The organism is Streptomyces sp. STR69 (assembly GCF_024519455.1).
Classification (GTDB): domain Bacteria; phylum Actinomycetota; class Actinomycetes; order Streptomycetales; family Streptomycetaceae; genus Streptomyces.
Genome location: NZ_JALJRY010000010.1, coordinates 169,309 through 226,031 on the forward strand (window position 1 = coordinate 169,309; position 56,723 = coordinate 226,031).

The 56,723-nt window shown below is 70.3% G+C and carries 52 protein-coding genes (2 of these 52 only partly in view); 24 read left to right on the forward strand and 28 right to left on the reverse strand.

Annotated features, from left to right (window positions below):
- The 4 genes in view from OC490_RS20415 to pstC are tightly spaced (at most 1 nt apart) and all read right to left on the reverse strand, a layout consistent with a single transcriptional unit that may run on beyond the window.
- On the reverse strand, positions 1-1,256 hold the start of the coding sequence (locus tag OC490_RS20415) for a hypothetical protein (RefSeq protein WP_262059397.1). It extends 1,462 nt beyond the left edge of the window; the window shows 1,256 of its 2,718 coding nt (coding positions 1-1,256); the start codon lies at positions 1,254-1,256; the stop codon falls past the left edge of the window.
- Positions 1,253-2,959: a phosphate ABC transporter substrate-binding protein PstS gene (locus OC490_RS20420; protein ID WP_262059398.1), complete on the reverse strand. Its 1,707-nt coding sequence runs from the start codon at positions 2,957-2,959 to the stop codon at positions 1,253-1,255. The genes OC490_RS20415 and OC490_RS20420 overlap by 4 nt, the downstream gene beginning before the upstream one ends.
- The gene (gene pstA / locus OC490_RS20425) at positions 2,959-4,617 is read right to left on the reverse strand and encodes a phosphate ABC transporter permease PstA (protein WP_262059399.1); all 1,659 of its coding nucleotides are present in this window, start codon (positions 4,615-4,617) and stop codon (positions 2,959-2,961) included. The genes OC490_RS20420 and pstA overlap by 1 nt, the downstream gene beginning before the upstream one ends.
- 1 nt (position 4,618) lies before the next feature.
- On the reverse strand, positions 4,619-5,602 hold the full coding sequence (gene pstC, locus OC490_RS20430) for a phosphate ABC transporter permease subunit PstC (protein WP_262059400.1): 984 nt from the start codon (positions 5,600-5,602) through the stop codon (positions 4,619-4,621).
- A 350-nt stretch (positions 5,603-5,952) separates the two neighbouring features.
- Between pstC and OC490_RS20435 the strand changes: the two genes are divergently transcribed.
- A complete protein-coding gene (locus tag OC490_RS20435; RefSeq protein WP_262059401.1) occupies positions 5,953-7,500 on the forward strand; it encodes a PH domain-containing protein in 1,548 nt (515 codons plus the stop codon).
- A gap of 18 nt (positions 7,501-7,518) precedes the next feature.
- Here OC490_RS20435 and OC490_RS20440 read toward each other — a convergent pair whose 3' ends face one another.
- Positions 7,519-7,857: an antibiotic biosynthesis monooxygenase family protein gene (locus OC490_RS20440; protein ID WP_262059402.1), complete on the reverse strand. Its 339-nt coding sequence runs from the start codon at positions 7,855-7,857 to the stop codon at positions 7,519-7,521.
- A gap of 278 nt (positions 7,858-8,135) precedes the next feature.
- Between OC490_RS20440 and OC490_RS20445 the strand changes: the two genes are divergently transcribed.
- From OC490_RS20445 to OC490_RS20470, 6 genes are all read left to right on the forward strand, one after another.
- Positions 8,136-9,191, forward strand: a complete 1,056-nt coding sequence (locus OC490_RS20445) for a beta-ketoacyl-ACP synthase III (RefSeq protein WP_262059403.1) — start codon at positions 8,136-8,138, stop codon at positions 9,189-9,191.
- Between the two features lie 122 nt (positions 9,192-9,313).
- Complete coding sequence (locus OC490_RS20450; RefSeq protein ID WP_262059404.1) at positions 9,314-9,547, forward strand: acyl carrier protein; 234 nt, start codon at positions 9,314-9,316, stop codon at positions 9,545-9,547.
- A complete protein-coding gene (locus tag OC490_RS20455) occupies positions 9,547-10,782 on the forward strand; it encodes a beta-ketoacyl-[acyl-carrier-protein] synthase family protein (RefSeq protein WP_262059524.1) in 1,236 nt (411 codons plus the stop codon). Before OC490_RS20450 ends, OC490_RS20455 begins: the two co-directional genes overlap by 1 nt.
- Positions 10,783-10,807: 25 nt before the next feature.
- Positions 10,808-11,803: a 3-oxoacyl-ACP synthase III family protein gene (locus OC490_RS20460; RefSeq protein ID WP_262059405.1), complete on the forward strand. Its 996-nt coding sequence runs from the start codon at positions 10,808-10,810 to the stop codon at positions 11,801-11,803.
- 48 nt (positions 11,804-11,851) lie between these two features.
- Positions 11,852-12,619, forward strand: coding sequence for a (4Fe-4S)-binding protein (locus OC490_RS20465; RefSeq protein ID WP_262059406.1), 768 nt, complete (start codon positions 11,852-11,854; stop codon positions 12,617-12,619).
- Entirely contained in the window at positions 12,616-13,806 is a 1,191-nt protein-coding gene (locus OC490_RS20470) for a cytochrome P450 (RefSeq protein ID WP_262059407.1), read from the forward strand. Before OC490_RS20465 ends, OC490_RS20470 begins: the two co-directional genes overlap by 4 nt.
- A gap of 13 nt (positions 13,807-13,819) precedes the next feature.
- Here the strand turns inward: OC490_RS20470 and OC490_RS20475 are convergent, their stop codons facing one another.
- From OC490_RS20475 to OC490_RS20490, 4 genes are read right to left on the reverse strand one after another with little or no spacing between them, the layout of a single operon-like run.
- Positions 13,820-14,551, reverse strand: a complete 732-nt coding sequence (locus OC490_RS20475) for an ANTAR domain-containing protein (RefSeq protein ID WP_262059408.1) — start codon at positions 14,549-14,551, stop codon at positions 13,820-13,822.
- 12 nt (positions 14,552-14,563) lie between these two features.
- Positions 14,564-15,418, reverse strand: a complete 855-nt coding sequence (locus OC490_RS20480) for a GAF and ANTAR domain-containing protein (RefSeq protein ID WP_262059409.1) — start codon at positions 15,416-15,418, stop codon at positions 14,564-14,566.
- Positions 15,419-15,440: 22 nt separating this feature from the next.
- The gene (locus tag OC490_RS20485; RefSeq protein WP_262059410.1) at positions 15,441-17,306 is read right to left on the reverse strand and encodes a CheR family methyltransferase; all 1,866 of its coding nucleotides are present in this window, start codon (positions 17,304-17,306) and stop codon (positions 15,441-15,443) included.
- On the reverse strand, positions 17,306-17,905 hold the full coding sequence (locus OC490_RS20490; protein WP_262059411.1) for a chemotaxis protein CheB: 600 nt from the start codon (positions 17,903-17,905) through the stop codon (positions 17,306-17,308). The genes OC490_RS20485 and OC490_RS20490 overlap by 1 nt, the downstream gene beginning before the upstream one ends.
- Before the next feature lie 337 nt (positions 17,906-18,242).
- Between OC490_RS20490 and OC490_RS20495 the strand changes: the two genes are divergently transcribed.
- A complete protein-coding gene (locus OC490_RS20495; protein WP_262059412.1) occupies positions 18,243-18,614 on the forward strand; it encodes an STAS domain-containing protein in 372 nt (123 codons plus the stop codon).
- Positions 18,615-18,631: 17 nt separating this feature from the next.
- Here the strand turns inward: OC490_RS20495 and OC490_RS20500 are convergent, their stop codons facing one another.
- The 3 genes from OC490_RS20500 to OC490_RS20510 all read right to left on the reverse strand — a co-directional run bounded on the left by OC490_RS20500 (position 18,632) and on the right by OC490_RS20510 (position 22,662).
- A complete protein-coding gene (locus tag OC490_RS20500; protein ID WP_262059413.1) occupies positions 18,632-20,242 on the reverse strand; it encodes a GMC oxidoreductase in 1,611 nt (536 codons plus the stop codon).
- A gap of 178 nt (positions 20,243-20,420) precedes the next feature.
- Positions 20,421-21,758 (reverse strand): lipase family protein, encoded by a 1,338-nt coding sequence (locus OC490_RS20505; RefSeq protein ID WP_262059414.1) that lies wholly within the window; start codon positions 21,756-21,758, stop codon positions 20,421-20,423.
- Positions 21,759-21,942: 184 nt separating this feature from the next.
- Positions 21,943-22,662 carry an alpha/beta hydrolase gene (locus OC490_RS20510; RefSeq protein WP_262059415.1) on the reverse strand — a complete coding sequence of 240 codons (720 nt, stop codon included), beginning with the start codon at positions 22,660-22,662 and terminating at the stop codon, positions 21,943-21,945.
- 68 nt (positions 22,663-22,730) lie between these two features.
- Between OC490_RS20510 and OC490_RS20515 the strand changes: the two genes are divergently transcribed.
- The 3 genes from OC490_RS20515 (at position 22,731) to OC490_RS20525 (ending at position 24,235) form a co-directional block, all read left to right on the forward strand.
- Positions 22,731-23,333: a TetR/AcrR family transcriptional regulator gene (locus OC490_RS20515; protein ID WP_262059416.1), complete on the forward strand. Its 603-nt coding sequence runs from the start codon at positions 22,731-22,733 to the stop codon at positions 23,331-23,333.
- Between the two features lie 93 nt (positions 23,334-23,426).
- On the forward strand, positions 23,427-23,894 hold the full coding sequence (locus tag OC490_RS20520; RefSeq protein WP_262059417.1) for a hypothetical protein: 468 nt from the start codon (positions 23,427-23,429) through the stop codon (positions 23,892-23,894).
- On the forward strand, positions 23,891-24,235 hold the full coding sequence (locus OC490_RS20525; protein ID WP_262059418.1) for a winged helix-turn-helix domain-containing protein: 345 nt from the start codon (positions 23,891-23,893) through the stop codon (positions 24,233-24,235). The genes OC490_RS20520 and OC490_RS20525 overlap by 4 nt, the downstream gene beginning before the upstream one ends.
- 154 nt (positions 24,236-24,389) lie before the next feature.
- Here OC490_RS20525 and OC490_RS20530 read toward each other — a convergent pair whose 3' ends face one another.
- The 7 genes from OC490_RS20530 to OC490_RS20560 all read right to left on the reverse strand — a co-directional run bounded on the left by OC490_RS20530 (position 24,390) and on the right by OC490_RS20560 (position 31,147).
- On the reverse strand, positions 24,390-24,968 hold the full coding sequence (locus tag OC490_RS20530; RefSeq protein ID WP_262059419.1) for a hypothetical protein: 579 nt from the start codon (positions 24,966-24,968) through the stop codon (positions 24,390-24,392).
- A gap of 104 nt (positions 24,969-25,072) precedes the next feature.
- On the reverse strand, positions 25,073-26,131 hold the full coding sequence (locus tag OC490_RS20535; protein WP_262059420.1) for a lactonase family protein: 1,059 nt from the start codon (positions 26,129-26,131) through the stop codon (positions 25,073-25,075).
- Between the two features lie 41 nt (positions 26,132-26,172).
- Positions 26,173-27,147, reverse strand: coding sequence for a sugar kinase (locus OC490_RS20540; protein ID WP_262059421.1), 975 nt, complete (start codon positions 27,145-27,147; stop codon positions 26,173-26,175).
- Positions 27,144-27,833, reverse strand: coding sequence for a bifunctional 4-hydroxy-2-oxoglutarate aldolase/2-dehydro-3-deoxy-phosphogluconate aldolase (locus tag OC490_RS20545; RefSeq protein ID WP_262059422.1), 690 nt, complete (start codon positions 27,831-27,833; stop codon positions 27,144-27,146). Before OC490_RS20545 ends, OC490_RS20540 begins: the two co-directional genes overlap by 4 nt.
- Positions 27,830-28,759, reverse strand: coding sequence for a carbohydrate ABC transporter permease (locus tag OC490_RS20550; RefSeq protein ID WP_262059423.1), 930 nt, complete (start codon positions 28,757-28,759; stop codon positions 27,830-27,832). The genes OC490_RS20545 and OC490_RS20550 overlap by 4 nt, the downstream gene beginning before the upstream one ends.
- Before the next feature lie 88 nt (positions 28,760-28,847).
- Positions 28,848-29,720 (reverse strand): carbohydrate ABC transporter permease, encoded by an 873-nt coding sequence (locus tag OC490_RS20555; RefSeq protein ID WP_262059424.1) that lies wholly within the window; start codon positions 29,718-29,720, stop codon positions 28,848-28,850.
- Positions 29,721-29,878: 158 nt separating this feature from the next.
- Positions 29,879-31,147, reverse strand: a complete 1,269-nt coding sequence (locus OC490_RS20560) for an ABC transporter substrate-binding protein (protein ID WP_262059425.1) — start codon at positions 31,145-31,147, stop codon at positions 29,879-29,881.
- Positions 31,148-31,503: 356 nt separating this feature from the next.
- Between OC490_RS20560 and OC490_RS20565 the strand changes: the two genes are divergently transcribed.
- The 4 genes from OC490_RS20565 (at position 31,504) to OC490_RS20580 (ending at position 37,441) form a co-directional block, all read left to right on the forward strand.
- The gene (locus OC490_RS20565; protein WP_262059426.1) at positions 31,504-32,538 is read left to right on the forward strand and encodes a LacI family DNA-binding transcriptional regulator; all 1,035 of its coding nucleotides are present in this window, start codon (positions 31,504-31,506) and stop codon (positions 32,536-32,538) included.
- A 171-nt stretch (positions 32,539-32,709) separates the two neighbouring features.
- Positions 32,710-33,498, forward strand: coding sequence for an SDR family NAD(P)-dependent oxidoreductase (locus OC490_RS20570; protein WP_262059427.1), 789 nt, complete (start codon positions 32,710-32,712; stop codon positions 33,496-33,498).
- Between the two features lie 93 nt (positions 33,499-33,591).
- Positions 33,592-34,737, forward strand: a complete 1,146-nt coding sequence (dgoD, locus tag OC490_RS20575) for a galactonate dehydratase (protein ID WP_262059428.1) — start codon at positions 33,592-33,594, stop codon at positions 34,735-34,737.
- A 202-nt stretch (positions 34,738-34,939) separates the two neighbouring features.
- Entirely contained in the window at positions 34,940-37,441 is a 2,502-nt protein-coding gene (locus tag OC490_RS20580; protein WP_262059429.1) for a right-handed parallel beta-helix repeat-containing protein, read from the forward strand.
- Between the two features lie 392 nt (positions 37,442-37,833).
- Here the strand turns inward: OC490_RS20580 and OC490_RS20585 are convergent, their stop codons facing one another.
- From OC490_RS20585 to OC490_RS20595, 3 genes are all read right to left on the reverse strand, one after another.
- Positions 37,834-38,553, reverse strand: a complete 720-nt coding sequence (locus OC490_RS20585; RefSeq protein ID WP_262059430.1) for a hypothetical protein — start codon at positions 38,551-38,553, stop codon at positions 37,834-37,836.
- 821 nt (positions 38,554-39,374) lie between these two features.
- On the reverse strand, positions 39,375-40,073 hold the full coding sequence (locus OC490_RS20590) for a YwqG family protein (RefSeq protein ID WP_262059431.1): 699 nt from the start codon (positions 40,071-40,073) through the stop codon (positions 39,375-39,377).
- 224 nt (positions 40,074-40,297) lie between these two features.
- Positions 40,298-41,122, reverse strand: a complete 825-nt coding sequence (locus OC490_RS20595; protein WP_262059432.1) for an alpha/beta fold hydrolase — start codon at positions 41,120-41,122, stop codon at positions 40,298-40,300.
- A 311-nt stretch (positions 41,123-41,433) separates the two neighbouring features.
- On the opposite strand from OC490_RS20595, the gene OC490_RS20600 reads away from it, so the two are divergent.
- From OC490_RS20600 to OC490_RS20615, 4 genes are all read left to right on the forward strand, one after another.
- Positions 41,434-41,988, forward strand: a complete 555-nt coding sequence (locus tag OC490_RS20600) for an RNA polymerase sigma factor (protein ID WP_262059433.1) — start codon at positions 41,434-41,436, stop codon at positions 41,986-41,988.
- Entirely contained in the window at positions 41,985-42,941 is a 957-nt protein-coding gene (locus OC490_RS20605) for a hypothetical protein (RefSeq protein ID WP_262059434.1), read from the forward strand. The genes OC490_RS20600 and OC490_RS20605 overlap by 4 nt, the downstream gene beginning before the upstream one ends.
- Positions 42,942-43,003: 62 nt before the next feature.
- Positions 43,004-43,225: a hypothetical protein gene (locus OC490_RS20610; RefSeq protein ID WP_262059435.1), complete on the forward strand. Its 222-nt coding sequence runs from the start codon at positions 43,004-43,006 to the stop codon at positions 43,223-43,225.
- A 97-nt stretch (positions 43,226-43,322) separates the two neighbouring features.
- Positions 43,323-46,181, forward strand: coding sequence for a PKD domain-containing protein (locus OC490_RS20615; protein WP_262059436.1), 2,859 nt, complete (start codon positions 43,323-43,325; stop codon positions 46,179-46,181).
- 15 nt (positions 46,182-46,196) lie between these two features.
- Here OC490_RS20615 and OC490_RS20620 read toward each other — a convergent pair whose 3' ends face one another.
- The 4 genes from OC490_RS20620 to OC490_RS20635 form a co-directional block, all read right to left on the reverse strand.
- A complete protein-coding gene (locus OC490_RS20620; RefSeq protein WP_315986686.1) occupies positions 46,197-46,355 on the reverse strand; it encodes a hypothetical protein in 159 nt (52 codons plus the stop codon).
- Positions 46,356-46,417: 62 nt separating this feature from the next.
- Positions 46,418-47,590, reverse strand: coding sequence for a serine hydrolase domain-containing protein (locus tag OC490_RS20625; protein WP_262059437.1), 1,173 nt, complete (start codon positions 47,588-47,590; stop codon positions 46,418-46,420).
- A gap of 146 nt (positions 47,591-47,736) precedes the next feature.
- Positions 47,737-48,396, reverse strand: coding sequence for a response regulator transcription factor (locus tag OC490_RS20630; RefSeq protein ID WP_262059438.1), 660 nt, complete (start codon positions 48,394-48,396; stop codon positions 47,737-47,739).
- Positions 48,397-48,457: 61 nt separating this feature from the next.
- Positions 48,458-49,756 carry a sensor histidine kinase gene (locus OC490_RS20635; protein WP_410098770.1) on the reverse strand — a complete coding sequence of 433 codons (1,299 nt, stop codon included), beginning with the start codon at positions 49,754-49,756 and terminating at the stop codon, positions 48,458-48,460.
- A 166-nt stretch (positions 49,757-49,922) separates the two neighbouring features.
- Here OC490_RS20635 and OC490_RS20640 point away from each other — a divergent pair, with 166 nt between their 5' ends.
- The 3 genes from OC490_RS20640 to OC490_RS20650 are packed head-to-tail and all read left to right on the forward strand — an operon-like array spanning position 49,923 to position 53,413.
- Positions 49,923-50,135 (forward strand): hypothetical protein, encoded by a 213-nt coding sequence (locus tag OC490_RS20640; RefSeq protein ID WP_262059439.1) that lies wholly within the window; start codon positions 49,923-49,925, stop codon positions 50,133-50,135.
- The gene (locus OC490_RS20645; protein WP_262059440.1) at positions 50,132-50,881 is read left to right on the forward strand and encodes an ABC transporter ATP-binding protein; all 750 of its coding nucleotides are present in this window, start codon (positions 50,132-50,134) and stop codon (positions 50,879-50,881) included. Before OC490_RS20640 ends, OC490_RS20645 begins: the two co-directional genes overlap by 4 nt.
- A 3-nt stretch (positions 50,882-50,884) precedes the next feature.
- Positions 50,885-53,413, forward strand: coding sequence for an ABC transporter permease (locus tag OC490_RS20650; RefSeq protein ID WP_262059441.1), 2,529 nt, complete (start codon positions 50,885-50,887; stop codon positions 53,411-53,413).
- Positions 53,414-53,423: 10 nt separating this feature from the next.
- Here the strand turns inward: OC490_RS20650 and OC490_RS49350 are convergent, their stop codons facing one another.
- Positions 53,424-54,926: an amino acid ABC transporter permease/ATP-binding protein gene (locus OC490_RS49350; RefSeq protein ID WP_315986687.1), complete on the reverse strand. Its 1,503-nt coding sequence runs from the start codon at positions 54,924-54,926 to the stop codon at positions 53,424-53,426.
- 6 nt (positions 54,927-54,932) lie between these two features.
- Positions 54,933-55,742 (reverse strand): ABC transporter substrate-binding protein, encoded by an 810-nt coding sequence (locus OC490_RS20665; RefSeq protein WP_262059442.1) that lies wholly within the window; start codon positions 55,740-55,742, stop codon positions 54,933-54,935.
- A 181-nt stretch (positions 55,743-55,923) separates the two neighbouring features.
- On the opposite strand from OC490_RS20665, the gene OC490_RS20670 reads away from it, so the two are divergent.
- Entirely contained in the window at positions 55,924-56,625 is a 702-nt protein-coding gene (locus OC490_RS20670; RefSeq protein WP_262059443.1) for a GntR family transcriptional regulator, read from the forward strand.
- On the forward strand, positions 56,622-56,723 hold the start of the coding sequence (locus OC490_RS20675) for a DUF1989 domain-containing protein (RefSeq protein ID WP_262059444.1). Its footprint extends 783 nt past the window's final position; only the first 102 of its 885 coding nucleotides appear in the window; its start codon is at positions 56,622-56,624; the stop codon falls past the right edge of the window. The genes OC490_RS20670 and OC490_RS20675 overlap by 4 nt, the downstream gene beginning before the upstream one ends.

A 56,723-nucleotide genomic window follows, 5' to 3' on the forward strand; every position in this document is an offset into this window, starting at 1 on the left:
GAGGATCTGCGTTCGATCGTGAACCCGATGACGGCTCCGGAGAGGACGACCGGCGCGTACGTCGTCGTGTCCGATGGCGCTGTCGTGCCCGTGTCGGCCCCGAGTCTCCGGGTGGTGAACGCGAGACCCGTCGAACCGTCCGCGATCAGCCGGGACCGGGTGTCGGGTTCGCCGAACTCGGTGTAGCTGTACACCTTGCCGACCGAGCAGAGTTCGGCCTGCCAGCTGGTCATCGCGTCCGCCACCAACTCACTGCCGGTGGTGGGGCGTTCGTCGGCGCCAAGGGGGCAGTTGGTGCCCACGCTGTTGAAGTCCAGCTTTATCGCGACCCGGTTGTGCCAGTTGGTGGAGGAGACCGGGGAGCCGGCGTTGACCTGGCTCTGGTCCGCGTACGGCTTGCCGTCCAGGTCAAGATGACCCTGCGGGACGATCACCAGCCAGCAGGAACGGGGCTTGGTGACGCCGTTGGTGGTGACGGGCACGCCGCAGCCGAGATGGGGTGCCTCGTTGGCCGTCTGGACCTCGAAGAACTCCTTGCCGGTGCCGTCGGCGCCGGTGCGGGCGAAGTCGACCTCGTTGGTGGTGTTACGGCTGAAGAACTTGTTGTTCTGGGTGTTGGTGGTGATCGTCGTGCCGTCCACCGACTTGAAGGGGACCTCACCGGGGGCGTTCGGGTTGGCGGCGCCGTACCGGTTGTCCTGGCCGTAGTTGGTGGGGTCGGCGCTGTAGAAGATCTGCCGGGTGTCGTCCTGGCCGTTGCCCGGCCAGCTGCTCCGGTCGGTGGTCGGGGAGGCGCCGTACTGGCACTGGGTGCGCGACGGGCCGGGGTTGGCGGGGACCGTGCCGTCGTCGTCGCCCCAGCACTGCATGATCTGCACGTAGTCGGTGTTGAAGAGGGTGCCCGCGAAGGTGGTGGGTGTGCCGCCCGTCCAACTCACCGTCACCGCCTGGCTGGTGAGGTGGGTCGTCTGGTCGACGGTGAACTTCATGTCCTTGAACTCGCCGCGGCCGGAGACGGTGACCGCGGAGCTTGCCGCCGCGGCTGTGGCGGGCGGGGCGGACTGTCCTACGGCGAGACCGACGAGGGCGCCGATGGCTGCGCCGGCGATGAGGCGGAGCAACAGCCTCGGCTTCGCCTTCGGCCCCGATGTGTTTCCCACCCGCACCGCCCGTGCGGCTTTCGTCGTCGGGTGCGGGTGGCCCCCGCTCGGCGTGCTCGCCGTCGGCGGGTGCCGGTCTTCGGGTGTCCTCGTCATCGCGAACTCCCCTCGTCCTGGCGGTCGTTGGTTCGGGCCGTGATCAGGCGGGAGGCGATCGACGGGAGCAGGAGGAGGCCCAGGATCAGGACGGCCGCCAGCAGCATCAGGGTCTGGGTGGTGGTCCAGCCGTGTTCCGTGGAGACCGCGACCGGCTGGGCGAGGGCGACCGTGCCGTCCGCCGCGACTGCCGCCGTGCCGGTGCCTGTGCCGCCGGCACCGGTGCCGGTTCCGCCGGAGGCCAGGGCCTGGCCGGTGTCCGGGTCCACGGAGGGTTGCGCGGAGGTGCCGCCGCTCGTCGTGTCGCCGGTGGTCGTGCCGGTGGCGGTGCCGCCCGTGGTGCCGCCGGACGTGCTGGTGCCGCCCGAACTCCCGTTGCCGGTGGACGACTTGGCGCCGCCGCTGCCCGTCGTGCAGGCCGTCGCGCCCTGCTTGTCGCAGGCCGACGGATACGGCGCGGTCTCCGCGAGCTTGTTGCGGCCGTCGGTGGTGAAGGTCGGGTTGTTGCAGTTCTTGATGTTGATGTTCTGCGTCCGCACACCCGGGATACGGCGGATCTGGTCGAAGCCCGCCTTCACCAGGTTGATCGGGAGGGGTGAGTAGCCGAGCGAGGGCGCCTGTTGCTGGCCCTGGCACATGAAGTAGTAGGAGAAGGCGCCCAGCGTCTTGCCCTTGTCCTTCGTGAACGTGCCCTGCACCTTCAGCGGCAGGATCATGTACGAGTAGCTGGAGAGTGGGTAGTTGCGCCGGTCGGTGTCGTTGTAGACGCCGTTGAGCTGCTGGGTGAGGTAGTCGGCCGACGACCTGTTCGTGTTGATCTTCGCCTTGAGGAGCGAGACGGCGACGTTCTTCGGGGTCGGTTCGGTGTAGTAGCCCGCGTGGTTGAGGACCTTGGCGACCGGATAGTGCGCGTTGAGGGCGTAGGAGTAGTTGACGTAACCGATCGCGCCCTCGCCGTAGTTCTGGGCGATGTAGCCGGCCACGCCGAGGTCGCCGGACTGGGCGATCATGCCGGAGACGGTCGGGTAGTACGAGGTCTGCCCGCAGGCGCCCGAGCGGCCGACCTTCGCGCAGTACGCGTTCCACAGCGACTTGTGCTGGGCGGCCATCCACATCGTGAACTGGGCGGTGGAGCCCGAGCCGTCGGAGCGGACCACCGGCACGATCGTGCGGTGCGGGAGCTGGAGCCCCGGGTTGTCGGCCTTGATCACCGGGTCGTCCCAGGTCTTGATCGCGCCGGTGAAGATCTTGGTGACGACGGCGCCGGAGAGGCGGAGATTGGTGACCCGCTTGCCGTTGACGGTCAGGTGGTACATGAACACCGTGCCGCCGGCCACGATCGGCATGTAGGCGTACGACCCCGAGCCGGGGCGTTCCGCCGCGCTGCCGTCGGTGGGGTGGGTCTGGAACGGGATGTCAGACACCGCGAAGTCGACGGTCCCGCTGAGGAATTGGCGCCGTCCGTCGGAGGAACCCGTACCGGCGTAACTGATCCGCATGCCGTACTGGTTGACCGCGCGGCGCCACTCGTCGACGGCGTTCTCCGCCCAGGTGGAGCCGGCGCCGGCGATGGGGGTGTAGCTGTCGGCGGCGGCCGGTCCGGCGAGTGGCCCTGCCAGTAGGGCGGTGAGGGCGGTCATGATCGCGGCGAGGGTTCCCAGTGCCCGTAGGCGGCGGAGAGGGGCGGTGAGGTGGCTGGGCATCAGTCGGTCGTCTCTCCGGGCGCGGGCGGGTGGGTGGCGGGGTTTTCGTTCCCACCCGCACCACCCGTGACAGTCGTGTCGTCGGGTGCGGGTGGCCCCTGTGGGGCGGGTTCGCCGTCGGCGGCTGCGGGTGGTTCGTGGCCTCCGCGCGCGCTCTCCGTGTCGGCTTCGCCGTCACTGCGTGCGCTGTGGGTGGCGGTCTCGTTGCCGGGTGCGGGTGGCCCTTGTGGGGCGGGTTCGCCGTCGGAGGGTGCGGGTGGTTGGGGGGCGGTGGGGGTGGCTGCGGGTGGTTCGTGGCTTTCGTGTGCGCTCTCCGTGTCGGCTTCGCCGTTACTGCGTGCGCTGTGGGTGGCGGTCGTGTTGTCGGGTGCGGGTGGCTCCTGTGGGGTGGGCTCGCCGTCCGCGGGTGTGGGTGGTTCGTACGGATGGGTGGGGGTGGTTGCCGATGATTCATGGGGATGGGTGTTGAACAACGACAGTCCTGGGCCCCGGAGTTCGTCGAAACGGGCCGCGTCGCGGCGGGAGGCGCGGGCCGTGCGGCGGGCCTGGCTGCGGGTCTGCTGGCCCGGGCCTCGGCCGCCGATCACGCGGGCGATCACGAAGAGCACCAGGACCAGGGCCATCAGCACCGCCGCCGCCCCGAACCCGCGGGCGATCATCGCCGGTTCGGGGGAGCGGACGAAGCTGAAGACCGCGAGGGGGAGGGAGATCATCGGGCCGTGCAGCGGGTCGTAGTTGGTGGCGGCTGTGAAGCCCGCCGTGAGCAGGACCGGGGACGTCTCGCCGATGCCGCGGGCCGTGCCGAGGATGACCGCCGTGGCGAGTCCCGAGCGCGCGGTCGGCAGGACCACGTGCCAGACCGTGCGCCAGCGCGGTGCGCCCAGCGCCTCCGCCGCCTCGGTGAGCGTGCCGGGGACGAGGCGTAGGACCACGTCCGCCGCCCGGATCACGATCGGCAGCATCATCACGCTGATCGCGAAGCCTGCCGCAAGTCCCGACTTCTCCATGCCTAGTTGGAGGACCCAGACGGCGTAGACCATGAGGCCGGCCACGATGGACGGCAGTGCGGTCATCGCCTCGACGATGGTGCGGACGAAGCGGGAGAACCTGCCGGGGATCTGGTTGAGGTACACCGCACAGGCCAGCCCCAGCGGGACGGTGATCAGCAGCGCGATGGTGATCATCAGCAGGGTGCCGACCATCGCGTGGGCGATACCGCCTACGCCGAGAGGGTCCAGCGGGCCCGCCGCCTGCATGTCCTGGTGGAAGAAGTTGAGGTACGTGAGCGCCTCGCGGCCCCGCCAGAGGGTGAAGCCGACGACCAGAGCGAGTGCGGAGAACAGCAGGCCCGCCGCCGTCCACAGCACCACCGTCATCACCCGGTCCCGTACCGCCTGCCCGTTCTCCTCCAGGCCGGTGAGCACGCCGTACACGACGAGGAAGACCACGTACCAGGTGACGGTGAAGCCCAACGCCCCGGAGAACGGGGCCAGTTCACCGAACAGCAGCACGCTCACGCACAGGCCGGACACCGCCGCCCCGCACAGCGCCAGCACCCCGGAGCGGGTGGGGCCGCCGATCCGTCGCGGTACGTCCGGGAGTTGGGCGACGGGAGCTTCCAACTCCGGCGCCACCACTGCCTCTTCTACGACCGTCATCTCATGCCTCGCTCTGCGCGCCGGACCGCGAGCGGGCCGCGATCGTGGAGGCGGTGAAGTTGACCGCCAGGGTGAGCAGGAACAGCGCCAGGCCCGCCGCCATCAGCGCCGACATGCCGAAGGAGGAGGCGTCGCCGTAGTGCAGGGCGATGAGGGAGGAGACCGAGTTGGAGCCGGTCTGCAGGATGTGCGGCTGGATCACGAAGACCGGCGAGATGATCATGTAGACGGCGATCGTCTCGCCCATCGCCCGGCCGAGCCCCAGCATCGTGCCGCCGATCATGCCGCCCTTGCCGTAGGGCAGGACGACCGCGCGGATCATGCCCCAGCGGGTGGCGCCTAGCGCGTAGGCGCCCTCGCGTTCGCCGGCCGGTGCCTGGGCGAAGACCTCGCGCATCACCGAGCACTGGATGGGCGCCACCATCAGCGCGACGACGATCCCGGCGACGAACGCCGACGCGGTGTAGACGCTCGCGGAGGCGAGTGGATCGCCCGGGTGGGTGCCGTCGACCTTGAACAGGGGGATCCAGCCGAACCAGTCGGACAGCCAGCGCGACAGCCCGATCACATGTGCCTGGAGGAAGAAGAGGCCCCAGAGGCCGTAGACGACGGACGGGACCGCCGCCATCAGGTCCACCAGGCTCACCAGGGTGCGGCGCAGGCCGCGCGGGGCCACGTCGGAGATGAACAGGGCCGTGCCGACGGCCAGGGGTACGGAGATCGTGACCGCTACGGCGGCGATCAGCAGGGTGCCGGTGAGCACGGCCGCGATGCCGAACCTGTGGACGTCCGGCTGCCATTGGGCCGTCGTCAGGAACGAGGGGCCGGTGGCGCGCAGCGCCTGGGTGGCCCTCAGCAGCAGGAACAGTCCTACGGCGGCCATGATGCCGAGGACGACGATCCCGGTGGCAGTCAACTGGTAACGGAACACCCGGTCGCCGAGCCCGCGAGCGGCCTGTGGCCGCCTGGGCGGCGGATCGAGCACGGGTCTGTGGGGCTCCTTTCTGCCGGAGCCCTTCTGCGCGGACAGCACGTGTCCCCCCACCTAAGGAAACGAGACGAAACGGGACGAAGCGAAACGAGGCGCTTCGCGACTTCCGGGTGGATGCCGCGCGAAGTGAGTCAATGGCCGGATTCTTTCGGCGCAGAGCTTCGTATGTGGAGGATTAGTGAACGGGTCATGTCACTTCAGTGGGGCTGCTGTGGAGGAGGCGCCGACGAGAGCACTCCTGGGGGCCGTCGGGCATCTTGCTTCCGCCGGGCAACCTGGCGGGCCGGAACACTGCCGGAGAGCGCACAAGCGCTTGCCGCGCGGGCCGGGGCAGAGTTGGGGCCATGACCGACGTCCACGAAGTGCACTGCCGTGCCCGCCCACGCCGCGCCCTGTGGCTGTCCGTGGCGTTCGCGGCGGCGGGCTCGGGGGCGTCGGCGGTGTGGACGGCGTATCGCGGACCGAGTGTGTTGTGGCTGGTCGTCGGCGGGTCGTTCGCGGTCATCGGTCTCGTGTCGCTGTACCTGGTCACCGCCCGGGTGAGTGCCGACGCGCGCGGGCTGCGCTCCTGGACTCTGCTGCGCCGCTGGAGCGTGCCCTGGCCCGAGGTCGCCGAGCTGCGGATACGGCTGAGGCGCAGGAGCGGCTCGCGGGGCGGGCAGATCCGTCGTGTCGGTGTGCTGCTGCGGGACGGGCGACGTCGGACGCTGCCGCTGCCGGTCGCGACCGGACCGTATGAACTCGACTTGTTCCAGGAGCAGTTGGCCGCTCTTCGCGCGCTGCACCAGCGTCACGGAACCGGGGTACCGGAGTCGGCGGCCGTCCCCGTCGTCTCGGACCGCACCGCCGGGCGCGGCTGGGCGGGGGCGGCGGTCCTGTGGTGCGCGGTGCTGCTGGTGGGCGCGGGCGTGGCCGCCGCGTTCGTGTCGGACACCGCGGCCGACCAGCGGGCGTGGCGCGCGGCCGTCCCGTGCACCACCGCGACCCCGGCCGCACAGCGCCGGGAGTGTCTGACCTACACGTCGGCCGTGATCGCGCGGACCGACCCCAACCGGCCCAAGAAGTCCAGCTGGGTGTACTTCACCGACGACCGGCCGTTCAGACGTCTTGAGGTCCCGGTCGAGGCCGCCGACGGTTTCCACGCGGGTGACAAGGTCCAACTGACGTTCTGGCGTGGCGAGGTGAGGGCCGTCACCGGCTCACGGTACGTCTGGCACCGGCACGTCCCGAACGCCGGCACCCTGGCCGTCATGTCGGCCCTCGCCGTCCTCGCCGCGGGCTACCCCGGTGCGCTGACCGTGCAGCGGGTGCGCGGACGCCGACTGCCCGACGACGAAGTCCTGCCCTCCGCCCTGCCGTTCGGGTTCGCCCTCGCCGGTACGGCCCTGTGGCTGGTGCCGCTCTGCTATCTCCACCCCACGACCCTGCTCGCCTCACCCACCACGATCGGCTGGCTGACGGCGGGCACGCTCGGCTCGGCCGCGCTGCTGACCTGGGCCTGGCGCGAGACCCGGATCCGCCCGGCCCTCCCGGTCGACGGGGTCGAACCGGCCGTAGAACTCCCCGAGTTGGACGGGGAGGTGTTCGTGTCCGCCCGCTTCCTCGAACACACCGACTACAACCCGCACGGCTTCGGCACCCATATCGCCCTCGGTGACGGGCCGCCCGCGGTGACCCCGGGTCCTGGCCGGTTCGCGGCCCGCCGGATTCCGGTGGAACGGCTCACCGTCAAGGCCGTACGACGGGCCCGGGGCGGCGACGGTGACACCGTCCCTGGCGACTGGCACATCGCCGAACTCGACGACGGGGGCCGCCCGGTCCGCCTCGCGGCGGCACCGGACGACCTGACCCGCGTCCTGCACGAACTGGCGGCGGTGCGAGAGGTGTCGTAGGGCGCCGGGGCGTAGGCCTCAGTCCTGCTTGGGTCCGGCCTGCTGGACCACCTCGAAGGTCCACAGCGTGGCGTCCGTCGCGGCGGGCTTCGGGCGCTCGCCCTGCGCGGATCCGTCCTGGGGCGTGCCGCGGTGGGCGGCCTGGCCCATGCCGGACATCCACTTCTGGAAGTCCTCCTCGGCGCGCCAGCGGGTGTAGACGAGGTAGGTGTCGGTGCCCTCGACGGGCCGGAGCAGTTCGAACCACTCGAAGCCGTCCGAGCCGTCCACCGTCCCGGCGCGGTTCGCGAACCGCTTCTCCAGCGTCTCGCGCTGCTCCTCGGGGACGGTGAGTACGTTGATCTTGACGATGCTCATGGGCCCATTGTCCCAGCGCCGTCACCCGACCCGGTGAACTGGCGTGTCCTCCGGGGCGGTTGTGTGCCGAACGGCCGTCACCGGCCGTCCTCTTTCGGGTGATCCGTGGACGACATAACGGACGTAACGTTTCCTCACTTCGGTCGCTGAGCTGCGTTTTTGCTGGTGGGGAGGGCATTTTGGCTTGCGTGTTCGAGCCGTGTCACGTTCCCGGCCCGATCTTGATCCGATCTACAGTCGTGCTCGCTCGTCCAAGATCACTTACGAACGAGGCGTGTGTGACCCACCGACTGCCCAGCGCAGCCCCCCTCTTGACGCCGTCGCGGACGGCCGTCCTTGAGGGCATCGCCGGTTTCGTCCCCCCGGACGTGGTGGCGAACGACGCCCTGCCCGCCGCGTGGGGTGTCGACGACACCTGGGTGCGCAGACGCACCGGCATCGGCGAACGGCGGCGCGCGGCACCGGGGGTGACCACCGGCGACCTCGCGCTGGAGGCGGCCGACCGGGCACTCTCGGCGGTCGGCCGGTCATCGGTCGACGCCGTCATCGTCGCCACCTCCACCCCCGACCGGCCGATGCCCGCGATGGCACCCCGACTGGCCACCCGCCTCGGCCTCGGCGGACCGGCCGCCTGGGACGTGTCCGCCGCGTGCAGCGGATTCGTCTACGGCCTCGCCGCCGCCGTCGGCGCCCTGACCTCGGGGTGTGCCGACCGGGTCCTGCTGGTCGCGGCCGAGGTGTACTCGACGCTCCTCGATCCGCAGGACCGTTCCGCCGGAATCCTGTTCGGTGACGGTGCCGGGGCGGCCGTACTGCGGCGCGGCGCACCGGACGAGCCGGGCGCGGTGCTGGCCCTCGACCTCGGCAGCGACGGCTCGGGCGAGGGCCTGATCCAGGTGCCGGGTGGCGGCGCGCTGGAACGCGCCCGCCCGGGTGAATTCGGCCCGGACGACCGCTACTTCCGCATGCGGGGACACGACGTGTTCCAGCATGCGGTGACCCGTATGACGCAGTCCGCCCACACCGTGCTCAAGCGCGCGGACTGGGCGGCCGAGGACATCGACCGGTTCTGCGCCCACCAGGCCAACGCCCGGATCCTGTCCGCCGTGGGAGCCCGCGTCCCCGTACCCGACGACCGGCATGTCACCAACATCGCCCGGGTCGGCAACACCGGCGCAGCCTCCATCCCGCTGGCCCTGGCCGACGCCGCCGCACGGGGTGAACTCCACGCCGGACAAAGGGTGTTGCTCACAGCCTTCGGCGCCGGGCTCACCTGGGGCTCGGCGGCCCTGGTCTGGCCGGAGCTGTCGGCCGTGCCGATGCCGGTCGCCTGAGAACTCGCCCGTTCGCGGGCGGCCCCGCTGTAACCCGTCCGCCGGTGCTTGCTGTCCGCGTACCGCGAAACAGGTCAAGCGCCCCGATCGTGCTGCTCCGTTCATCCCTCGAAAGGAACGCCATGTCCCCCGTGCAGACCGCCGTGACCGCCGTACTCACCCAGAAGTTCGAGGTCAGCCCCGAGTCCATCCGCCCGGAGGCCACCTTGGAGAGCCTCGATCTCGACTCGCTCGCGCTGGCCGAACTCGCCCTGGCGCTCCAGGAGGAGCTGGGGGTTCCGGTCGCGGAGGAAGAGGCCGCCCGGCACAGCACCGTGGGTGAGCTCGTCGCCACGCTGAACGCCAAGCGGGCGTGATGAAAGCACCCTGCGCACCCGTCTCCGTCACCGGCCTGGGGCTCATCACCCCGGCCGGGGTCGGCAGCGCGGCGACCTGGGAGGGGGTCCTCAGCGGTCGTTCCACCGCCGCGACCGACCCCGAACTCAAGGGCTGCGCCGTCGACCTGTCCTGCCGTATCCCGCTCATGACCCCGGAACAGGCCCGGATCGGCGGCGGCAAGGCCTGGCGCATGGGCCGCTTCAGCCAGTTGGCCGTGCTCGCCGCGCGGGAGGCGGTCGCCGACGCCGGGCTCGACCCCGCCGGGTGGGACGGCGCCCGGGTCGCCGTGGTGATCGGCTCGGGTCTTGCCGGGGCCGCCCACCTGGAGGACCAGACCCTCCGCCACCACCAGGGCGGCCCGGAGCTGGTGTCGCCCGCGCTCGTGCCGATGCTGATCTCCAACATGGCCGCCGGAGAAGTGCTGTTGGACCTCGGCGCCCACGGACCCTCCCTGGCGACCGAGACGGCCTGCGCCTCCGGGGCCAGCGCCCTGGCCACCGCCCGCGCCCTGCTGCTCGCCGGGCTCTGCGACATCGCGGTGGCGGGCGGCGCGGAGGCGGCCGTCACCCCGGTGATCACCTCCGGCTTCCAGCGGATGGGCGCGCTGTCCTCCCGCGTCGACGAACCCGGCGCCGCCTCAAGGCCGTTCGCGGCGGACCGGGACGGGTTCGTGATCGCCGAGGGCGCCGCCGTCCTCGTCCTGGAACGGGAGGCCGATGCCCGCGCCCGCGGACAGCGGCGCTACGCCCGGCTCGCGGGCGTCGGCCAGACCTCCGACGCGTTCCACCCGACGGCCCCCGCTCCAGGGGGAGTTCATGCCGAGGCCGCGCTGCGGGCCGCGCTCGCGGAGGCGGGGCTCGGGCCCGGAGACGTCGACCACGTCAACGCGCACGGCACCTCGACCCGGCTCAACGACCTGACCGAGGCGGAGCTGATCGAGCGGGTGCTGCCGCACCGGCCAAGTGTCACCGCCGCCAAGGGAGTTCTCGGGCACGGTCTCGGCGCGTCCGGTGCGGTCGAGGCCGCGCTCACCGCCCTGACCGTGCACCGCTCCACCGTGCCGCCGATCGCCAACCTCACCCCGGACAACCTCCCCTACGACCTGGACTGTGTGACGGGCCTCCCCCGCCGACAGCGCGTCCGGGCCGCCGTCAGCCACTCCTTCGGGTTCGGCGGACACAACGTGGTGCTGCTCTTCACCGCCGAGCACTGAACCGGATCGAATCGAGGAGGGACCAATGCCCGTTCACAGCACGATCGTTCACGCCACCGTCCACATCCCCGAGGGGCGGCAGAGCGTGGCCGCGGTGGAGGACCGCTTCCGGGCGGGCAGCCCCGCCGTGCCGCTGGCGCGCGGGGTGCTCCAGCGCATGTACGGGCTGGCCGAGCGCACCGTGGCCGACGACCTGGAGCAGCCCTCCGACCTGGCCGCGCACGCGGCCCGGCGCCTCTTCGACGACACCGGCACCGATCCGGCCGACATCGACCTGCTCCTCTACGCCGGCATCCTCGCCGACATGGAGGAGCCGGCCACCGCCCATGTCGTCGCCGACAAACTGGGCCTGGGCTGCCCGGTGTTCGACCTGAAGAACGCCTGCAACGGAGTCCTCAACGCCCTGGAGGTCGCCGACGCGTTCATCCGGGGCGGCCAGTACCGCCGGGTGCTGGTGACCACCGCCGAGGTCAGCACCCGGGAGAGCCGCTGGCAGGTGGACGACCCGGCCGACCTGCCGACCGCGCTGCCCAGCCTCAGCACCGGCGACATGGGCTCGGCGCTGCTGGTCGAGGCGGGCGAGCGGCCCGGCATCCTCGGCTCCAGGTTCTTCGCCAACTCCTGGGGCTGGCGGGCGGCGACCCTGCCCAACCCGTACGCGCAGCACCGCAGACTCGGACATCTCCGTATCGACTCCGCCAAGTTGGTGGGTTCGTTCGACGGGCTGCCCGGCAAAGTGCGCGGTGCGCTGCGGGAGTTGGACCTCACCGGCGACGACCTGGACCTCATCTGTGTGCACCAGCCCTCGGTGCCGTTCACCAAGGTCGTCTGCGACTGGGTGGGTGTGGACCCGGGCCGCGTCCTGGCCACCTTTCCCACCCACGGCAACGTGGCGACCAACACCATCCCCCTCCAACTGGCCGCCGCCCTCGACGCCGGACGGCTCCGACGCGGCGACCTGGTCGGCATGTTCGGCTTCGCGAGCGGGGCCAGCGCGGGAGTGGTCGTGTGCCGCTGGTGAACCACGTCAACCCCCTGGCCCACGGCACCGTACGAACGTGAAGGCACCATGACCACCACTCGCACCCCCCGCATTCCTCCCCTCCCGCCGGCCGAATGGCCCCCGGTCCTGCGGTCGTTGCTCGCCGACTCCCACCAGGACGGGCCCGGCCGGGAGAACCTGTTCGGCACCCTCGCCCACCACCCCGTCCTGGCCCACGCCTGGCTCTCCCTCGCCCGCGTCCTCACCCACGAGGGCACCCTCGGCCACCGCAGACGCGAGCTGATCGTCCTGCGCGTCGCCCACCGGCTCGACGCGCCCTACGTCCACCGGCGGCATCGCACCCCGGCCGCGGACGCCGGACTGACGGACACGGAGATCGATGCGACGGCGGCCGACCTGGACACCCACGCCTGGGCGGGCGAGGACCGCATCCTCCTGGAGGCGGCCGACCTGCTGACCGCCAACCTCCCTTTGTCCGACGGGCTTTGGGACCGGCTGGCCCGCGCCCTTCGCCCCGAGCAACTCGTCGAACTCCTGGTCCTGACCGGCCAGACCGCCACCATGTGCACGACCCTCAATGTCCTGCGCACCCCCTCGGACACCACGGCCCAGCCCGCTCTCACCGTCCTCCTGGACCTCGAACGCTGTTGCAGCGCGGGCCAGTGCGTCGGCGCGGCGCCCGAGGTGTTCGAGCAGGCCGAGGAGGACGGCCGGGTCGCCCTGCTCGTCCCGGACCCGGACACGCGGTACGTCGACGAGGTCCGGTTCGCCGCCGACCTGTGCCCCAGCGGCGCCATCACGCTGGTCGACGACGAGGAGCCGACCCTCCCATGACGACCGTCACCGCCATCAACCTCCCTGCTCCCTACGGCAGTTGCCCCTTCTCTCCGCCGCCCGCCTACACCGACGCCGCCCGTGAGGCCGCTGTCACTCAGGCCGTGCTGCCGGACGGCACCGCGTGCTGGCTGGTCACCGGCTACGACGAGGTCAGGGCCGTGCTGGCCGACGCCCGCTTCAGCGCCGACGCGCGCACACCGGGCTTCCCCTTCCTCTCCGCCGGGCAGCGTGAACTGGCCACCGCCAAGCCGAGTTTCATCCGCATGGACGACCCCGAGCACGCCAGGCTGCGCCGGATGGTCAGCAAGGACTTCCTGGTCAGGCGGATCGAGGAACTGCGCCCGGGCATCCAGGACATCGTCGACCGGGCCGTGGACCGCATGACCGACGGCCGCACCTCCGCCGACCTGGTGGCGGACTTCGCGCTGCCGATCCCCTCGCTGGTCATCTGTCTGATGCTCGGGGTGCCGTACGAGGACCACGAGCTGTTCCAGTCGCTCAGCCGCACTCTCCTCGACAACCGCACCACCCGACCGGAGGCGGAGCGGGCACACGCCCAACTCATGGGCTACTTGGCAGAATTGGCCGAGCGCAAGCGCAGCCGTCCCGCCGACGACATCCTCAGCCGGCTCGCCGCCCGCGAGGACCTGACCGACCAGGAGACGGCGTCACTCGGCTTCCTCCTGCTCGTCACCGGGCACGAGTCCACCGCGAACATGACGGCCGTCAGTGTGCTCGCTCTGCTCCAACGCCCGGACCAGTCGGACTTGTTGCGCGCGGAACCGGACCTGGTCCGAGGCGCCGTGGAGGAACTGCTGCGCCACCTCACGATCATCCACCTGGGCCTGGGGCGCGCGGCGACCGAGACCGTGCGGGTGGGCGGGGTGACGATCCCGGCCGGGGACGGCGTGATCTGCATGCTGTCCACGGCCAACCGGGACCGCCAACTCTTCGGTGACGGGGACGACTTGGACCTCACCCGGGACGCCCGCCGCCATGTCGCCTTCGGCTACGGCATCCACCAGTGCCTGGGGCAGACCCTGGCCCGCGTGGAACTCCAGATCGTCCTCACCACCCTGCTCCGCCGCCTGCCCGGCCTGCGCCTCGCCGTCCCCGCCGACCAACTCGCCTACAACCAGGACAACATCGTGTACGGGCTGCGCGCGCTCCCGGTGACCTGGTAGCGGCGGGCCCGGTTCACCCCCCGGTCAGACCGGGATCGGCGCGCCCGTCGACCACCTCACGTGCCACGGCGCTCAGCAGCCGCTGACGTGAGCGCGCATGTGTGCGCAGGAGGTCGAAGGCGTCGTCCACGGTCATCTCCAGCCGAGCCGCGAGCACTCCCTTGGCCTGTTCGATGACGATGCGGTTGCTCAGGGCGAGTTCCAGCTGGGTCGCGAGGGTCCGGCTGCGGTCGGTCTCGCGCGCGCGTTCCAGGGTGACGGCGGTGAAGTCCGCCATCGACTGGCCGAGCGTCAGTGTTCCCGGAGTGAGGAGGCTCTGTCGGGCGTGGGAGAGAAGTACGAGCGCACCGCTGATTCCGGTGTGTCCGCGCAGGGGGAGGGCCACCACGCGGGCGTAGCCGAGACCGAGGGCTCTGGGGGCGTAGTGCGGCCAGCGCTGCCTGGCGGGCCGGCCGTCGAGCGCCGCCTGGGTCGGGGGCGTACGGGTGCGGTGGCAGTCGTTGCCGGGGCCTTCGCGCCAGCCGACGGCGTCCTGTTCCAGCCGGGACACCGCGGGGTCGGAGCCCGCCACGTGAGCCGCCTCGCGCTCGTCGGGGGCGAACACCACGGCCGCGGCGCCGACGCCGAGCAGGGACGGGCTGTCGTGCGCGAGGACCCCGAGGGTTCCGGCGACGTCCAGGGGACCGTCCGTCATACAGCCGGCCAGGGCCACGAAGACGTCGGCCAGCCGCTGTTCGGGCGTCATGGTGCCTCTTCCTCAGTCGGGTTCCGGGTCGCCGCGCAGGATCCGCCGGGAGATCATGTCGAGAGACAGTTCCTCGGCGAACGCCCGGGCCTTGATGAGTGCCAGTGCGTCGTCGACGGGACAGCCGAGCCGTGCTGAGAGCATGCCCGCGGCCTGTTGCACGGTCACCCGGTGGTCGGTGCCGCCGTAGAGGTCCGGGTCGGCGTCGGGGCCGAGCAGCACGATACGGGTGAGGGCTTCGGCGACCGCCGCGAGATCGGCCGGCCCGGCGAGGACGGGCCGCGGGTCGAAGACCGCCAGTGCGCCGATGCAACCGGCCGCCGTCCCCAGCGGAACGGCGGCCACGGAGGTGATGCCCAGGGAGGCGAGGGCGCGTCCGTAGCCGGGCCAGCGTGTCCCGATCGCCGGGCCGGACGCGTGGACCGGGCGGCGTACCGACGCGGCGTCCCGGGAGGGGCCCTCACCGAGGACGTACTCCAACTCCTGCGCGGCCCGGGACTGTTCGTCGGACACGGCGACCGCGAGCTGGTTCTGGCCGGAGTCGACCAGGATGAGCGCCGCGCTGTCCGTGCCGCACGCCTCCGCGACACCGGTCATGAACCGGGGCTGGGCTCCCTGTCCCGGAGTCCATTCCGCCGTACGGCGGGCGAAGGCCTCCTGGAGGCTTGCCGAGGAACGATGGCACGCGGCCGATCGCCGGTGCGTGGCCGCGATCCGCGCGTGGAACTCGCGTCCGGGTCTCGCCGCCAGGAGTTCGTGATGGGCGGCGGCCGCCTCGGCCCGCTCCGCGCGCTCGATCGCGCGGGCGGCACGGCCCAGTGCCAGCGCTGCCAGACCGAGGGCTTCTTCGGGCCCCTGCGGATTCATATCCGAAGCGTACGCCGCAGGGTCAGTCGGAGCCGTGACTTCGGCCTTCCTCCATCAGCAGGACGACGCCTCCGTTGTGGCTGTCGAACGGCGAACAGAACACATCGCAGGTAATGGACCGGCCGATACGGCTCAGGGCCTCCAGCGTGATCGGTCCGGTGCGTTCACGGGTCTCCATGCAGGTGCGCACTATGGGCAGCAGCACATCGGTGGGCAGTCCGAAGTCCAGTGCGAAGAACTCCTCGTCGAGGACCTCGTCCATCCGCAGCCCCCACAGGTCGACCGCGCCCCGGTTCCAGCTCTTGACCTTCAGGTCGTGGTCCAGGACCACCACACCGGCCTCGATGCTGGTCAGGACGGCCGTCAGGAAGGCCCTGGCCTCGTTCAGGTCCTCGGTGCGGATGCGCATCTCGTCGTTCATGGTCTCCAGTTCCTCGTTGCCGGACTGGAGTTCCTCGTTGGTGGTCTCCAACTCTTCGTTGGTCGACTGGAGTTCCTCGTTGGTGGTCTCCAACTCCTCGACGCTGGACTGGAGTTCTTCGTTGGTGGTCTCCAACTCTTCGTTGGTCGACTGGAGTTCCTCGTAGGCCGTCTCCAGATCCTCGCGCACCCGCTTGACCTCGGCCTTCAACTGCGAGGCCACGGTGACGTCGATGAAGGAGACGCTGGTGGCGACATGCAGGCTGTTGGGCCCGGTCAGGGGCTGGACGAGGATGTCGAAGTACTGGAGGTCCTCGCCCACCCTGCGCTCGACCCTGTTGACGCGGAGGGTCCGGCGCTCATGCGTGGACTGGTCGATCAGAGAGCGGAGTTCGACCGGCCGGTAGGAGATCTCCAGGTCCTGGAGGGGGCGGCCGATGTCGGTGGGGGTGAGGGAGAACTGGACCCTCGCCTGACTGTTGATCACCACGACGACTCCGTCGTCGTCGACGGCGATCGACGGGACCGGGCCCGCGTCGAGGACCAGGTCGCGCAGCTGGCGGCTGCGCGCGACCGAGTGCGGTGCGACGCCCGCGCCGGCTCTGATCTTCGCCGGCGTCGGGTGGTACGGCAGTCCGGCGTCGCCCGGGCGGCGCCGGAAGACGCGCTGACGCATGTTGACCACGTCGAACCGGTCGGCGTCGTTCAGCAGCATCTCCGCCTTGCCGAGGAACAGGAAGGCGTTCTTGCGCAGCGCGAAGTGGAACCGGTCGACGATCTGCGTCTGGGCCTCGACGTTGAAGTACATCAGCGTGTTGCGGCAGATGAGCAGGTCGAGCCGGGAGATCGGGGCGTCGCGAGTGATGTCGTGCCGCCCGAAGATCACCCGGCGCCGCAGGTCGGGGCGGAAACCGAACACCGCGCCGTTCTGCTCGAAGTACTTCTCGCGCAGCTCCGCGGGGATGGCCTCCAGGGACTTCTCCGGGTACTGGCCCGACCGGGCCTGCCGCAGCGCTTCCTCGTCGATGTCCGTGGCGTAGATCTTGACGCGGCGCAGACACTCCTCCAGGCCGAGCGCCTCCGCGAACATGACAGCCAGGGAGTACGCCTCCTCGCCGCTGGAACAGCCCGCGCTCCAGACCCTGATCTCCTGGTCGGGTGCGACGTCCGCGAGCATTTCGGGGACCACTTCCCGCTGCAGGAAGGTCCAGGCGTCCGGATCGCGGAAGAACGACGTGACGTTGATCAGGATCGTGTTGAAGAGGGCGTCGAACTCGTCCGAGCTGGTTTCGAGGAGATCCTGGTAGTCGGTGTAGGTGTGGACACCCACGTCGTTCATCCGCTTGTTGATGCGCCGGCCCAGGGTGGAGCGTTTGTAGCCCGTGAAGTCGAAGCCGCGAGCGTCCCTGATGAAGACGAGCAGCTCCTCCAGTGCCTCGTCGGTGGCGGCGTTCTGAGATTCGCTCATCACTGCTTCTCGGCCTCGACGAGTCCGCGGACGACCGTGGCGATCTCCGCGAGGGGAAGGACGTAGTCCGCCGCTCCCGTGTCCACCGCCGCCTGGGGCATCCCCTTGAACTCCGCCGACAGCGGATCCTCGACGATCACCGTGCCCCCGCGCGACTTGACGGCGTCCACTCCCATCGCGCCGTCGCTGCCGGTCCCGGTGAGCACACAGGCGATGGCCCGCGGTCCGTAGGCCCCGGCGACCGATTCGAAGAGGAGGTCGGCGGATGGACGTACGAAGTGGACGAGCTTGGTGTTGGACAGCGTCATCACGCCGTCGGAGTCGATGAGGAGATGCCGGTCGGGAGGGGCGATGTACACGGTGCCGGGCAGCGCGCGCTCCTCGGCCTCCGCGAGCTTGACCGGAAGGTCGGTGCGGCGGGAGAGGACGTCGGCGATCACCGTCCGGTGCCGCGGGTCGAGGTGCTGAACCACCAGCACCGGTACCGGGAGATCAGGGTCCAGCATCCCGAGAAGGACGATCAGCCCGTGGATGCCGCCGGCAGATGACGCGACAGCGACGATCGCGTAGGGGTCCTCCTGGGACTGATCAGCTGTCACACGGCGAGCCTAGCGGAGGAGCCACCAGGTGGCGGGGCGGTGAGGGGGTCGGCGGACGGACGGGACGAGGGCTCCCGTCCCTTTTCTTTCAGCCGCGCCGGAGGCCTGTGCATATATGCGAGAAAGGCGCGCGCGTTCAACGTCAAGACCTCATCCCGAATATCACTCCAACGGGGCATCATGCTCCATGAAGAAGGGCATATGCACGTATTTATGATCCGCCCCCGACCTAGGATTCCCTTGTTTCGTCACCCCTGCTCCCGGTGGCCGTGGACCCCTGTCGTCATCCGCCCCGGAACCGGTGCGGACAGCCCGCTGAATTCACGGTGATGTCTCCATGCCCCGGGAAACCCTTCCGCCGAATCGATACGTCCGCGTCTACCGGACACCAGGGCGCACAGTCGTCGAACTCCACGGCGCGATCGACATCGCCGCCGTCCTTCACCTCGCTCCGGAACTCGACGCGGTGACGGACGGCCCGAACCCCTCGGTGGTGATCGACCTGACCCCGGTCGAGTTCCTGGACTGCTCCGGGCTGAGGCTGTTGTGCCGTGCTCGGCTGCGCGTCGAGGAACGGGACGGACAACTGACGCTCGTCTGCCCCCAGCCCATGATCCGCAAGATGCTGCGGATCACGGGCCTCCTCCGGTTCTTCACCCTGTCGGCCACCCTGGACGAGGCGCTCGGCCGCCACGCGTCCGCGAGCTGACGCACCCTTCCTGCGGGTCAGAAGACGCGCCCGAGGTCCTGCCGCACGATCGTCCGCATGCTGTGCTCGGCGAGTGCGGCGATCGTCATGGACGGGTTGCAGGCGCCAGTGGAGCCGGGGATGCGGGCGCCGTCCAGGACGTAGAGGCCCTGGTGGCCGAGGACGCGGCCGGTGAGGTCGACGGCGTCTCCGAACGGGACGCCGCCCAAGGAGTGCCAGGTGGAGGGGGCTTGGGCGTTGGTGTCGATCATGATGCCGCCGCCCGCCGTGGCGATGTCCTGCATCTTGGCCGCGATCAGTGCCTGGAGTTCGGCGTCGGCGTCGGTGGGCCAGGTGAGGACGGCGTCGTCGGTGTCGGCGTCGTAGGCCCAGGTGCCCGCGCCGTCGACGATGCCGAAGCCGACGACGGTGAGGGCCGTGATGCCCGGCTGCTGGATGGGTGATCCGGCGTGGACGACGGTGAGCGGGATGCTGCTGTTCGGGTCGCGTCCGCCGACGCAGGCGGGTCCGCCCTGCTGGGTGCCGGCGTCGCCGGACGGGTTGATCCAGGCCCAGATCCGGTCGCCGTTGTTGCCCCACTTGGTGCCGATGGCATCGGGCAGGTCCGGAATCAGGTTCTTGGCACGGGACTTGACCAGGAGGCGGGTGGTGCCGGGCGAACCGGCGTTGAGGAACACGGCGTCCGCGGTGATCCGGATCTTTTCCTGGACCGCCCCGCCGGTGTCGATGCGGTCGACGGACAGCACCCACTTCTTGTTGGCGTCCATCGCGAGGTCGCGGACGACGTGCAGTGGCGCCACCTGCACCAGCCCGGTGGACTCGGCCTGCGCGAGATAGGTGACGTCGATGGAGTGCTTGCCGCCGTTGTCGACGCCGAACGCGATGTCGCTGGTGGTGTACGTCGGGTCGTACAGACCCTCCAACTCGCCCCGGACATAGGCCCAGTCGATGGGCAGCGGCACCTTGAACGGGGTCAGACCGGCCCTCGGTGCGATGTCCTGGAAGAGGCGGGACGACTTGTAGGGGTCGGAGGCGAGGACGTCGTAGGGGACGGTGGAGATGCCCAGCATCCGCGAAACCGTGGGGTAGGCCCACAGGTTGAGGTCGTCGTAGAGGGCGGCGGCCTGGGGGATGGAGGTGGCGAAGTCCGCCTTCGTCGGCTGCAGGGTCATGCCGTGGTACATGATCGAGCCGCCGCCGACGGCCGCCCCGCACATCGCCGTCATGCCGTCTCCTACGACGGCTTCGAGCACGCCCGTGTACGGCGTCCAGGTCTTGTCGACACCACCGACGATGGCGTGGTCGGTGAGCCAGGCGGAGCGGTTGTCCATGTTGGCGAAGCGGCAGAACGTGGTCGAGTCGGGGCCGGTCCGCCAGCGCAGTCCGCGTTCCAGGACCAGGGTGGAGACTCCGGCCTGGGCCAGCCGTAACGCGGTGACGCCGCCGCCGAAACCGGTGCCGACGACGACGGCCCGTTCGCGAAGTTCCGTGACAGCGGCGGGAGTTGAGGCTGCGGCGGCCCTGGTCTGTCCGGCACCTGCCAGGGCGACCGCGCCGAGTGCGGTCGCGCCGAGCAGTCCGCGGCGGCTGAGGGCGGGGGTGGGGTGGGGGGAGGTGTGCTCGTGCATGGGGGGACTCCGGCAAGCCGTAGGGGAGTGCGGGTCGCCGGGAGCGTAGCGTGAATGAGCATGACACTGTCAATAACCGGAAATGTAATTCTCGTATGGGGGAGGTGAGTTACCGCCGAGGGGGGCCACGCACCGCACCCACCCGGCCCCCGTCGGCGAGGTCCCTGTTCATCCGGTCTCAGAGCTGTACCGGCATGGTCCAGCAGTTGGAGGTGGCCGGCCTGCCGGAGAGGCGGTCGGTGAGCCAGGAGATGGCGTCGCTCTGGTCGGTGAGCAGGGGTGCGAAGTGGTTGAGGAGCGCGCTGCCGACACTGGGCAGGACGACGGGCTTGTACGTGACGTCGGCGCCCTTCGCGCACCAGTCGAGGGCGAGTTGGCGGGCCTGGGCGTGCGGGACGAGGTTGTCGCTGACGCCGGTCGCGAGGCGGACGGGCCCCGACGGTTTCAGCGTGCCGATGCGCTGCTCGTCGACGAAGGCCTGGAAGGCGGGGGTTGCCGCGATGATGCTGCTGAGGGACTGGCCGTCCGTGGTCCAACTGGTGCTCTTCGTATAGGCGTAGCCGAGCAGTGCGTCGCCCACGCACATGGTCGACAGGTCGGTGAGCGCGGCCTTCCCCGCGTCGTTGAGGTGTGCCTCCGCGAGGGGCTTCAGGGCCGGGTCGGACTGGAGGAAGCCGTTGAGCGACCAGCCCAGCGCACCGGCGAGTTCGCTGCCGTCGATGGCCTTGGTGACCGAGGTCAGGTCGGCGGGCGGGGCTCCGGCGTAGGTTCCGGACAGGGTGACGTCGGGGGCGTAGGAGGACTGGAGCTCGGCGGCTGCGGCGGTCGCCCCGCCGCCCTGGCTGTAGCCGTAGAGCCCGACCGGTGAGGCGGCGGTGACCGAGGTTCCGGCGAGCGAACGGGCGGCGCGTACGGCGTCCAGCACCGCGTGCGCCTCGTCGATCCGGTTGACGTAGGTGTGCAGCCGGTCCGTGGCGCCGAGTCCCACATAGTCGGTGACGACGACGGCGACACCCTCGGCGAGCAGGCGGTAGATGGAGAGGTCCTCGTAACCGACCGAAACCGTCTGGCTGTTGAAGACGAGGGGATGCTCCAGGCCCATCGACGCGGAGCACTGGTCGCCCTGTCCCACGGTGCCGGGGGCGACCGCGACCAGGGGGCGCGGGCCGGTGCCGGACCAGTCGGCGGAGGGTTCGATGTAGGCGCCGGTGACGGCGACGGGCTGACCGTTGGAGTCGGTGGACTTGTACATCAGCCGGGTCGCGGTGCCCGGGAGCGGGCCGTCGAGGCCGGGGAGGCTCAGGGCGAGGGGGAGGGGCTCGCTGCGGACGAGGGCGCCGTTCGCGGCGGGCAGGGTGGCGGGCGGGTTGTAGAACGCGGGGATCGTGACACCTCTGGACACGATCTCGTCCGAGGCGGTGGCGGCGGTCGCGGTCGCGATGACGAGGGCCTGGGCCCCGAGGCAGGCGACGACGGTGAACGCGGCGCCGAGCAGGCGCCGTTGGCGTGCGGGCATGGCGAACCTCCTGTGGAGCGGCCGTCAGGAAGCGGCGGCGCGGTGGCGCACACACGCGTCCCACGTGTGTGCGCCGGTGCCGCCGGAAAGTGGTTCGCCTGGAACTTACCTGCGGGTAAGTTACTCGTGATACCTGTCGGTAGGTTACGTTTCGGTAATGTGACTGACTGTCAAGTCGCGGCGATCAGTTCGGGGCGATCCGTTCGAGTCGGTCGGCGACGGCTTCCGGTTCGCTGACCATCAGGTCGTGGCCGGTGTCGATGTCCCACAACCGCCCGGCCGCGCGCGCCGGTTCGAGGTCCGCCGGATCGCGGAAGGGCAGGGTCGAGGTGCAGACGATCTGCGACTGCGGCAGTGCGCGTACCGCCGCCTCGTCGTTCAGTCGCAGCGGCTGCTCGAAGCACTTCCAGGGATGGGGCGTGATCTTCGGCGCCAGCCAGGCGATGTCGTCAGGATCGGCCAACCCGTAGTGGGGCATGGGCCCTTCACCCGGGAAATTCACCAGCTCCACTCCGTCTACCACCCGCCCGGTCGCCCGGGAGGCGGCCATCAACTCCGGTGCCACATCGGCGAGGGACTGCCCGTTCGCCGGGTTGGCCGCGTCCAGGTAGACGAGGTGGCCGACGCGGTCCAGGGCGCGGTCGGCGGCACCGGTGATCACCATCCCGCCGTAGCTGTGCCCGACGAGAATGGCGTCGAACAGCCCCTCGTAGCGCAGGAGTTGGGTGATATCGGTGATGTGCGTGTCGAGATCGACACCGGGCCCGAGCAGATGCGCCCGCTCACCGAGCCCGGTCAGTGTCGGGGCGTACACCTCATGACCGTTCGCGCGCAGGATCCGCGCGACGCGCTGATAGCACCATCCACCGTGACTGCCGCCGTGCACGAGAACGTACGTGGCCATGCGGGCCTCCTGTCTTACCCGACAACTGTCGGATAACCATCAGGTGTTGGAGAGAATACTGTTGCCGCATGCCAGCGCAACCCCCTGAACGCCCCGGCCTCCCCGACCCCCGCGTCCGCCGCTCCCGCGCCGCCCTCGAAGCCGCCCTGCGCGAACTGGTCACCGAGCGGGACCTGCGCCAGATATCCGTCGCCGACCTCACCAAGCGGGCCGGCGTCAACCGCTCGACGTTCTACGAGCACTACGCCGACGTCCACGATCTGGCGGTCGCCGCGTGCACCGCGACGTACGACGAGTTGGTGGCCACGGCCCCCATCCCGCACGGCCGATTCGCCCCGGACGGCGGCCCGTTGCCGAACCCTCTCCCCGCTCTCTTCACCCATGTCGCCGAACACGCCCCCCTCTACCGGGCCCTCCTCTGCGACGAGGGCAGCGCCCGAATGATCAACCACCTGCTCCACCGCATCACCCTCGCGGCCCGCATCAGCCGGGGCCTGCCCACCGACACCGACATCACCGACCCGGTCTCCGCCTTCCTCGCGGGCGCGGTCCTGGGCGCGGTCATCGACTGGCTGCGGCGGGACTGCGCGGGGACGGCGGAGGAGATCGGGGCGGCGGTGTGGCCTTATGCGGTGGCTTGTGCGGAGGTCTCGGACATCCCCCCGACCTGACCAACTCCCGGGTGCGGCCTGGGGTGTTGCGGCCCTGCCTCGTGGCATGTACTTTCCATCGTGGAAAGTACATGCCATGCGATGGAGGTTGTCATGAACGACGGCTCGCGGGATCTGGAGCAGCTTCAGCAGCAACGGACGGCGTTGGCCCAGCGGTTGAGGCTTCCGTGGTGGTATCTGGCGGCGACCGCGGTGGTGATGGCTGTGTTGCTGGGCCTGCCGTTCCTGCAGCCGCGGTACGTTTCCGACGGGGCGGGCCAGGTCACATCGCTGGTGTTGATCATGATCCAGTTCGGCCTGAGCCGCCTTCTGGAAAACACGACCGGTGTGAAGTACCGGGGCCGGAACATGTCCTACCCGTCGGCCCGGCCCGTCATGTGGGTTACGTGCGCGGTGGCAGCGGCATCCGTCGCGGGCGAGGGCGTGTTCCTCAGAGGAGGGGATACCGTGCTCGCCGTCGCGGTGGTGGTCGTCACGGTGGCGGCGGTGGTCGGCATTCTGCTGTGGCAGAACGCGGCGATCCGTCACGACATCCGGCAAGGGCGAGCGGTTTCGCGATGACCGGACGTGAAGGGCGCGGGCGACTGGACGAGATCATCCATCCGGTGACCCGGCTGTCGATCTGCGGACTGCTCGCCGCCGGTCCCGAGTGGGTGGAGTTCTCCGTCGTGCGGGACACCGTGGGGGTGAGCGATTCGGTGCTGTCCAAGCAGTCCCGGATCCTGGAGGACGCCGGCTACCTCGAAGTTCGCAAAGGGGCGATCGGGCGACGTCCACGAACATGGTTCCGGCTCACGGGCGAGGGCCGCACCGCGTTCACCGAGCACCTCACCTGGCTGCAGAACGCCGCTCGACTCGCCGCCGACAAGGCACCGGCCGACGACGGCGACCCGGAGAACTGAGGGGGGCCAGGAGGACTTCGTCGACGGAGTGAAGGCGTTTTACGAACGAGCGAGCCCGGGAATCCGCCCGGCAGAAGGCTGCCGCCCGACCGGGCAACACGAAGACGTGGACACGCGGCCCTTGTTTTCAGCAGCAGCTGCGGAATGCCACGTCTCAGGTCTCGGGAACCCATTCCACGGGAGGAGGCATGCGACTGTAGTGGGGTCCCCTGATGCCGTACTGGGCGAGGTGCAGGATCTCGCCGCCGACCGCGAGTTCCGCCGGTGGGGGGTTGGGGACGCGGATCTGCGGGTGACGCCGGCCGTCGATGACGATCCTCTCCCGGAGGTCGTTCCGGCCGTCCGCCCAGCTCTGGGCCCGCTCGCGAGTCCACGGGTTCTGCAGGGTTCGCGGGGCGGCCGGGTCGTGGTCGTAGCCGTTGAGGCTGCGGACGAGACCTTCGCTGTAGACACCCTTGACCCGGAAGTTCTCCAGGTCGTCCGCGCGTACGACCATGTTGACGTACCGGCGGCCGTTGCCCCTGTGCCGTCCGACCGCGCGCCAGCGGCCCGGGCCGGGGTCCCAGCACGTGGGTGGGATCCACAGCAGGGCGCCCACCGGGAAGTGCTTCGTGCCGTGCTGGATGTCGAGACCGTCCTCGCCGCGCGTGGTTTCCCGCGACACATTGGCCACCAGGCACCAGCCCAGCAGCCCTTCGGGCGTCTCTTCTTCGGTGGGTTCCGTGTCTGTCACACCGAGAATTCTCGGGCAGGAGACGGGACGTGAACCAGCTGTTTTCAGCTGGGCCGACCGGAGCACACCACAACAGGCGGCACGGACGACGCGCGATCCGTCGCTCAGACCGTGAGCCCGCACACCACCGACCCCACCCCCACCACGACCCCCGTCTCCCCCAACGTCCCGTCCTCTCGCACCCGCAACACCGCCACCGTCCCGCTGTGTTGATTCGCCACCAGCAGATGCCCGGGCACCGCAGTCAGCCCCCGGGGCCGGTTTCCCCCGCTCGGGACCTCCCCGAGGGGTTCGAGGGTCGTGCCCGTGATGCGGAACGCCGCCACCGTGTCCGCGCCCCGGTTGGTGACCCAGACGTAGCGGCCACAGGCGGAAGTGACAATGCCGCCGGGCTCGTTGGGGATGTCCGCTACGGCCGTTGCCGGCACCCGGGACAGTTCGTGCAGGGTGCCCGTCTCCGCGGCGTAGTGGTGACACGTCACCGTGGAGGAGAGTTCGTCGGCGCTGATGACCAGGTCGCCGCCCGGGGTGAACGCGAGGTGGCGGGGGCCCGAGCCGGGACGGAGTCGGGAGGCCGCCACCGGCTTCAACTTGCCGGTGATGATGTCCAGTTGGTACGCGAACACCGTGTCCGCGCCCAGGTCCGTGGCCAGGACGCAGCGGCCCGCCGGGTCGACGAGGACCTGGTGGGCGTGGCTGCCTTCCTGGCGGCCGGTCACCGGGCCCGAACCCTTGTGCTCGACCACGTCCGTGAGGTCCGACAGTCGGCCGTCCGCGTCCAGGCGGTGTACGGCCACCGTGCCGGGCAGCGTGTCCGTGCCGTAGTTGGCGGTGAGGAGGAAGCCGCCGCTCGGGTGGACGGTCAGGTGGCACGGGTTCGCGCCGCCGCTGGTCACGGGTGCTCCCAGTGGAGTTGGCGCCGCGCCCTCCCGCAGTGCGAACGCGCTTACCGCTCCCGGTGTCGACTCGTGCGTCGTGTAGACGACGGGGAGCGTCGGGTGAGCGGCCAGGAAGGACGTGCCGCTCGCCGCCACCGTGTCCACCACGCTCAGACCACCGTCCTCCGGAGTGAGCCGCAGCGCCGTCAGGCCGACGCCCTCACCACCCGTGTCCGGTGTGTACGAACCCGTCAGGACGTCGACGTGACTGGAAATACTGGTCATTGAGCGCTCGGTTCCTCAGTGGAGTACGGCGGCGGAGTACATCAGCGGAGTACGTCGTCGTGGTGGTCCAGCAGGGAGAGTTCGGCCCGGCGCGGCAGGCCCTCCCAGTCGCCCTCCGTGCCGACCGCGAACGCGCCGACCCGGGCGGCCGTGTCGAGCCGGACCGGTGCCGGTGCGCCGGCCAGCAGCTCGGCCAGGTAGCCCGCCACGAAGGCGTCTCCGGCGCCCACCGAGTCGTACACGCGGGCGGGCAGCGCGAGTTGGCGGTGGGGACGGCCGTCGAGGAGGGCGAAGGCTCCCTCCGCGCCCAGCTTGATCACCGCACCCGACGGGCCCAACTCGCAGATGCCCTTGGCCAGTTCCTCGGGTTCGTGGCGGTCCGGCACCGCGAGCCGGGCCTCGTGCGGGCCCGCGAAGACCAGGTCGCTGTCGTGGAGGAGGGGGAGGACGGCCTGCCGAGCCTCGTCCTCGTTCCACAGCAGCGAACGGAAGTTGATGTCGAGGGACACCAACACCCCTGCCTCGCGGGCGATGTCCACCGCCCGGCGCACCGCTCGCGCCGGACCCTCCCCCAACGCCGGTGTGATGCCGGTGATGTGGAGGACCGCCGCCCCCGCCACGACGTCCTCCGGGATGTCCTCGGGGACCAGGCGGACGCCCGCCGTCGCCGTGCGGTAGTAGCGCATCCGGTGGTGCGTGCTGGTGCGTTTCTCCTTGAGGAGGAGGGACGTCGGGGCCGCATCGCGTACGGCCAGGGCGGTGACCCCTTCCGCCCGCAGTTCGCGCAGCACCAGCTCGCCCAGCTCGTCCTCGCTGACGCGGCCGATCCAAGTGGCCCTGCCGCCCAGGCGACTTACGCCGATCGCCACGTTGGACTCGGCGCCGGCGATGCCGAGGCGCAGGGTGGTGCCCAGGGTGAGCGGGCCGGGACCGGCGGCCGACAGGACGCCCAGGGTCTCGCCCACGGTGACGAGGTAGGGCTCGGCGTTCTCGACAACAGGCTTACGGGTGTTCACAGGGGGTTCTTCTCCTCGGGCCCGGTGCGGGGCCTGACCGTCTCCAGCAGTGCGCGGGCCCGGGCCGTGAGGGCGTTCAGCGCCTCGGGGGTGGGGTCCCGGTCGGCGTCGCGCAGCAGCGGGGAGCCGACGCCCACGGCGAGTGCCCCGGCCGCCATGTACTGGCCCGCCGCTTCGAGGTCCACGCCGCCGACCGCCATGAGCGGTATGTGCGGTAGCGGGGCACGGAGTTGGCGCAGATGGGTGGGGCCTCCGGTGCAGGCCGGGAAGAGTTTCACGGCCGTCGCGCCGGCCCGCCAGGCGGTGGTCACCTCGGTCGCCGTCCACGCTCCCGGGTAGAAGGGGACGTCCTGGTCGGCCGCGTCGTGGATGACGTCCGGTTCGACGTTCGGGGAGACCAGGAACTCGGCGCCCGCCGCCAGCGCGTCCCGGGTGTCGGCCGTGGTGAGGACCGTACCGGCGCCCACCGAGACCCCGGCGCCGAGTTCGTCCTTGATGCGGGCGATCGCGTCGAGCGCGCCGGCGGTGGTGAGGGTGACCTCCAGGCAGGTCACCCCGCCGGCCGCGAGGGCACGGGCCGCGGCGGGCAGCGCGGAGGCGTCGGCCGACCTGAGGATGGCCATCACCCGGGTACTGACCAACTGGGGTGTGAGCAGGGGCCGTTGCAGAAACTGATGGTCCGTCATTTGACTGCTCCCGCCGACATTCCGGCGACCATCTGGCGCTGGAAGAAGATGAAGATGACCAAGAGGGGCAGCACACCCAGCAGCGCGGCCGGGAAGAGCGTGGTCGGCTGGACGGTGTGCGGGTCGATGAAGGAGTAAGCGTTCACCATCACCGTGCGCTTGCCCGGGTCCTGGAGGAATACGAGGGGGACCAGCAGGTCGTTCCAGATCTGCAGGGAGATGAAGGTCAGCAGGGTGCTGGTGACCGGCCGGAGGAGAGGCAGGATGACGACGAAGAAGGTGCGCAGCGCGCCGCAGCCGTCGAGGGCCGCCGCCTCCTCCAGGTCGGTGGGGATCTGGCGGATGAAGCTGGTGTAGAAGAACACGGCGAGCGGCAGATTGAGCGCGGTGTAGATGAAGACGACGCCCGCGTAGGTGTCCAGCAGGTTCAGGTCGCGCATCAGCAGGTACAGGGGTGCCACCACGACGAACACGGGGATCGACGTGCCGAGGATGAACAGCCGGTACACCGCCGTCGACCAGCTCGCCGTGATGCGGGCCAGCGGGTAGCCCGCGAGCGCGCCGAGCACCGTGATGAGCACGCACGAAAGCCCGGTGATCAGAAGGGTGTTGAGGGTGCTGGTGCCGTAGTGGATCTGGCTGAAGGCGTGCGTGAAGTTCTTCAGGGTGAAGGAGTGCGGGATGCCCAGCGGGGAACGCGCCACGTCCGCCGCCGTGCGCAGCGAGGTGACGATCGTGAAGACGAACGGCAGGACGAAGAGGACCGTGCCGAGGGTGAGCGCCGTGGTGCCGAGGCCGGTGGCGAGCCTGCGCGGGGTCCACGGGGCGGCGGCGCGGGGGGCGGCCGGAGGGCGGGGCGCGGCGCGCTTTCCGGCGGGGCGGACGGTCTCCGGCGCGGAGACCGGTGTCGAGGGGGGTGAGGTCATGGGGTGATCCGTCCGATTCCAACGATTCCAACGGTGCCGACGGGGAACTGCTGGGCGTGCGTACGCACTTGAGGGCGTCCGTACGTCGTCACACGCGCCGTTCGCGCAGTCTGAGCAGGGAGTTGGTCGCGCTGGACAGGACGACCACGGTCACCAGGAGCAGTACGGCGATGGCGACGCCGTAGGCGAACTTCCCGCCGCCGAAGATGTTCCGGTACACGAGCAGGGTCAGGGTGTCGGTGGCGCCGGCCGGGCCGCCGTTGGTCAGGACGAGCGGGAACTCGAAGACCTTGAGCGAACCGATCAGGCTGAGCGTCACGTTGACGGTGAGCGCGGGCGCCAGCAGCGGCCATTCGATGCTGCGGAACCGCCGCCAGCCGCTCGCGCCGTCCAGGGCGGCGGCCTCCAGGAGTTCGGTCGGCATGCTCATATAGCTGGCGAGGAAGATCGCGCACGAGTAGCCGGTGAACATCCAGATGTTGACCGTGGCGACCGAGTACAGCGCGGTGGACGGGTCGCCGAGCCAGACGTGCTTGAGGCCGCCGAGACCGACCCCGTCGAGCAGGGCGTTGAGACCGCCGTTCGGCGCGAAGAGGTACGACCAGATGAACGCGGCCATCAACGGCGAGATGAGGGTCGGCGTCAACAGGACGACGCTGAGGGCCTTTCGGACCTTCTCGCGGCGGAACAGCATCGACGCGAAGAGCAGCCCGAGGCCGTTCTGCACGACGACGACCACGACGGCGTAGAGGACCGTGTGCCACAGGGCCGCGGAGATCTGCGGGTCGTCCGCCATCGCCTGGTACTGGTCCATGCCGACGAAGTGGGAGATCGGGCCGCCGACGCTGTCGGTCAGGCTCAGGTAGACGCCCTTGAACAGCGGATACAGGATGAAGAGCGCGTACACGGAGATCGCGGGAAGCAGGAAGGCGGCCATGGTGGCACGCCGTCGGTGGAACACGGGGGATCAACCTCCTTGGCCGTCAGGCCCCTTGGGGGAGTGGGTGGCCGCGGCTCGGGCGGGCCGCGGTGGGGCGGTGGACGCGGGGTGAGCACCCGGGTCACGCACCCGCACCGCGGCGGTCCCGAAACGGCTGAGCAACTCCCGGACGTGCGGGGCTACTTGGCGGACGCCGCCGTCTGGATGTCCTTCAGCGTCTTCGCCGCGTCGGACTGGCCCAGCAGGAACGACTGGATCTTGGATCCGGTGTCGGTCTCCGACTGGGAGCCGTACCAGGTGTTGGAGGGGAGAACCCGGTAACGGCCCTCCGTGAAGGCGGTGTTGAAGATGGTCGTCTCCGTCGAGTCGGGCGTGGTGCCACCGGTGAACGGGGACTCGGCGTGCTCGGCGTCCAGGTACTTCGCCAGGTTCGCGCTCTGCGACCAGAACTTGACGTACTCCTTCGCCGCATCCGCGTGCTGTGACTGGGAGTTGACGCCCCACGCGGTGCCGGAGAACAGCATCGCGTTCGGCTTGGTGCCCGCCGCACCGCCCGGCCAGGGGGCGAACGACACCGGGAAACCTGCCTTCTTGATGTTGGAGACCTGCCAGGCACCCTGGTACCAGAAGGCGCTCTTGCCCGCGCTGAAGTCCTGCGGCCCCTGCGACCACTCGTCGACGCCGAGCTCGTTCTTCCAGTTCACATAGCCCTTGTCACCCAGGGACTTGAGCTGGTCGAGCGGCTCCTTCCAGTCCGAGGCGAAGGACGCCTTGCCGGCCAGGAAGTCCGCGTCCCACTGCTTGTTCTTCTGGTAGACGGTCGTCGAACCGCTCGCCTGGAAGATCGAGCTGCCGGTCCAACCCGCCTTGTCCGGCAGGGAGATGGGCGTGACCCCGGCCTTCTTCAGCTTGGCGAGGTCGGCGAGGAACGTCGGCCAGTCGGCGGGGACCTCGGTGATCCCGGCCTTCTTCAGCAGATCCATGTTGGCGTACAGCCCGATGCCGATCAGCTCCATCGGCATGGCCAGCGTCTTGCCGTCGTTCTGCGTGAACGGCTTCGCGGCCGAGGATATGGAACTGACCCACGACTCGTTGGAGAGGTCCGCGAGGTAGCCGGAGGCGCCCCACTTCTTCATCTTGTCGGCGTCGACCATGATGACGTCGCCGGCCTTGCCGCCCAGCAGCTCCGGCTGCAGCTTCTGCGTGTAAGTCGGGTCCGCGGTGGTGTACTTGAAGTCGATCTTGATCTTCGGGTGCGCCGCCTCGAACGCCTTGTTGATCTCGGCGATGTTCGCCGGCTCCGCGCCGCCGCCCTTCCACGCCTCCACGTGGAGCGTGACCGTCCCGTCCGCCGAGGTCGAGTCGGAACCGCCGCCACAGGCGGCGAGCGACGTCGCCAGGGCGGCGACCGTGGTGGCGACCGTGAGCAGTCTCCCGGAGCGCTTCATTGCACACCTCACCCATCATCGGCGCATGCCGATTTCGTCGTGCTTGCAGGGGTATTGCAGGGGTTTCTACGGTTCTTCTACGGAAAGTTGAGGGTCCTCTTGGTTCGCCGAGTCCCGTCGGCTGTGCGAGGACCATCATGGTTTGCCGGGCCTGAATGGATATATCACTGAAATCCATCGAAGGAAACCGGTTGACCAACGACTTCGGCGAACGCTAGGTTGCGGCGCCAGAAGGTGTCAAGAGGTCAAACGCAACACCCCACGCCGATCGCCACACCCCAGGCGAATCCGGCAGCAGGGCATGATTCGCAGGACGGCCGGGGTCGTCGACAGCGTGGTTGACAGGGAGGACTCGCGTGGCTGAACAGCCCGTACGGGCAAGGCTGGTGGACGTCGCACGGGAGGCGGGAGTCTCCAAGGCGACGGTGTCCAAGGTGCTCAACGGACGGCAGGACCTGTCCGTCCGGCCGGAGACCCGACAGCGCGTCCACGAGGTCGCCGCCGCCCTGGGCTACCGCCCGCACTCCGGGGCCCGCGCCCTGGCCGGGGCCAGCACCCACGCCCTGGCCCTGCTGGTGCCCGCCCTCAACAACCCGACCTACGTCACCATCTCCCGAGGCGCCTACCAGCGCGCCCGTGAACTGGGCTATCTCTCCCTGCTCGCCGAGGACTTCGACGGCCAGGAGGCCGACGACACCTTCAACGACCTGGTCAAGGAAGGCCGCGTGGACGGTCTGCTGATCGCCTCCGCGCGCCCCAATCACCCCCTACTGGAGACCCTGAGCCGCAACCCGGTTCCGCACGTCTTCCTCAACCGCGCCGTCAAGGGCTCGGGCCGCAACGTCACGATGGACGTGGCACGGTCCAGCGTCACCGCCCTGGACCACCTGCACGGACTCGGTCACCAGGTGATCGGCCACATCGCCGGCCCCTCGGGGATCACCCCCAGTGAGGACCGCAGGGACGCGTTCCTACGGCACTCCGCAGCACTGGGACTGCTCGCGGCACCGGTCGCCTCCGGCGACTTCACCGAGGAGGGCGGTGCCGCAGCCGCCCGTGAACTCCTCACCCCCGCAGAGGACCGGCCCCAGGTCACCGCGCTGTACACCAGCTCGCTGGCGCAGGCCATCGGGGCGATGCGGGCCATCCACGAACGCGGCCTGCGCATCCCCGAGGACATCTCCCTCGTCGGCAACGACGACCTCCCCGTCGCCGGCTACCTCACCCCACCTCTCACCACGGTCGCGATGCCCCTGCACGAACTGGGGACGGCGGCGGTGGACGCGCTGGTCGCGGAGATCCGGGGTGAGTCGCCGGGGGATGTGGTGGTGCCGACCGAGCCGCGGTTGGTGCTGCGGGGGTCCACGGCTCGGCCGGGTACTACGGGCTGACCAGTAGGGGTTCCCGTTCCCTTACGGGTTCCCCCCTCTCGGACGACCGAGCCGCCGGTCGGACGGAGGGGCGCAGGACGAGTACCGATGATCGCAGGACAGTACCGAGGATCGCAGGACAGTACCGATTGACGGATGACCGGACGGGCCGGTCACGCCGAGAGGAACACGATGAGCCGCACCACCCCCGAGCACCACCCCGACCGTCACGCCTCTCGTTTCACCGGCCGCACGGCCCTCCTCACCGCCGCTGCCTCCGGCATCGGCGCCGCCACCGCGCGACGCCTCGCCGAGGAAGGCGCGTCCGTGCTGGTCACCGACGTGGACGCGACCGGCGCCGAGAAGGTGGCCGAAGAGGTCCGCGCCAAGGGCGGCCAGGCCCGTCACCTGGGGCTGGACGTCACGAACCCCGAGGCGTGGCCGGAGGCGATCCGGACCGCCCAGGAGTGGACGGGCCGCCTCGACCTGCTGCACCTCAACGCCGGCCGCAACCTCCCCGGCGCGATCCACGAACTCGACGACACCTCCTGGCACGACCACCTCCGCCTCGCCCTCGACTCCGTCTTCTACGGCGTCCGGGCCGCCGTTCCCCTGCTCTCGGCGACCGGTGGCGCGGTGGTCGTCACGGGCTCCGTGCACGCGGTGCTCGGCTTCAGCGGCTTCCCCGCGTACGCGGCGGCCAAGGGCGGAGTCAGCGCGCTGGTACGGCAGTTGGCGGTCGAGTACGCGGGCCGGATCAGGTTCAACGCGGTCGTGCCCGGCGCGGTGGACACCGGTCTGTGGACCGACGCGCCGGACGAGTACCGGGCCCAGACGGCCGCCCGCACCCCGGTGGGCCGCATCGGCGAACCCGAGGACATCGCCGCCGCCGTCGCCTTCCTCGGCTCCGACGACGCGTCGTTCATCACCGGCCAGAACCTGGTCGTGGACGGCGGGCGCAGCATCAGCTCACAGGAGTAGGACCCCCGGTTCCCTCGCTCTTCCCCCTCCCCGTACCCGTAGTCGTCATACCCGTAGGACCCGAACTACCCGTAGGACCCGGAGGTCCGCAGCATGAAAATCACCGGATACGAGCTGTTCCTCGTCGAGCCGCGCTGGCTCTTCCTGCGCATCGACACCGACGAGGGCATATCCGGCTGGGGCGAGCCCATCGTGGAGGGCAAGGCCCACACCACGGCCAAGGCGGTCGAGGAGATGTTCGACTACCTGACCGGCCAGGACCCCGCCCGCATCGAGGAGCACTGGCAGATGCTCGCCAAGGGCGGCTTCTACCGAGGCGGCCCGGTCCTCAGCAGCGCCCTCGCGGGCATCGACCAGGCCCTGTGGGACATCGCGGGCAAGACCCACGGCGTCCCCGTGCACCAACTCCTCGGCGGCCACGTCCGCGACCGCGTCCGCATCTACGGCTGGCTCTACGGCGAGACCCCCGAGGAACTCGCCGAGTCGGCGGCGGGCCAGGTCGCCAAGGGCCTGACGGCCGTGAAGATGAACCCCTGCGCGCAACTCGAACCGCTCGCGACCCCCGCGGCGATCGACGCGATCGTGGCCCGGGTGGCGGCCGTACGGGAGGCGATCGGCCCGGACCGCGACCTGGCGCTGGACTTCCACGGCCGCTTCAGCGGAGCGATGTCGAGGCGCGTACTGCCGTACCTGGAACCGCTGTTGCCGATGTTCGTCGAGGAACCGGTCCTCCCGGAGTTCACCCGCGACCTCGGTGACGTCGTCCGCGCCACCTCCATCCCCATCGCGACCGGCGAACGCCTCTTCTCCCGCTGGGACTTCAGGGAGGTCCTCGGCGCGGGCATCGCGGTGGCCCAGCCCGACATCAGCCACGCGGGCGGCATCTCGGAGACCCGCCGTATCGCCGCGATGGCCGAGGCCTACGACGTGCTCGTGGCCCCGCACTGCCCACTGGGCCCCGTCGCACTCGCCGCGAGCCTCCAACTCGACTTCGCCGTACCGAACTTCCTCATCCAGGAACAGTCCCTGGGTATCGGCTACGGCGACAGCAGCGGCCTGCTCGGCTACCTCGCGGACGCCTCTCCGTTCGAGGTCCAGGACGGCTACATCCACCGCCTGACGGCCCCCGGCCTCGGCATCACGGTCGACGAGGACAAGGTCCGCGCCGCCGCCGAACGCGGCCACCGCTGGCGCAACCCGGTCTGGCGCAACGCGGACGGCTCACTGGCTTCCTGGTAGCCCCAAGTTCCTTGACCGGCACAACTCGCACAACTGGCGGGGCTGTTGGCTTCGCGCTGCCCCGACGCCGTCGAATCCGGCGTCGGGACAGCACCACACGCTCCAGGCGCACCGGCGGCAACCGGTCATCGCGCCTGGTGAAGAGGGGAATCTCGCCGCACGCAGCGGCAAGGGACACATCCACCCATCCAAGGAGCGCGCAATGAAGCGTCGCAGATTCGGTTCGCCCGACAGACCGGTTTCCGCCACCCGCCGAAAGCCGGGAATCCTCGCCCTGCTCGCCGCGCTGGCGGGCGCCCTGCTCGTCCCCGTCACGGCAACCAACGCGTCGGCGGCAGGCACGAGTTACTACGTCGACTGCTCGGCCTCCGTCAGCGGCACCGGCACCAGCGCCAGCCCCTGGAACTCGGTAACCAGCGTCAACAGCACGACCTTTGCCGCGGGCGACAGCATCCTCTTCAAGGCCGGTACGACCTGCACCGGCCAGCTCAGCCCCGGCGGTTCAGGTGCCTCCGGCAGCAACATCTCCATGGCGTCCTACGGTTCGGGCGCGAAGCCGATCATCGACGCGGCGGGCGCGACGGGCGCGGTCATCCACCTCCTGAACCAGCAGTACTGGGACATCGGCGGCCTGGAGCTGATCGACAACTCCTCGTCGCCCGCGTACCGTTCGGGCGTCCTGGCGGAGAACAGCTCCGGCGGGGTACTGAACCACCTCCGCGTGCACGACATGTACATCCACAACATCGCGGGTTACGGCGGCGGTTGGTACTCGACGAACGCGGGCGTGGGCGTCCAGACCGACCACACGACACCGGTCTCCACCTGGAACGACGTGGTCGTGGAGAACAACACCTTCGACCACGTGGACCGCATAGCGGTGGCGGTGACGCCGGACGCGGACGGCCAGGGCACAGGCCTGACGACCGGCACGGTGATCCGCAACAACACGATGACGTACGACGGCGCGGACGACATCCTGGTCGTCAAGAACGACGGCGCCCTCATCGACGGCAACAAGGCGGGCTACGGCGGCGCCAAGTCGACCTGCCCGCCCTCCGGCCAGTACTGCAACGGTGCCTCGGCCGGCATCTGGATGTCCGGCAGCAGCAACACCGTCGTCCAGAACAACGAGGTCTACTGCCACATCAACGGCGCCGACGGCACCGGTTTCGACGTGGACTGGGGCAACCACAACACCACGTTCCAGTACAACTACAGCCACCAGAACCTCGGCGGCTTCCTCCTGGTGATGCCCCCCTTCACCATCGCCAACGAGCCCACGTCGACGGTTCCCAGCGACGGCACGGTGGTCCGCTACAACATCAGCGAGAACGACGGCAGCAACTCCGGCTGCCCGACATCGGGCACCCAGACCCACGGCGGCGGAGTACTCCACTTCGTGGGCGGAGTCCCGAACCAGAGCGGCAGTTCATCGGCCGTCCCGCTCTTCTACAACAACACGTTCTCGGTCCGTGACGGCCTGAGCACCCCGATCCTGTACTCCCGCGCAGGCACGTCGATCAGCGGCGCGCTCTCCTTCCAGAACAACGCGGTCTTCAACTACGGCTCCGGCAACTACTTCACCACCACCGGCACTTCGACCTACTCCAACAACCTCTTCTACGGCAACCACCCGTCCCGCGAGCCCGCGGACGCGGCAAAGGTGACGTCGGACCCGGAGTTCCGCAACGCGGGCAACGCCAACACGTCCTCGTCGTACACGGGCAAGAACGCGTACCAGGTCCACCCGTCGTCCCCGGTGATCAGGGCGGGCGCGGTAATCGCATCGAACGGCGGCTACGACGCATACGGCAACGCGGTGTCGGCTACGGCGGCCCCCAACATCGGCGCGTACAACGGCACCGGCGGCAACCTCCTGTCCAACGCGGGCTTCGAGACGGGCAGTCTGTCCCCCTGGACGCAGGCGAGCGGTACGGCGTCATCGGTGACGGCGTCCAACTCCCGTACGGGAGCTGACGCGTTGACGACAGCGGCGAGCGGCAGCGGTGCGAACCAGGCGCTGACGGGCCTGACGCCGTCGACGACGTACTTGCTGACGGGCTGGGGCAAGGTGGCGACGGCAGGCGAGACGCTCGCGATAGGCGTCAAGAACTTCGGCGGCACGGAGACGTACACGAACGTCGCGTCGACGTCTTACTCCCAGGCGGCGATCGTGTTCACGACGGGCGCGTCGTCGACCTCGGCGACGGTCTACTGCTGGAAGAACGCGGGCGGCGCGGGCGCGGGTTACTGCGACGACCTGGCGGTAGAACCACTGTCGTCGGCCACGAACGCGGTCACCAACCCGGGCTTCGAGACGGGCGCGCTGACCCCGTGGACCCAGAGCACGGGCACGGCGTCGAGCGTGGTCGCGTCCAACGCCCGCACCGGCACGTACTCGCTCCAGACCGGGGTGAGCGCGAGCGGCGCCATCCAGACGGTGAGCGGCCTTACGGCGGGCGGGAGTTACCTGCTGGCGGCGTGGGCGAAGGTGGGCACGGCCGGTGAGGAGGTCGCGGTCGGCGTGAAGAGCTTCGGCGGCACGGAGACGTACCTGAGGGGCTCGACGACGACGTACACCCAGGAACCGATCTTCTTCACGACGGGCGTCTCCAACACGGCGGCGTCGGTGTACTGCTACAAGAACTCCGGTTCTGCGGCCGGGTATTGCGATGACTACACGGTGGTGAAGCTGCCGTAGTACGGCTGTGCAATGCGCATCCCCCGAGTCCATGACCCGGGGGATGCGCATTGAGGGAAAGGTCGGCCCGAGCCGGCGGCGCATCCCTGGCGGGCCCGTTGTCAGTGCCTACGACTACGGTCGTAAACGCGCGGCCGGCTTCCGGGGGTTCCAGCTCCGTAGGGAATGGTTGCATCCCCGACCTGTCCGGGGGCGGCCCGGAGAACACGTCCGGGACCCAACCGACGGTCGGGCTCAGCCGATGACCAAGCAGTGACCTGCCAGCGCCGGCCGCGCACGCTCTGCCTCCCGGGAGGCTGGTCTCTCAAAGGTGTTGAGGTGGACTGGACAGCGGCGATAGCTGATCGGCGCGCCGGCGTGGACGGAACGGCCATGGCGAGACGGCATCGAGGTCAGTGCTCGCGGCGCCCGCATTCGGCCGGGTAGAGGCTGGATCCCGGAGTGACCTCGGACGGTGTTTGCCTGACGTGGATGTACGCGCTGCCTGAGGCGTCAGCCGTCAGCGCGTCGACCCGGACAGTCGGAGCAGGCGGCTCGAACGACGAGGTGTGCAGTTCGGCTTCGACCGGCGCCTGGAAGGACGTGCCTTCGAAGACGGCGACGGCGGCCAGGCTGCCGTCAGGCTGGACCTCCGCCTCCTCGATGGTCAGCCGCCAGTGGAGCTCTGCCTCTGCCAGGAGTTGTCTGCCGTAGATCCCGTGGGCCAGAAGAGCAGTGCGACGGCCGCGAATATGACGTGCCACGGCACAGCAGAGCGGGACGTCGGTGCCGTAGGGAGTGTCCACCCGGTTGTGACCGGCGGTCGGGAAGTAGTCGAGGGCGTTCGCCAGAAGTCCGAGGGCTGCGTCCTTGATGCGCGGACGCCGGCCGTGCTCGGCGAGGTCCAGCAGGATCGGGGTGGCGGCGTGGGCGGCCGGGAACACCATGGCGGCGTGACCGCACACGAAGCCGCCATCGGCAAGGATCGATGTTGCGTCGCCCGTCTCGTTGGCCGTGGTGGAAACCGCCAGTAGCCGTAGCGCGTGAGCGACCCGCTCCGGGTCGTCGCAGCGGTGCCACGTCGGGTTGGGTATCGCCGACCAGTTCACAGCGTCGATGGCATCGAGGAACACGCCCGCATTCTGCCGGACCGGCGTGATTCCCCGCTGTTCCTCGCCCTGTCCGGCGTTCTGTGGTGCACGGGCGTTGTCAGTGACTGCCCTTACGCTGCGGAGCGTTGGGTCGGTCTGCTGTCTCGGAAAGGCGAGCGCGCGACCAAGGGGGGTGGCTCAGAAGAGATCCCCGAGCCACGTCGGTCCGGGAACTCGTGAAGCTTCGACCCCACCCCCCTCCCAACGTCTGCCGAGAGCCCCCGGACCGAGTGCGGATCACTTCTTACGACGCCTGCCCGCCCGCTTCTTCACCTCGGCCTGGCCACGCTTCGTCCAGTCACCCTGGTGGAGGTGGCAACGTGCCGTGCCCTTCAAGGTCTTGTTCTGACAGCGCCTTCCGGCCGCCGTCGGCCAGCCGCACTTTCCCTGCTTCCACAGCTTCATCGACTACGGATGGTCGACGGACTGCAACGACGGGGCGGCACCCACACCTCCTACCCTGTGATGCAGGGCTACGCCAGCGGGATCGGCTGGGGCCCCAAGACCCGCTCCGACAACGATCTGCGCAAGGGATGCGGGACCAGGTCTCCGAATCCGTAGGAGAGACGCATGGGCGAACAACCCCCCACCCGGTACTCGCCTGAAGGTACGCCCCTGGGGCGTACCGCGAACGACGTCAGGTTCACCACCAGCTACTCCACCGAGACTCCGCGGGCCCGCAAACTGCGGTGGCTGATCAGGGACGTGTTTCGTCGGCCGGTGAGGAACAGCAGGTAAGCCACTGTCATGCGAGCGCCGGGCGTGAACGGGTCCTCTCCGCGGGAACACCTCGTGGGGAGGGCTCACTGCCGTCGGGAGAGGTTCGCCGGCTCCGGCGGCAGCGGCGAAGGCAACGAGGCGCAGGGGGGAGTAATCCCACCGGGGGCAGGGCGAGCAGGGCGCGCAGGAGTCCGGTCGCGTGGGAGGGGCCAGCAGTCGTAGCGATGCGTGTACGGCAGTTCGGGGCACTCGCGGCAGAGGAAGACGTAGATACCTCCGAGGTCGCCCATGACCATGTCGAGGTCTTCCTCGGGGGTGATGCTGAGCAGGTGCTCCATACGGTGGCCGCGCGCGCAGACCGGCCAGTCGGGTGTCTGATTCCAGGCCGGGTACCCGCCGACCTTGTTCTGCAGGGCACACGCCAGCAGCGCGTACTCCATTCCGAACCGTTCTTCCAACTTCTCCATGCGGGGCCGCAAAGTCCGCTGAAGTTCCTGCGGCAGGTCCCAATTCGGGTACTCCACAACCGTGGTGGGGGAGACCGTGCACGGATTGGGCATGAACTCCTCGTCGTACTCGCCCTCTTGAGAGGTGGGTATCGCCTGGAGCATGCCGGTGGTGAGGATGTCCGCCTCGTTGCGCCAGAAGAGCTTCGGCAGGGCGGCGCAGGCCTGGTCCTGGGGATGGATCAACGGGCACCAGACCAGCTGGAGTACGTCCGTACCTCCGGGGAACGTCAGCTCGGGCACGTCCCGTGCGAAGAGCTGGACGACCGGGACCATGGGGACCGTCCCGGCCGGTTCCTTCTCGTTTTGGGGCAGGACCGCTCCCTTCGTGCACTGGCGCGAGGCGCAGCGGCGCTGGCTTGCGGGTCTGAACCCCGAGACGGGCGAGCCGGACCCCGTCATTCAGGGTTTCCTGCAATGGCCGGCCCCCTGACCCGGTCCATCGCAGCAGAACGGCCCAGGTCGGCGACCTGGGCCTTGTCCGTGCGGCTGAAGCGGTCTCAATCCGTCGAGTCCGGCTTCACCACCGTGTCCACGAAGTCGCCGATCGCTCCCAGCGTCGCGCCCAGCTGCTCGATCTGGGGGAAGTGGGCGGCGTCCGCGATCGGGACGAAGCGGCTGTTGGGGAAGGAGTCGGCGTAGCCGCGGCCGTACTTGAGGGGGGCTATGCCGTCCTCCTCGCCCCAGATGACCAGGACCGGGACGGTCACTCGGTGGAGGCGGGCGCGGAGCTTCGGGTCGTAGGTGAAGTGTTCGCCGCCGTAGACGGCGAGGGTCTGCTGGTTGGCGGCTCCCGCAGCGCGCTGCTCCGGAGTGAAGGAGGCGAAGTCGGGGCGGAACTCGGCCTTGGCGAAGGAGAGTTGGCTGATGTCGGCCGGGGCCATGGTGCGGGGGTCGACGACGCGGTTCTCGACCATGTGGGCATGGATGCCGACCGCGTTCAGCAGGGTCAGGGCGCCGATACGGCCCTGGTTGTCGCGCAGGGCCATCTCCGCGGCGATCCAGCCGCCGACGGAGTTGCCGATCACCATGACGCCCTTGAGGTCCAGCGTGTCGAGCAGGTCGAGGTAGGCGATGGCCAGGTCGGCCACCGTGTCGAAGCGCTCGGGGCGGGGGGTGCCGTCGAAGCCGGGGTGGGTCGGCGTGACGACGTAGACGTGCTCGGAGAGGGCGTTCGAGATGCCGGCGACCGTACGCGGGCCGGCACCTCCGTGCAGTATCAGCACGCCCGTGCCCTCGGTGTTCTCGCCGAACTCCTGGACGGTGACGGTGAGTCCGCCGGGGAGGGCGACGGTGCGGCTGGTGGTGGAAGCGGGGGTGGTCATGAGTGCAGGTCCTTCTCGGTCGGTCTCGGCTGCTGCTGAGAGCTGGCTCTCATTAAGGTAGAGGGCTGACTCTCTTTATGCAAGTTCACTCTCATGATGAGGGTTGGATATTGGTCGGGGTGATGTTGGTGATGTGCGAACGCTCCCGGGGTTCGATGACAAGTACTGGGTGAGACCGTCGTCCGGCGGTCGGGAACGGAGGCTCGGTGAAACCGGATGGACCGGGCAACCGGCGACGTGGCAGCCGTCGACACCGCGACAGCGATCAGCACAGCGGTGATCGTGCCGAACACGGCGACAGCGAAGCGCAGTTGACGCGTTCAGCGCGTGGCGACTCGGCGGCCTTCACTCACCTTGTGAAGGCGCACTCGGCCGCCTTGTACGGCTATTTCGCTCGGCGTATGCCCACCGCGGCGGAGGATCTGCTTTCCGAGACCTGGTTGCAGGCGTTCGCCGCGCGGCGCACGTTCGACCCCGCGCGGGGTTCGGCCCGGGGCTGGCTGTTCGGGGTGGCGCACAACGTGCTGGCCCAGTATCTGCGGCGGACGGGACGGCAGGAGCCCACAACCGGACCGGAGGTCGTCGACCCCTGGCAGGTGGTGGACCAGCGGCTCGACGCCGCCGCCATGGCTCCCGCACTGCGCCGGGCGCTGGCCGAACTGCCGCCCGACGAGCGGGAGTTGCTGCTCCTGATCAGCTGGGAGCAGCTCACCCCGGCCGAGGCCGCCGCCGTCGTGGGGATCCCGGCCGGCACCGCGCGTTCGCGGCTGCACCGGGCCCGGGGCCGGCTCCGCGACCGGCTCGCGGTGCCCCGGCAGACCGGACCGACGGGACGGAACCTGACCGCGACCGGAGATCTCGCATGACCGTGTACGACGACACCGAGGAGAACGGTATGAACGAGCGCAACGCACTTCTGGACTTCCCCGGCGCCGATCAACTGGCGAGCGCCGGGCTGGTCGAGCCGCTGTCGGAGCAGGCGCTGGCCAGGGTGCTGACGGAGGTCGAGGCGGCCGTGGCTACGGCGGGGGCGACGGCGCCCACGGGTGGTACGGGTCGGGTCGGGCCGGCCGCGGGCGGTGGCACCGTGACGTCCATCCGGGGTCCGTCCCGGCGTCGGCGGGTCCTGATCGGGATGCTCGCCACGGCCGCGGTCGCGGCCGGCGTGGTGACGTACACGCACCCCGGCACGACCCCGTCGAACGCCGGCACACACAGCGGGGCGCGCGCGGACACCGCCGCCGTCTTCCTGGACGACATCTCCACGGTGGCCGCCACCCAGTCGGCCGCCACGGGGAAGTACTGGAAGAGCCACACGACGATCGCGGACAGGTACATCTCGCAGTCCATGCGGGAGTACATCGTCACCAACGGCAAGGCCGCCACGAAGGGGAAGCGGCCCGACTGGCAGTTCGGGCCGAAGGACCTCGACTGGAAGGGCCTGGAGCAACTGACCACCGACCCGGCCCAGTTGCTCGCGCTGCTGCAGACTCCGCCGCGGCCCAAGAGCATCTCGCCCTTCGACCAGGCGGCCACCCTGCTCTGTGACTCACCGGCCGGTCCGAAGCTGCGGGCCGGGCTCTTCAAGGCGATGGCCGGGCTCAAGGCCGTCAAGCTGGTCGGCCAGGTCAAGGACAGCACCGGGCGCGGCGGTACGGCCGTTGAGTACGCGGAGGCCAAGAGCGTCGGCCGGGTGATCGTCGACCCGAAGACCAGCGCGATCCTGGAGTACACCTTCACGTGGACCGCCGGGCCCAGCAAGGGCAAGGTCACCCGCTACACGGTCCTGTCGTCGGGCTTCACCGACAAGATCGGCTGACGGAGAGGACAGGCGGGGGACCATTCAACTCCCCCGTCTGTCCTGCCCTTGAGGATGACGTCATGGCTCGGCACCCCGTCGAGACGGGTGAGAAAGCCGACGCCGCAGGCGCTGTGGTCGAGGGCGGGGTCGTACAGCCCGAAGGTGCGCTGATCCAAGTGCGGGTCCTGTGCGCGGGTTCCGGCTGGGAGTACCTCCCCGGCCCTTGGGGGCAGGGTAATCGGATGATCAAAAGTCGGCAGTGGATCGGCATCTCGACGGTCTGCCCCGCGCGGCTGCCGTAACGTTCCGTCAACTCCAGCAGACAGGTGTGACTGGATTTCAGCGGCTGTGCGCGCCGACGTCCGACGTCCCCCCTCACAGCCCGGGGGGAACATGTCCATGCGCCGCAGACGACTGATCGTGAGATCCATAGCCGTCCTCTCCGTGCTGATCGGCGGTCTCGGCACCGGCATCGCCCACGCCGATGCGGGCACAGCGCTGTACGTCGACGACGACGCCGTCGGCTGCAGCGACACCGGACCCGGTACATCGGCGGAGCCCTTCTGCCAGATCCAGCCGGCCGCGGACGCGGCGGCGCCCGGGGACACCGTCCATGTGGCGCGGAACACGACGCAGTACGCCCCGGTGACCGTCGCGTCGGTCGGCACCGCGGACGCGCCCGTCACCTTCGTCGCGGTTCCCGGCGACAGCCAGACCGCCACCGGCACCGTCGTCCTGAGCAGGACCTCCGCACCGGCGGTGACCTTTTCCGGCGCCCAGTACGTCGACGTGAGCGGGTTCAACTTCTCGTCGGGCGGGGCGAACACCCTGGTGGTCTCCCGGTCCCGGCACATCAGCTACGACACGGGCTGGATCGCTACGGCACAGTCGGCCCCCGGCGTCGCCCGGACGGTCACCGTCGATGGAGCGTCCTCCGGCATCTCGCTCACCCGGCTGCACATCGCGTCCGAGTCCGGTGGCCAGGCCTTCGCGAGCGCGGCCGGAGCCCGGGACATCACGCTGGCCGACGACGACGTTCAGCTCGGCGGAGGCGTCACGGCCGTAGGCACCACGGGCCTCCACCTGGCGGGCGACACCATCGAGACGGTGTGCGGCAACGCCGTCAGCCTGACCGACGGCAGCTCCGGGACGGTGGAGAACACCGTCGCGGTCCCCGACACATCGGCCTCCTGCGCGGACAGCGGCACCCCCGCCGAGATCACGGTGGACGCCTCCTCCGCGTCCCAGGTCACCGCGGATTACAACGCGGTCAACCCCCGCTCGACCGGAACCGACTACGACTGGGCCGGCACCGCGTACGCGACCCGGCAGACCTTCCTGACTGGCACCGGCCAGGGAGCCCACGACCTGGACCAGACGGACGTGACGCTCACCACCACGTCCGGCCTGCCCACGGAACAGTCGCCGCTGATCGACTCGGCGGACGCGGACGCGCCCGGTGAGCTCCCGACCGACCTCCACGGCGCACAGCGGGTCGACGACCCGCTCGTCGCCGACACCGGCACGGGCGCCGGCGACTACGACCGGGGCGCGACCGAGGTCCAGGACCCGCTGTACGTGGCGACACCCAACCGCTCGTCCACGGACGTGTACGTCGGTGTGCCGGTGACCTTCAAGGCCGGTTTCACCAACCCGTGGTCGGACTCCCTCGACGGCTACAGCTACACCTTCGACTTCGGGGACGGCACGACTGCCACGTCCACCACCGGCTCGGCCACCCACACGTACACGCAGCCCACCACCGGCACCAACATCTACGCCACGGTCACGACGTACCGGCCGGACGGCACCGAACTGGGCGTCGCGAGCGGTTCCTTCTTCCCCGTCCGTCCGCTGCCGTCGCTGACCGGAAGCCTCGGCTGCGACACCGCCCCCGCCCTCCCGGACGCCGCCAGTTGCAACTTCACCGCCTCAGGGTTCAGCGGCTACCCGATCACCAGTGACCGGGTCACCTTCGGCGACGGCTCGGCGGCCGTCTCCGTGACGGGTTCCGAGGGCTTCGTCCAGCACACGTACATCGCCGCCGGCACCTACACCGTCACCCAGCAGCTCACCGACTCCGACGGGCGAACCGCCACCGACACCACCCGCACCACGGTCGGCCCGGCCTACGTCGCCACCGGCCCGACGCGGGTCCTGGACACCCGCACCGGCACCGGCGCCGCCAAGCGGCAGGTGGGTCCCGGGGGCGTGGTCCGCCTCAAGGTTCTCGGCGTCGGCGGCATCCCGGCCTCCGGGGTGACCGCGGTCACCATGAACGTCACCGACACCGCCGCCACCGCGAGCAGCTACGTCACGGTGTACCCGGACGGTACGAGCCGCCCGACGGCCTCCGACCTCGACTTCGCCGCCGGGCGGACCAACCCGAACCTGGTCACGGTCCGGGTGGGCGCGGACGGCTATGTCGACCTGTACAACGCCCACGGCGACGTGGACCTCATCGCCGACACCCAGGGCTACTTCACGACCAAGGCCGGCACGAGCGGCGCCGGCCTGAGCGACCTCGCACCCGTCACCCCGACGCGGGTCCTGGACACCCGCTACGGCACCGGTGCCGCCAAGGGCGAGGTCACGCCGGGCAGTACGACGACGATCACCCTGCCCAAGGAGGGACAGGGGACGGGCACCGCCGGCGCCGTCCTCAACGTCACCGTGACCGGAGGCACCGGCGGCGGAGTGGTCACCGTCTACTGCGGCAGCCGCCCGAGCACGTCGAACCTCAACTACCGCACCGGGCAGACCGTTTCCAATCTGGTCGTGACGAAGGTGTGCAGCGGTGGCAAGGTCCAGATCTACAACAGCGGTGGACACGTCCACCTGATCGCCGACCTCCAGGGCCTCTACGTCAGCTCTGCCGACGGCACCTCCCCTGCGGGCAGCCCCTTCGTGCCGGTCGACCCGACCCGCTTCCTCGACACCCGCAACGGCACGGGCGCCCAGGCGAAGGTGCTGGGCGCGAACGGCACCCTGACCGTGAAGGTCGCCGGTGTCGCGGGCATCCCGGCCGACCCGACCGCCGTGCTGGTCAACCTCACCGGTGTCGGCCCGACCACCGGCACCCACCTCACCGCCTACGGCGCCGGCGGCCTGCCGAACGTGTCCAACGACAACCTCACCGCCGGCGAGACCCGACCGGTCCTCGCCGTGGTCCCCGTGGACGCCGACGGCGACATCCACATCCACAACTCGAACGGAACGGTCGACGTCGTCGCCGACCTGGCGGGCTACATCCGCTGACCGCGAACCCGCGCGCTACCGCACCGTCGCCTTGAGACTCACCTCGATGTTCACCCGGGTGGCGTTCGAGTTCGGGCACACCTCGTGCGTGGCCTTGACCAACTGCTCGGCGGTGGACCGGTCCAGGCCGGGGAGGCGGGCGGTCAGGGTGACGGCGAGGAGTTCGTCCAACACGCCGTCGAGGGAGCCCCTGCCAGGGGCAGGCGGCCGGCAGGTGGGGGACGAGACCATCGTCTCTACTTCGCCCCGGCGGCGCAGAGTTCGGTGTCGATCAGTGCGTTCTGCGCCGCCTCCGTGGACAGGTCGGACGCTCCGTCTCCCGTCGCCTCCAGGACGACGGTCCGGCGGCCGTCCGCGCTGACCCCGTCGCGGGTGGTGTAGCCCATCAGGTCGCCGGCGTGGCTGTAGTAGACGCCGCCGCAGGTCAGGGGGATCTCCATCAGGCCCAGGCCATAGCGGACGCCGGGCCAGACGGGGTCGAGGGAGGCGGCTCGTACCGTCGTCTTCATCTCGGCGAGTTGGGCCGGGCGCAGCAGCTTGCCGCCCAGCAGCGCCGAGAAGAAGCGGGTCAGGTCGGCGGTCGTGCTGATCATGGCGCCGGCCGAACCGGCGGCCGTCGGGTTGAGGTCGGTGACGTCGATGGTCGGGCCGGAGTCGCCGAAGTCGGAGTAGCCGTGCAGGTGTTGGCCGGGGATACGGGACGAGGTGTCGGGCGCGGAGGTGTCGCGCAGGCCCAGCGGGCGGATGATGCGCCGGGTCACCTCCTGCTGCCAGGTGTGGCCGGTGGCCTTCTGGACGATCATTCCGGCGAGGATGTAGTTCGTGTTGGAGTACTCCCAGTCGGTGCCGGGCGCGAAGTCCGGGGCGTGCCGCATCGCGATGCCCACGAGCCGGCGCGGGGTCCACGTGGTGTACCGGTCGGCCTCGAAGTCCGCCACCGTGCTGATCGCCGGGAAGTCGGCCGTGTAGTTGAACAGCCCGCTGGTGTGGTTCAGCAACTGCCTTACCGTGATGGCATTTCCGTCGTTGCCGTTCCCCGACACCACGCCGGGCAGCCAGTGTTCGACGGTGTCGTCCAGCGACACCCGTCCCTCGCCGACCAGTTGGAGCAGCACCGTCGAGACGAAGGTCTTGGTGCTGCTGGCGATCCGGAACTTGTCGGTGGCGCGGGCCGCCCGCCCCGTCGCGATGTCGGACACCCCGGTGGTGGCGGTGTGGCGACGCCCGTCCGGGCCCGTCGACTGGGCTACGACCGCGACGGTTCCCGTCTTCTGGATGGCGTCCACGCTCCGCTGGAGCGTGCGCTGCCGGGACTCCGTGGCGTTCCCCGTGGCGCTCGCGGCGGGTGCCGCGAGGCCGAGGCCGAGTGCGGCCAGTGCGGCTACAGCGGTGAGGTGACGGAGCGTCATGATGGGTTGCCTCCCTGGGAGTTGGCGGTTCGGAACACCGGCTTGCGGTGTGTTCACCAACCTAGGGAGACGGCACGCGGTGATCGATCCAGCCCGCGGGCCGGTCCGCTGTACAGCCTGCTGTACCAAGGGACCTGGGGACGACCTCAGGTCTGCCGGCGTAGGTCCTCCAGATAGCGCAGGACCGCCGCGACCCGGCGGTCGACCTGGTCCGTCGGGGACAGGTCGAGCTTGGCGAAGATGCTGCGGATGTGTTTGTGGACGGCGCCGTCGGTGACGACGAGCCTCTCTGCGATGGCGGAGTTGCCCAACCCCTCGGCCATCAGGGCGAGTACGTCGCGTTCGCGGGGGCTGAGCCGTTCCAGGCGGGTGTCCTGGCGGGAGCGGGTGAAGAGCTGGGCGACGACCTCGGGGTCGATGGCGGTGCCCCCGGCCGCGACCCGGTGCAGCGCGTCCAGGAACTCCTCGACCCGGCCCACCCGTTCCTTGAGGAGATAGCCGAGCCCGTTCACGCCGCCGCCGAGCAGCTCGGTGGCGAAGCTCTGCTCGACGTAGGCCGACAGGACGAGCACCGCCAGGTCGGGGCGCCGACGCCGGGCCTCGACCGCGGCGACGATGCCCTCGTCGGTGTGGGTCGGCGGCATCCGTACGTCGAGGATGGCGACGTCCGGTTTGTGCAGCTCGATGGCGTCCAGGGCCTCGTCCGGGGTGCCCGCGGTGGCCACCACGTCCAGCCCCTCGGCGCGCAGCAGCAGGGCGAGGCCCTCGCGCAGCAAGGGGTCGTCCTCGGCGATCACGATCCGCATGTCAGGCTCCACAGCTCAAGTTCCGCATGTCCGGCTCACTTTGCTCGTCACGATTCTCGGCTCACGCACCACGGGGAAGATCCACCGTCAGTACGGTCGGACCGCCCGGCGGACTGGTCAGGGTGAGACCGCCGTCGTGCGCCGCGATCCGGCGGCGGATGCCGGTCAGGCCCGAGCCGCCCTCGGCGTCGGCACCGCCCCGGCCGTCGTCCTCGACGCGCAGTAGCAGTCGGCCGCCACTCCCGCGTGCCGTCACCGTCGCGTGCCGGGCGCCGCTGTGCTTGGCGATGTTGGTCAGCGCCTCGGCGACGACGAAGTAGGCGGTCGCCTCGACGGAGGCGGCACAGCGTTCGGGCACGTCCACGTCGATCCGGCACGGCACCGCGCAGTCCGCGGCGAGACCGGACAGCGCGCCCGCGAGGCCCCGGTCGGCCAGCACCGGCGGCAGGATGCCGCGCGCGACCGTGCGCAGTTCGGCCAGCGCCTGTTCGGCGGCGGACTGGGCGCGTTCGAGGAGTGCGTCGGCGCCGTCCGGGTCGCGGGCCACCATGCGGCGGGACGCCCCGATCAACACGGCCACGGAGACAAGGCGGTTCTGCGCGCCGTCGTGCAACGAGCGCTCGATGCGCCGGAGTTCGGTGGCGTGTGCGTCGAGGGCGGCGGCCCGGGTGGCGGTCAACTCCGCGACGCGCAGGGAGAGATCGACGTCGGGACCGGCCGCCAGGAGCCGCCGCCCGGGGTCGGACTGGAGCCGGGCCATGCCGGGCGTCAGCCCCAGGACGATGGCGATCCAGCCGACGCCCAGCAACGCCACGGCGAGGGCGTCCGGCCAGGTGTGCGCGTTGCCGACGCCCAGGGAGGTGGCCGTCGTGTTCGCGGGCATGAACGTCCAGTACAGCGGAAAGGTGGTGTCCCGCACGGAGAGGACCGGCAGCAGGGCGCCGAGCAGCCCGAGCAGCAGGCCCACGGTGGCGTGCCGGACCAGCCAGCGCAGTTCGCGCCGGGTGGTGGCGTCGGCCAGGGCGAGCCGCAGCCGGACGGGCGGCGGCTCCGGGGCGACGACCTCGGGGCCCCGGCGGGCCAGCCGGTCGCGTTCCCGGCCGGCCAGGGAGTGCAGGGCGCGCAGCGGTGCGGGCGCCATGAGCAGCCCGACTCCCACGACACTCGTCGCGGCGGTGACGGCCAGCCACAGCGTCAACAGCACAGCGAGCACAGCCGTGTTGAGCCCGGAGACGAGCTGCGCGAGGGCCTGGCCCGCGCTGCGCAGGGTCCGTAGCGCGATGTGCCGGACGCTCTCGCGTGGGGCGGCTGCCCCGACACCGGCTGCCCCGCCACCGTCCTCGCTCATGCTCGCTGTCATGCGAACGACCCTATGTCGTACGGCAGTTCCGCGCGGGCGTGGACCGGTAGGAGTACAGCCTGCTGTACCTCGCATCCGGTGGTCTGTGGGATCGGCCGCGAGGGGTGCCGGTCCATAGCGTCGACGACGACAGCGGAAGCCGTACGAAACCCCGGGAGCAGCCCCGATGCAGAACACGACGACCCCCGACCCCGCCGACCGGATCGGCTCCGGGGACATCGCCCGCACCCTGCTCTGGACGGTGGTCGTGGCCGGTGCGCTCACCAACATGGCCGTCTCCTTCGGCGGCGCGGCCACCTGGGTGCACTTGGTGTGCGGCGCGGTCACCGTGCTGTGCGCGGGCGCCCTCGCCGTACGGAACCTGCGGGGCCGGCGATGAGGACCACGGCCACCAGCACTGTTGTCGACGCGCCCGCCATCGCGCTCGAAGGCGTCAGCAAGGCCTACCCCGGAGGCGTACGCGCCCTGGACGACGTGTCGTTGACCGTGGAGCGCGGCACCTTCCTCGCCGTGATGGGACCCTCGGGCTCCGGCAAGAGCACGCTGATGCACTGTGCTGCCGGGCTCGACTCGCCGACGTCGGGCAGTGTCCGTATCGACGGCCACGAGATCGCCGGGCTGAACGAGACCCGGCGCACCCAACTCCGGCGGGAGCGCGTCGGGTTCGTGTTCCAGGCCTACAACCTGATCCCCTCCCTCTCGATCGAGGACAACATCACGCTGCCGTTGCGGCTGGCGGGACGTACCGCCGACCGCGACTGGCTGCGGACGCTGGTGGAGCGGGTCGGGCTGGCCGACCGGCTGCGCCACCGCCCGGCCGAGCTCTCCGGCGGACAGCAGCAACGGGCCGCCGTAGTACGGGCGTTGGTGGCACGGCCCGCCGTGGTGTTCGCCGACGAACCGACTGGCGCGCTCGACCTGCGCAGCGCCCACGAGGTTCTCGACCTGCTGCGCGACCTCGTGAACGACCTGCGCCAGACGGTCGTGATGGTCACCCACGACCCGGCCGCCGCCGCCCGCGCGCACCACGTGCTGGTGATGGCGGACGGCCGGGTCGTCGAGGCCCTCAAGGCGCCGACCGCCCCCGAACTGGCAAGTCGTCTCGTCGAGTTGGGGAGGGCCTGAACCATGTTCCGTCTCGCCTTGCAGATGGTCGGACACCGGATCACCGCGCTGATCGCCGTGGCCTGCGCGGTCCTCGGCGGTGCGGCGCTGCTCACCGCCACCGGGGTCCTGGCCGAGTCCGGCCTCCGCTCCCACCTGCCGGCCGGCCGGCTCGCCGGAGCGTCCGTCGTGGTCGCCGCCGACCAGGAGTACCACCCGGCGGGCGACCTCCCGCTCGCGCTGCCGGAACGGCGCCGGGTGCCCGCCCAACTGGTCGGCGAACTGGGCAAGTTGCCGGGGGTCACCGCCGCGGTCGGCGACTTGAGCTTCCCCGCCGCACTCGTCGACGCCCACGGGCGGATCGTAGCGGCGAAGGACCCGCAGGCGGCGGGGCACGGCTGGTCCTCGACCGAACTGCTGCCCGGTGCGCCGCACATCGACGGCAGTGCGCCGATCGCCTCCGACCAGATCGCCGTTGATAGCGCCACCGCCGCAGCGGCCGGGATCGAGCCGGGCGACACGGTCCAGGTCGTCGTCAACGCCCGCCCGGCCAGGGCCTATCGGATCTCGGCGGTGGTGGACGCGCCGGGCGCGGGCGTCTACTTCGCCGACAAGTCGGCCGTAGGAGTGTGCAGTTGCTCCGGCCGGGCCGACCTGGTGGGGCTGCGTACCGAGCCCGGTGCGGAGGGGCGGGTCGCGGCCGAGGTGCGTACGAAGCTGAAGGGCACCGGGCTGCTGGCCGTCACCGGGGCCGGGCGGGGCGACACGGCTGCGCCGGGGGCCGGGGCGTCCCGCTCGCTGCTGGTGCTGCTGGCCGGTTCGCTGTCCGGGATCGTGGTGCTGATCACCGGGTTCGTGATGGCGAGCGCGCTGGCCGTGGCGATCGGCGGGCAGCGTCGTGACCTGGCGCTGATGCGGGCCGTGGGGGCGAGCCCGAAGCAGATCCGGCGGCTGGCCGCCGCGCAGTCCACCCTCGTCGCGGCGGTCGCCGTGGGACCCGGCGTCGGACTCGGCTATCTGCTCGCCGGACAGTTCCGGCGGCTGCTTGCCGACCGTGGGGTGCTGCCGCCCGAACTCCCGCTCACCTTCAGCCCGTTGCCCGCGCTCGCGGCGATCGTCCTGCTGCTCCTGGCCGTGCAGGTGTCGGCCCGCTGCTCGGCCTGGCGCACCTCGCGGATGCCGGCCACCGAGGCGGTCGCCGAGTCCCGCAGCGAGCCGCGCGAGCCGTCGCGGACCCGGACGCGGATCGGGATCGTCGTCATCGTCGTGGCGCTGGTCATGTCGGCGCTGCCGCTGTTCTCCCGCACGGTCATCGGTGCCACGGCCACCTCGATCGCCGGGATCGTCGGGGCGATCGGCCTGGCCCTGGCGGGTCCGGCGCTGGTGCGGGGCATCGGCGGTGCGGCGGTCCGGGCGACGCGGCACGGCGGTTCGGCGTCGACCTGGCTGGCGATGGCCAACCTGCGCGCCTACGCCCTGCGCAACGCGGGCATCGTCTCCACCCTGGCCATGGCGGTCGTGTTCGTGCTGACGTACACCTTCACGCAGACCACTGTGCTGGCCGCCACCGCGCACGACACCAGCGCCGGAACACTGGCCCAACTGCGGCTCAGCGCACCGGGGTTGGGCGGCCTGCCGGCCGGCACGTCCGCCGCCGTGCGGAAGACGGCCGGGGTGCGGGCCGCCGCGCCGGTCACCACGACGACCGTGGTGTGGGAGTACGAGCAGTTCGGCGACAAGGTGAGCGAGTCCGGCTCCGCGACGATCCTCACCCCGGACGCGGCGGGCGTCCTCGACCTCGACGTCCGGGACGGCGGCCTCGACCGGCTCACCGGCGCGACCGTCGCCGTCAGCAGCGATGTCGCCCGTACTCGCTCCGCCACGGTGGGCCGCACGGTGAGCCTGGTCCTCGGCGACGGCACTCACGTAAAGGCGAAGGTCGTCGCCGTGTACGGGCGGGGCCTCGGCTTCGGCACGGTGGTGCTCTCGCACGACCTCGCCGCCGGACACACCACGACGGCGCTCGACCAGTCGCTCCTGATCCGCACCGACGGCACGGCCGCGGCCAGCCGGCACCTGACCGCCCTCGCGGCCGACCGCCCGGGCCTGGTCCTCGCGCCCGCCGAGTCCCCTTCCACCGGCGGCCTGAAGGACGCCCCGCCCGAGGTGTGGATCAACCTCGCCACCATCGTGGTCCTGCTCGTCTACCTCCTGCTGAGCATCGCCAACAAGCTGGTCGCGGCCACCGCGCAGCGCCGGGTCGAACTCGGCGCCCTCCGCCTCAACGGCACCACGCCCCGGCAGATCCGCGCCATGATGCGCCGCGAGGCCGCGGTCACCGCCGCCACCGCGCTCACCACCGCCCTGCTGCTCTCCGCGATCCCCCTGGCCCTCCTCGGCCAGGGCTTCCTGGGCCGTCCCTGGCCGGCGGGCCCGGTCTGGCTGCTGCCCGCGCTCGCCCTCACGGTCACGGCGACGGCCTTCCTCACCATCGAACTCCCCACCCGCCAGGCCCTGCGGACCCCGCCGGCCGATGCGATCCGCGCTCAGTGAGGCGCTCCTCTCACGCGGGACCGATCGCCGCGAAGAAGCGCTCCAGGCGCGGTTCCCCGGAGTTGTCGAAGACCGTCTCGGGCGGGCCCTGGACGAGGACGCGGCCCTGGTCCATGAAGACCACCCAGTCCGCGACCTCCCGGGCGAAGCGCATCTCGTGGGTGACGACGACCATCGTCGTGCCCTCGGCGGCGAGTTCGCTCATCACCGCCAGGACCTCGCCCACGAGTTCGGGGTCCAGGGCCGAGGTCGGCTCGTCGAAGAGCAGCACGCTGGGGTCCATCGCCAACGCCCGTGCGATGGCGACGCGTTGCTGCTGGCCGCCGGACAACTGGTGCGGATACTTGTGCGCGTGGGCGTCCATGCCCACCTTGCGCAGCAGCTCCCGCGCCCGGCGCTCGGCGGCCACCCGGCCGTCGTGGAGCCGCTGTTGGAGCGGTGCGAGGGTGATGTTCTGCAGGGCGGTCCGGTGCGGGAAGAGGTTGAACCGCTGGAAGACCATGCCCACGCGGCGCCGCTGGGCGGCGAGTTGACGGTCCCGGCCGCCCATCGGCCGCCCGTCGATCTCCACGCTGCCGGCGTCGGGCTGTTCGAGGTGGTTGAGGGTGCGGACGAGGGTGGTCTTGCCGGAGCCGGAAGGCCCGATGACGGCCACCACTTCACCGCGGTGCACATCGAGGTCCACCCCGTTCAGGACGGAGACCGTGCCGAACGACTTTCGCAGGCCCCGGGCGCGTACGACCGCCTCGCCGGAGTGCGGGACACGGGGGCGGGTCCGCCGCGGCGCGGTCGGCACTTCGGCCCTCTCGATATCGTCGACTGCCGCTTTCGTACGGCGTTTTCGCACGTCCAGGCGGCGTTCGAGCAGGGCGCGGAGCCGGTCGAAGAGGGTGACGAGCAGGACGTAGTAGACCGCCACGGCGAGCAGGGTCTCCAGGACCAGGAAGTTCTGGGTGTAGAGGCGCTGGCCGACCAGCAGGAGTTCGGCCAGGGAGATCGAGCTGACCAGGGAGGTCAGTTTGAGGATGCTGATGAACTCGTTGCCGAGTGCGGGGAGGGCGACGCGGAAGGCCTGCGGCACGACCACATGGCGTTGGACTCCCGCGTAGGGGATGCCGAGCGCCTGTGCCGCCTCGCCCTGTTCCTTGCCCACGGCGAGCAGGCCGCCGCGGTGGATCTCGGCGGTGTACGCGGTCTCGCTGAGCACGAGCGCGACCAGGCCCGCGGCGAAGGGGCTCGACAGGAAGGGCCTCAAGTCGGGGAAGAGCTGCGGGGAGTTGTAGACGAAGATCAGCAGGACCAGCAGCGGCAGACTGCGGAAGAACCAGACGTACGCGCCGGCCAGCAGCCGTAGCGGACGCAGCCGGGACCGCTGGGCGAGGGCGACGAGCAGGCCGAGCGCGGTGGCGATCACCCAGGCGGAGACGGCGAGTTCGACGACGAGCAGGGCCGCCCGCCACAGGTCGGCGTCGCCGAACAGACCGATCGTGTAGTGCCAGTCGAAGGTGCCCACTGTCGGTCAGCTCCCCTCGGCCTGACCGAGGTTGTACTTCTTCAGCAGCTCGGCGTAGGTGCCGTCCCGCTTGAGCTCGTCGAGTGCGGTGGTGAGGGTCTTCTTCAGAGCGGTGTCGCCGCGCTTGACCGCCAGGCCGGACTGGACCGGGTAGATCAGGGACTTGGAGGAGATGGTGAGCCTGCCGTTCGTCTTGTCGGCTGCTGCCTTCGCCACGGCACCGTCGGTGACCTGGGCGTCGACCTGACCCGACAGCAGCGCCTGGGTCCCCTCGGGATCGGTCCCGAACTCCCTTACGTCGACGGCCTTTTCACCCTTCGCCTTGCACTGGCCGCTCGCCTCGCCGCGCAGCTTCTCGACGATCTGCCCGCCCTTGATGACGGCGACCGACTTCCCGCACAGGTCGGTGACCACGGTCGGCCGGTAGCCGCCCGAGGCCTGCACCACGATCGAGTTGCCGGTGGTGAAGTACGGGATGAAGTCGACCTGCTTCTTCCGCGCGTCGGTGATGTACAGGTCGGAGGCGATCACGTCGAAGTGGCCGGTCCCGAGCCCGGCGATCAACTGCTCGAACCGGGTGTCGACGAACGTCGGCTTCAGCCCGGACGCCTTGGCCAGCGCCCGTGAGATGTCCGGGTCGAAGCCCGCCGGGGTCTTCCCGTCGAGATAGGCGTACGGCGGATACGTCAGGTCCGATCCCACGGTCAGGGTGCCGGCGGTCATCGTGCCCGACCCGCTCGAAGAGGAGTCGGTCGAACAGCCGGCCAGGGCGAGGAGCGAGGCGGCAGTGATGGAGCGGAGGAGGGTCACGCGCATGAGGGGCCTCTCGACCGGGAGACGGGGACGGGCGGGAAACTGTTGAACAATCTGGCTGCTGATGATGATGACGGGTCGGTGTTTCAGTCAAGTAAAAGGGCGAAATTTCCTGGATAGCGCTCACGAGGTAGGCGATTCACGCCCCTGTTTTGTTCAACAGATAGTGCGTTAGGGTGAGGCCATGTCGACTCTGAACAGCGCAGCCTCCGCCGGACGGCCCGTCCTGGTGACCGACGTGCTGCGCGAACGCATCGTCGAGGGCGAGCTCCCACCCGGCACCCCGCTGCGGGACGTGGCGCTCTCCGCCGAACTCGGGGTCTCCCGCAACACCCTGCGGGAGGCCCTGCGCACCCTGCACGACGAGGGCCTGGTGGTGCAGCAACTGCACAAGGGCACCGCGGTGAAGACCCTGTCCGCCGAGGACGTGACGGACATCTACGTCGCCCGCCGCACCCTCGAACTCAGCGCGGTCGACGCGAGTCCGCTCGCCCCGGAACCCCTGCTCGACGCCATGGAGGCCAAGGTCGCCGCGGCCGAACTCGCCGTGGACGCCGAGGCATGGGACAAGGTCGGCACCGCGTCCCTGCGCTTCCACCAGTCGCTGGTGGCCCTGCTGGGCAGCGCCCGCCTCGACGGCTTCTTCCGGGTCACGATCGCCCAACTCCGCCTGGCCTTCGCGGTGATGGCGGACCAGGGCGCCTTCCAGGCGCCGTGGGTCGCCCGCGACCGCGAGATCTGCGACCTCATCCGCGGCGGCCGGCGCACCGCCGCCACGGCCGCGCTGCGGGTCTACCTCGACGACTCGGAGCGGACGGTGCTGGACGCCGTACGCGCCAACTCCCGCACAACCAGCGCGACTTCGGCAGTGAAAGGCAAGCGATGACCTCTCGCACAGTGACCGGGGCGGGTGCGGCGCCCGCCGGGTCCAAGGCCGCAGCCGCCTACCAGGCGGGCGAGGGCGGCGCCCTCGACGTCGACCGC

Bases quoted from the DNA above. Each gene is read 5' to 3' on its own strand.
- OC490_RS20420 (WP_262059398.1), bottom strand. From the start codon at position 2,959: ATGCCCAGCCACCTCACCGCCCCTCTCCGCCGCCTACGGGCACTGGGA.
- pstA (WP_262059399.1), bottom strand. From the start codon at position 4,617: ATGACGGTCGTAGAAGAGGCAGTGGTGGCGCCGGAGTTGGAAGCTCCC.
- OC490_RS20435 (WP_262059401.1), top strand. From the start codon at position 5,953: ATGACCGACGTCCACGAAGTGCACTGCCGTGCCCGCCCACGCCGCGCC.
- OC490_RS20440 (WP_262059402.1), bottom strand. From the start codon at position 7,857: ATGAGCATCGTCAAGATCAACGTACTCACCGTCCCCGAGGAGCAGCGC.
- OC490_RS20450 (WP_262059404.1), top strand. From the start codon at position 9,314: ATGTCCCCCGTGCAGACCGCCGTGACCGCCGTACTCACCCAGAAGTTC.
- OC490_RS20455 (WP_262059524.1), top strand. From the start codon at position 9,547: ATGAAAGCACCCTGCGCACCCGTCTCCGTCACCGGCCTGGGGCTCATC.
- OC490_RS20460 (WP_262059405.1), top strand. From the start codon at position 10,808: ATGCCCGTTCACAGCACGATCGTTCACGCCACCGTCCACATCCCCGAG.
- OC490_RS20465 (WP_262059406.1), top strand. From the start codon at position 11,852: ATGACCACCACTCGCACCCCCCGCATTCCTCCCCTCCCGCCGGCCGAA.
- OC490_RS20470 (WP_262059407.1), top strand. From the start codon at position 12,616: ATGACGACCGTCACCGCCATCAACCTCCCTGCTCCCTACGGCAGTTGC.
- OC490_RS20475 (WP_262059408.1), bottom strand. From the start codon at position 14,551: ATGACGCCCGAACAGCGGCTGGCCGACGTCTTCGTGGCCCTGGCCGGC.
- OC490_RS20480 (WP_262059409.1), bottom strand. From the start codon at position 15,418: ATGAATCCGCAGGGGCCCGAAGAAGCCCTCGGTCTGGCAGCGCTGGCA.
- OC490_RS20485 (WP_262059410.1), bottom strand. From the start codon at position 17,306: ATGAGCGAATCTCAGAACGCCGCCACCGACGAGGCACTGGAGGAGCTG.
- OC490_RS20495 (WP_262059412.1), top strand. From the start codon at position 18,243: ATGCCCCGGGAAACCCTTCCGCCGAATCGATACGTCCGCGTCTACCGG.
- OC490_RS20500 (WP_262059413.1), bottom strand. From the start codon at position 20,242: ATGCACGAGCACACCTCCCCCCACCCCACCCCCGCCCTCAGCCGCCGC.
- OC490_RS20505 (WP_262059414.1), bottom strand. From the start codon at position 21,758: ATGCCCGCACGCCAACGGCGCCTGCTCGGCGCCGCGTTCACCGTCGTC.
- OC490_RS20510 (WP_262059415.1), bottom strand. From the start codon at position 22,662: ATGGCCACGTACGTTCTCGTGCACGGCGGCAGTCACGGTGGATGGTGC.
- OC490_RS20515 (WP_262059416.1), top strand. From the start codon at position 22,731: ATGCCAGCGCAACCCCCTGAACGCCCCGGCCTCCCCGACCCCCGCGTC.
- OC490_RS20520 (WP_262059417.1), top strand. From the start codon at position 23,427: ATGAACGACGGCTCGCGGGATCTGGAGCAGCTTCAGCAGCAACGGACG.
- OC490_RS20525 (WP_262059418.1), top strand. From the start codon at position 23,891: ATGACCGGACGTGAAGGGCGCGGGCGACTGGACGAGATCATCCATCCG.
- OC490_RS20535 (WP_262059420.1), bottom strand. From the start codon at position 26,131: ATGACCAGTATTTCCAGTCACGTCGACGTCCTGACGGGTTCGTACACA.
- OC490_RS20545 (WP_262059422.1), bottom strand. From the start codon at position 27,833: ATGACGGACCATCAGTTTCTGCAACGGCCCCTGCTCACACCCCAGTTG.
- OC490_RS20550 (WP_262059423.1), bottom strand. From the start codon at position 28,759: ATGACCTCACCCCCCTCGACACCGGTCTCCGCGCCGGAGACCGTCCGC.
- OC490_RS20560 (WP_262059425.1), bottom strand. From the start codon at position 31,147: ATGAAGCGCTCCGGGAGACTGCTCACGGTCGCCACCACGGTCGCCGCC.
- OC490_RS20570 (WP_262059427.1), top strand. From the start codon at position 32,710: ATGAGCCGCACCACCCCCGAGCACCACCCCGACCGTCACGCCTCTCGT.
- dgoD (WP_262059428.1), top strand. From the start codon at position 33,592: ATGAAAATCACCGGATACGAGCTGTTCCTCGTCGAGCCGCGCTGGCTC.
- OC490_RS20580 (WP_262059429.1), top strand. From the start codon at position 34,940: ATGAAGCGTCGCAGATTCGGTTCGCCCGACAGACCGGTTTCCGCCACC.
- OC490_RS20590 (WP_262059431.1), bottom strand. From the start codon at position 40,073: ATGGTCCCGGTCGTCCAGCTCTTCGCACGGGACGTGCCCGAGCTGACG.
- OC490_RS20595 (WP_262059432.1), bottom strand. From the start codon at position 41,122: ATGACCACCCCCGCTTCCACCACCAGCCGCACCGTCGCCCTCCCCGGC.
- OC490_RS20605 (WP_262059434.1), top strand. From the start codon at position 41,985: ATGACCGTGTACGACGACACCGAGGAGAACGGTATGAACGAGCGCAAC.
- OC490_RS20610 (WP_262059435.1), top strand. From the start codon at position 43,004: ATGGCTCGGCACCCCGTCGAGACGGGTGAGAAAGCCGACGCCGCAGGC.
- OC490_RS20615 (WP_262059436.1), top strand. From the start codon at position 43,323: ATGCGCCGCAGACGACTGATCGTGAGATCCATAGCCGTCCTCTCCGTG.
- OC490_RS20625 (WP_262059437.1), bottom strand. From the start codon at position 47,590: ATGACGCTCCGTCACCTCACCGCTGTAGCCGCACTGGCCGCACTCGGC.
- OC490_RS20630 (WP_262059438.1), bottom strand. From the start codon at position 48,396: ATGCGGATCGTGATCGCCGAGGACGACCCCTTGCTGCGCGAGGGCCTC.
- OC490_RS20635 (WP_410098770.1), bottom strand. From the start codon at position 49,756: ATGACAGCGAGCATGAGCGAGGACGGTGGCGGGGCAGCCGGTGTCGGG.
- OC490_RS20640 (WP_262059439.1), top strand. From the start codon at position 49,923: ATGCAGAACACGACGACCCCCGACCCCGCCGACCGGATCGGCTCCGGG.
- OC490_RS20645 (WP_262059440.1), top strand. From the start codon at position 50,132: ATGAGGACCACGGCCACCAGCACTGTTGTCGACGCGCCCGCCATCGCG.
- OC490_RS20650 (WP_262059441.1), top strand. From the start codon at position 50,885: ATGTTCCGTCTCGCCTTGCAGATGGTCGGACACCGGATCACCGCGCTG.
- OC490_RS20665 (WP_262059442.1), bottom strand. From the start codon at position 55,742: ATGCGCGTGACCCTCCTCCGCTCCATCACTGCCGCCTCGCTCCTCGCC.
- OC490_RS20670 (WP_262059443.1), top strand. From the start codon at position 55,924: ATGTCGACTCTGAACAGCGCAGCCTCCGCCGGACGGCCCGTCCTGGTG.